General features: G+C 63.0%; 59 protein-coding genes (2 of these 59 cut by a window edge). 23 read left to right on the forward strand and 36 right to left on the reverse strand.

Going from position 1 to position 55,049, the window contains the following annotated elements:
• The 8 genes from tsaE to IG169_RS01135 all read right to left on the reverse strand — a co-directional run.
• A protein-coding gene (gene tsaE / locus IG169_RS01100; protein ID WP_428982220.1) for a tRNA (adenosine(37)-N6)-threonylcarbamoyltransferase complex ATPase subunit type 1 TsaE crosses the window boundary here: on the reverse strand, positions 1-131 show its start. Its footprint begins 1,402 nt before the window's first position; only the first 131 of its 1,533 coding nucleotides appear in the window; it begins with the start codon at positions 129-131; its stop codon lies off the left edge, out of view.
• Between the two features lie 21 nt (positions 132-152).
• Positions 153-2,618: a sensor histidine kinase gene (locus IG169_RS01105; protein WP_193174296.1), complete on the reverse strand. Its 2,466-nt coding sequence runs from the start codon at positions 2,616-2,618 to the stop codon at positions 153-155.
• A 249-nt stretch (positions 2,619-2,867) separates the two neighbouring features.
• Positions 2,868-4,268, reverse strand: a complete 1,401-nt coding sequence (gene ahcY, locus IG169_RS01110; protein WP_193174297.1) for an adenosylhomocysteinase — start codon at positions 4,266-4,268, stop codon at positions 2,868-2,870.
• A 108-nt stretch (positions 4,269-4,376) separates the two neighbouring features.
• Positions 4,377-4,643 (reverse strand): HPr family phosphocarrier protein, encoded by a 267-nt coding sequence (locus IG169_RS01115; protein WP_246717049.1) that lies wholly within the window; start codon positions 4,641-4,643, stop codon positions 4,377-4,379.
• Between the two features lie 27 nt (positions 4,644-4,670).
• Entirely contained in the window at positions 4,671-5,072 is a 402-nt protein-coding gene (locus IG169_RS01120; RefSeq protein WP_193174299.1) for a PTS sugar transporter subunit IIA, read from the reverse strand.
• A 125-nt stretch (positions 5,073-5,197) separates the two neighbouring features.
• Positions 5,198-5,689, reverse strand: coding sequence for an HPr kinase/phosphorylase (locus tag IG169_RS01125; RefSeq protein WP_193174300.1), 492 nt, complete (start codon positions 5,687-5,689; stop codon positions 5,198-5,200).
• Positions 5,686-7,470: a sensor histidine kinase gene (locus tag IG169_RS01130; protein ID WP_193174301.1), complete on the reverse strand. Its 1,785-nt coding sequence runs from the start codon at positions 7,468-7,470 to the stop codon at positions 5,686-5,688. The genes IG169_RS01125 and IG169_RS01130 overlap by 4 nt, the downstream gene beginning before the upstream one ends.
• 46 nt (positions 7,471-7,516) lie before the next feature.
• Positions 7,517-8,221 carry a response regulator transcription factor gene (locus IG169_RS01135; protein WP_193174302.1) on the reverse strand — a complete coding sequence of 235 codons (705 nt, stop codon included), beginning with the start codon at positions 8,219-8,221 and terminating at the stop codon, positions 7,517-7,519.
• 374 nt (positions 8,222-8,595) lie between these two features.
• Between IG169_RS01135 and IG169_RS01140 the strand changes: the two genes are divergently transcribed.
• The 4 genes from IG169_RS01140 to IG169_RS01155 all read left to right on the forward strand — a co-directional run bounded on the left by IG169_RS01140 (position 8,596) and on the right by IG169_RS01155 (position 12,044).
• The gene (locus IG169_RS01140; RefSeq protein WP_193174303.1) at positions 8,596-10,206 is read left to right on the forward strand and encodes a phosphoenolpyruvate carboxykinase; all 1,611 of its coding nucleotides are present in this window, start codon (positions 8,596-8,598) and stop codon (positions 10,204-10,206) included.
• 139 nt (positions 10,207-10,345) lie between these two features.
• Complete coding sequence (arfB, locus tag IG169_RS01145) at positions 10,346-10,783, forward strand: alternative ribosome rescue aminoacyl-tRNA hydrolase ArfB (protein ID WP_193174304.1); 438 nt, start codon at positions 10,346-10,348, stop codon at positions 10,781-10,783.
• 80 nt (positions 10,784-10,863) lie between these two features.
• The gene (lysM, locus tag IG169_RS01150) at positions 10,864-11,373 is read left to right on the forward strand and encodes a peptidoglycan-binding protein LysM (RefSeq protein ID WP_193174305.1); all 510 of its coding nucleotides are present in this window, start codon (positions 10,864-10,866) and stop codon (positions 11,371-11,373) included.
• Positions 11,374-11,429: 56 nt separating this feature from the next.
• Positions 11,430-12,044, forward strand: coding sequence for an alpha-ketoglutarate-dependent dioxygenase AlkB family protein (locus IG169_RS01155; RefSeq protein ID WP_193174306.1), 615 nt, complete (start codon positions 11,430-11,432; stop codon positions 12,042-12,044).
• Here IG169_RS01155 and IG169_RS01160 read toward each other — a convergent pair.
• From IG169_RS01160 to hisB, 10 genes are all read right to left on the reverse strand, one after another.
• Positions 12,010-13,629 (reverse strand): hypothetical protein, encoded by a 1,620-nt coding sequence (locus IG169_RS01160; RefSeq protein ID WP_193174307.1) that lies wholly within the window; start codon positions 13,627-13,629, stop codon positions 12,010-12,012. The genes IG169_RS01155 and IG169_RS01160 overlap by 35 nt on opposite strands.
• A 26-nt stretch (positions 13,630-13,655) precedes the next feature.
• Positions 13,656-14,438: a class I SAM-dependent methyltransferase gene (locus IG169_RS01165; RefSeq protein WP_193174308.1), complete on the reverse strand. Its 783-nt coding sequence runs from the start codon at positions 14,436-14,438 to the stop codon at positions 13,656-13,658.
• A complete protein-coding gene (locus tag IG169_RS01170; protein WP_246717050.1) occupies positions 14,438-15,445 on the reverse strand; it encodes a glycosyltransferase family 2 protein in 1,008 nt (335 codons plus the stop codon). The genes IG169_RS01165 and IG169_RS01170 overlap by 1 nt, the downstream gene beginning before the upstream one ends.
• 68 nt (positions 15,446-15,513) lie before the next feature.
• Positions 15,514-16,518, reverse strand: coding sequence for a type I pantothenate kinase (coaA, locus tag IG169_RS01175; protein ID WP_193174309.1), 1,005 nt, complete (start codon positions 16,516-16,518; stop codon positions 15,514-15,516).
• A gap of 14 nt (positions 16,519-16,532) precedes the next feature.
• On the reverse strand, positions 16,533-16,856 hold the full coding sequence (locus IG169_RS01180) for a phosphoribosyl-ATP diphosphatase (protein ID WP_193174310.1): 324 nt from the start codon (positions 16,854-16,856) through the stop codon (positions 16,533-16,535).
• A gap of 16 nt (positions 16,857-16,872) precedes the next feature.
• Positions 16,873-17,652 carry an imidazole glycerol phosphate synthase subunit HisF gene (hisF, locus tag IG169_RS01185; RefSeq protein WP_193174311.1) on the reverse strand — a complete coding sequence of 260 codons (780 nt, stop codon included), beginning with the start codon at positions 17,650-17,652 and terminating at the stop codon, positions 16,873-16,875.
• Between the two features lie 106 nt (positions 17,653-17,758).
• Positions 17,759-18,508, reverse strand: coding sequence for a 1-(5-phosphoribosyl)-5-[(5-phosphoribosylamino)methylideneamino]imidazole-4-carboxamide isomerase (gene hisA / locus IG169_RS01190; protein ID WP_193174312.1), 750 nt, complete (start codon positions 18,506-18,508; stop codon positions 17,759-17,761).
• Between the two features lie 4 nt (positions 18,509-18,512).
• Positions 18,513-19,163: an imidazole glycerol phosphate synthase subunit HisH gene (gene hisH, locus IG169_RS01195; protein WP_193174313.1), complete on the reverse strand. Its 651-nt coding sequence runs from the start codon at positions 19,161-19,163 to the stop codon at positions 18,513-18,515.
• Between the two features lie 5 nt (positions 19,164-19,168).
• The gene (locus tag IG169_RS01200) at positions 19,169-19,645 is read right to left on the reverse strand and encodes a DUF2628 domain-containing protein (RefSeq protein WP_193174314.1); all 477 of its coding nucleotides are present in this window, start codon (positions 19,643-19,645) and stop codon (positions 19,169-19,171) included.
• Positions 19,646-19,654: 9 nt separating this feature from the next.
• Positions 19,655-20,254, reverse strand: coding sequence for an imidazoleglycerol-phosphate dehydratase HisB (gene hisB / locus IG169_RS01205; RefSeq protein WP_193174315.1), 600 nt, complete (start codon positions 20,252-20,254; stop codon positions 19,655-19,657).
• A gap of 148 nt (positions 20,255-20,402) precedes the next feature.
• Between hisB and hslV the strand changes: the two genes are divergently transcribed.
• The 5 genes from hslV to IG169_RS01230 all read left to right on the forward strand — a co-directional run bounded on the left by hslV (position 20,403) and on the right by IG169_RS01230 (position 25,032).
• Positions 20,403-20,966, forward strand: coding sequence for an ATP-dependent protease subunit HslV (gene hslV, locus IG169_RS01210; RefSeq protein ID WP_193174316.1), 564 nt, complete (start codon positions 20,403-20,405; stop codon positions 20,964-20,966).
• The gene (locus tag IG169_RS01215; protein ID WP_193174317.1) at positions 20,956-21,498 is read left to right on the forward strand and encodes a GNAT family N-acetyltransferase; all 543 of its coding nucleotides are present in this window, start codon (positions 20,956-20,958) and stop codon (positions 21,496-21,498) included. Before hslV ends, IG169_RS01215 begins: the two co-directional genes overlap by 11 nt.
• Positions 21,495-22,652 carry a hypothetical protein gene (locus IG169_RS01220; RefSeq protein WP_193174318.1) on the forward strand — a complete coding sequence of 386 codons (1,158 nt, stop codon included), beginning with the start codon at positions 21,495-21,497 and terminating at the stop codon, positions 22,650-22,652. Before IG169_RS01215 ends, IG169_RS01220 begins: the two co-directional genes overlap by 4 nt.
• A gap of 6 nt (positions 22,653-22,658) precedes the next feature.
• Entirely contained in the window at positions 22,659-23,972 is a 1,314-nt protein-coding gene (gene hslU, locus IG169_RS01225; protein WP_193174319.1) for an ATP-dependent protease ATPase subunit HslU, read from the forward strand.
• Between the two features lie 100 nt (positions 23,973-24,072).
• Positions 24,073-25,032 (forward strand): DUF1402 family protein, encoded by a 960-nt coding sequence (locus IG169_RS01230; protein WP_193174320.1) that lies wholly within the window; start codon positions 24,073-24,075, stop codon positions 25,030-25,032.
• Between the two features lie 6 nt (positions 25,033-25,038).
• Here the strand turns inward: IG169_RS01230 and IG169_RS01235 are convergent, their stop codons facing one another.
• Genes IG169_RS01235 through IG169_RS01250 form a run of 4 tightly spaced genes read right to left on the reverse strand, consistent with a single transcriptional unit; the run spans position 25,039 to position 27,862 of the window.
• Positions 25,039-25,425 (reverse strand): helix-turn-helix domain-containing protein, encoded by a 387-nt coding sequence (locus IG169_RS01235; protein WP_193174321.1) that lies wholly within the window; start codon positions 25,423-25,425, stop codon positions 25,039-25,041.
• Positions 25,422-26,036: a Smr/MutS family protein gene (locus tag IG169_RS01240; protein ID WP_193174322.1), complete on the reverse strand. Its 615-nt coding sequence runs from the start codon at positions 26,034-26,036 to the stop codon at positions 25,422-25,424. The genes IG169_RS01235 and IG169_RS01240 overlap by 4 nt, the downstream gene beginning before the upstream one ends.
• On the reverse strand, positions 26,033-27,130 hold the full coding sequence (gene mltA / locus IG169_RS01245; RefSeq protein ID WP_193174323.1) for a murein transglycosylase A: 1,098 nt from the start codon (positions 27,128-27,130) through the stop codon (positions 26,033-26,035). Before mltA ends, IG169_RS01240 begins: the two co-directional genes overlap by 4 nt.
• Positions 27,131-27,142: 12 nt before the next feature.
• Entirely contained in the window at positions 27,143-27,862 is a 720-nt protein-coding gene (locus IG169_RS01250; protein ID WP_193174324.1) for a Tim44/TimA family putative adaptor protein, read from the reverse strand.
• 120 nt (positions 27,863-27,982) lie between these two features.
• On the opposite strand from IG169_RS01250, the gene IG169_RS01255 reads away from it, so the two are divergent.
• Together IG169_RS01255 and secB are read left to right on the forward strand one after the other, a co-directional pair.
• Complete coding sequence (locus IG169_RS01255; protein ID WP_193174325.1) at positions 27,983-28,465, forward strand: FxsA family protein; 483 nt, start codon at positions 27,983-27,985, stop codon at positions 28,463-28,465.
• Between the two features lie 119 nt (positions 28,466-28,584).
• On the forward strand, positions 28,585-29,088 hold the full coding sequence (gene secB / locus IG169_RS01260) for a protein-export chaperone SecB (RefSeq protein ID WP_193174326.1): 504 nt from the start codon (positions 28,585-28,587) through the stop codon (positions 29,086-29,088).
• A 38-nt stretch (positions 29,089-29,126) separates the two neighbouring features.
• Here the strand turns inward: secB and dnaQ are convergent, their stop codons facing one another.
• From dnaQ to IG169_RS01280, 4 genes are all read right to left on the reverse strand, one after another.
• Positions 29,127-29,840 carry a DNA polymerase III subunit epsilon gene (gene dnaQ, locus IG169_RS01265; RefSeq protein ID WP_193174327.1) on the reverse strand — a complete coding sequence of 238 codons (714 nt, stop codon included), beginning with the start codon at positions 29,838-29,840 and terminating at the stop codon, positions 29,127-29,129.
• A 61-nt stretch (positions 29,841-29,901) separates the two neighbouring features.
• Positions 29,902-30,519 carry a dephospho-CoA kinase gene (gene coaE, locus IG169_RS01270; protein WP_193174328.1) on the reverse strand — a complete coding sequence of 206 codons (618 nt, stop codon included), beginning with the start codon at positions 30,517-30,519 and terminating at the stop codon, positions 29,902-29,904.
• A complete protein-coding gene (locus IG169_RS01275) occupies positions 30,519-31,361 on the reverse strand; it encodes a shikimate dehydrogenase (RefSeq protein WP_193174329.1) in 843 nt (280 codons plus the stop codon). Before IG169_RS01275 ends, coaE begins: the two co-directional genes overlap by 1 nt.
• Positions 31,354-31,947, reverse strand: a complete 594-nt coding sequence (locus tag IG169_RS01280) for a Maf-like protein (RefSeq protein ID WP_193174330.1) — start codon at positions 31,945-31,947, stop codon at positions 31,354-31,356. The genes IG169_RS01275 and IG169_RS01280 overlap by 8 nt, the downstream gene beginning before the upstream one ends.
• 487 nt (positions 31,948-32,434) lie before the next feature.
• On the opposite strand from IG169_RS01280, the gene hemE reads away from it, so the two are divergent.
• The 3 genes from hemE (at position 32,435) to rho (ending at position 35,426) form a co-directional block, all read left to right on the forward strand.
• A complete protein-coding gene (gene hemE / locus IG169_RS01285; RefSeq protein WP_193174545.1) occupies positions 32,435-33,466 on the forward strand; it encodes a uroporphyrinogen decarboxylase in 1,032 nt (343 codons plus the stop codon).
• A 5-nt stretch (positions 33,467-33,471) separates the two neighbouring features.
• On the forward strand, positions 33,472-34,020 hold the full coding sequence (gene hemJ, locus IG169_RS01290) for a protoporphyrinogen oxidase HemJ (protein WP_193174331.1): 549 nt from the start codon (positions 33,472-33,474) through the stop codon (positions 34,018-34,020).
• Positions 34,021-34,160: 140 nt separating this feature from the next.
• The gene (gene rho, locus IG169_RS01295) at positions 34,161-35,426 is read left to right on the forward strand and encodes a transcription termination factor Rho (protein ID WP_193174332.1); all 1,266 of its coding nucleotides are present in this window, start codon (positions 34,161-34,163) and stop codon (positions 35,424-35,426) included.
• A gap of 41 nt (positions 35,427-35,467) precedes the next feature.
• Here rho and IG169_RS01300 read toward each other — a convergent pair whose 3' ends face one another.
• The gene (locus tag IG169_RS01300) at positions 35,468-37,477 is read right to left on the reverse strand and encodes a DUF255 domain-containing protein (RefSeq protein WP_193174333.1); all 2,010 of its coding nucleotides are present in this window, start codon (positions 37,475-37,477) and stop codon (positions 35,468-35,470) included.
• Between the two features lie 33 nt (positions 37,478-37,510).
• Between IG169_RS01300 and mnmE the strand changes: the two genes are divergently transcribed.
• The 5 genes from mnmE (at position 37,511) to IG169_RS01325 (ending at position 43,217) form a co-directional block, all read left to right on the forward strand.
• Complete coding sequence (mnmE, locus tag IG169_RS01305) at positions 37,511-38,815, forward strand: tRNA uridine-5-carboxymethylaminomethyl(34) synthesis GTPase MnmE (RefSeq protein ID WP_193174546.1); 1,305 nt, start codon at positions 37,511-37,513, stop codon at positions 38,813-38,815.
• Between the two features lie 153 nt (positions 38,816-38,968).
• Positions 38,969-40,843 carry a tRNA uridine-5-carboxymethylaminomethyl(34) synthesis enzyme MnmG gene (gene mnmG / locus IG169_RS01310; RefSeq protein WP_193174334.1) on the forward strand — a complete coding sequence of 625 codons (1,875 nt, stop codon included), beginning with the start codon at positions 38,969-38,971 and terminating at the stop codon, positions 40,841-40,843.
• Positions 40,840-41,484 (forward strand): 16S rRNA (guanine(527)-N(7))-methyltransferase RsmG, encoded by a 645-nt coding sequence (gene rsmG / locus IG169_RS01315; protein ID WP_193174335.1) that lies wholly within the window; start codon positions 40,840-40,842, stop codon positions 41,482-41,484. Before mnmG ends, rsmG begins: the two co-directional genes overlap by 4 nt.
• A 27-nt stretch (positions 41,485-41,511) precedes the next feature.
• A complete protein-coding gene (locus IG169_RS01320; RefSeq protein ID WP_193174336.1) occupies positions 41,512-42,300 on the forward strand; it encodes a ParA family protein in 789 nt (262 codons plus the stop codon).
• A gap of 32 nt (positions 42,301-42,332) precedes the next feature.
• Positions 42,333-43,217 (forward strand): ParB/RepB/Spo0J family partition protein, encoded by an 885-nt coding sequence (locus IG169_RS01325; protein WP_193174337.1) that lies wholly within the window; start codon positions 42,333-42,335, stop codon positions 43,215-43,217.
• 21 nt (positions 43,218-43,238) lie between these two features.
• On the opposite strand, the gene holA is transcribed toward IG169_RS01325, so the two are convergent.
• From holA to leuS, 3 genes are read right to left on the reverse strand one after another with little or no spacing between them, the layout of a single operon-like run.
• A complete protein-coding gene (gene holA / locus IG169_RS01330) occupies positions 43,239-44,276 on the reverse strand; it encodes a DNA polymerase III subunit delta (protein WP_193174338.1) in 1,038 nt (345 codons plus the stop codon).
• A 12-nt stretch (positions 44,277-44,288) separates the two neighbouring features.
• Entirely contained in the window at positions 44,289-44,822 is a 534-nt protein-coding gene (gene lptE, locus IG169_RS01335) for an LPS assembly lipoprotein LptE (RefSeq protein ID WP_193174339.1), read from the reverse strand.
• Positions 44,823-44,844: 22 nt separating this feature from the next.
• Complete coding sequence (gene leuS / locus IG169_RS01340; protein WP_193174340.1) at positions 44,845-47,466, reverse strand: leucine--tRNA ligase; 2,622 nt, start codon at positions 47,464-47,466, stop codon at positions 44,845-44,847.
• Positions 47,467-47,604: 138 nt separating this feature from the next.
• On the opposite strand from leuS, the gene IG169_RS01345 reads away from it, so the two are divergent.
• Together IG169_RS01345 and IG169_RS01350 are read left to right on the forward strand one after the other, a co-directional pair.
• On the forward strand, positions 47,605-48,264 hold the full coding sequence (locus tag IG169_RS01345) for a YggS family pyridoxal phosphate-dependent enzyme (RefSeq protein ID WP_193174341.1): 660 nt from the start codon (positions 47,605-47,607) through the stop codon (positions 48,262-48,264).
• A gap of 90 nt (positions 48,265-48,354) precedes the next feature.
• A complete protein-coding gene (locus IG169_RS01350; protein WP_193174342.1) occupies positions 48,355-49,176 on the forward strand; it encodes a lytic murein transglycosylase in 822 nt (273 codons plus the stop codon).
• A 71-nt stretch (positions 49,177-49,247) separates the two neighbouring features.
• On the opposite strand, the gene rpmF is transcribed toward IG169_RS01350, so the two are convergent.
• Both rpmF and mtgA read right to left on the reverse strand, forming a co-directional pair.
• Complete coding sequence (gene rpmF / locus IG169_RS01355) at positions 49,248-49,430, reverse strand: 50S ribosomal protein L32 (RefSeq protein WP_193174343.1); 183 nt, start codon at positions 49,428-49,430, stop codon at positions 49,248-49,250.
• Positions 49,431-49,583: 153 nt separating this feature from the next.
• Positions 49,584-50,372, reverse strand: coding sequence for a monofunctional biosynthetic peptidoglycan transglycosylase (gene mtgA / locus IG169_RS01360; protein WP_428982221.1), 789 nt, complete (start codon positions 50,370-50,372; stop codon positions 49,584-49,586).
• A gap of 147 nt (positions 50,373-50,519) precedes the next feature.
• On the opposite strand from mtgA, the gene IG169_RS01365 reads away from it, so the two are divergent.
• Entirely contained in the window at positions 50,520-51,428 is a 909-nt protein-coding gene (locus IG169_RS01365) for a polyprenyl synthetase family protein (RefSeq protein ID WP_193174344.1), read from the forward strand.
• A gap of 6 nt (positions 51,429-51,434) precedes the next feature.
• Here the strand turns inward: IG169_RS01365 and IG169_RS01370 are convergent, their stop codons facing one another.
• The 4 genes from IG169_RS01370 to IG169_RS01385 all read right to left on the reverse strand — a co-directional run bounded on the left by IG169_RS01370 (position 51,435) and on the right by IG169_RS01385 (position 54,322).
• Positions 51,435-51,572: a hypothetical protein gene (locus tag IG169_RS01370; protein WP_193174345.1), complete on the reverse strand. Its 138-nt coding sequence runs from the start codon at positions 51,570-51,572 to the stop codon at positions 51,435-51,437.
• A 120-nt stretch (positions 51,573-51,692) separates the two neighbouring features.
• Entirely contained in the window at positions 51,693-52,613 is a 921-nt protein-coding gene (locus IG169_RS01375) for a lytic transglycosylase domain-containing protein (protein ID WP_193174346.1), read from the reverse strand.
• Between the two features lie 28 nt (positions 52,614-52,641).
• Positions 52,642-53,895, reverse strand: a complete 1,254-nt coding sequence (ispG, locus tag IG169_RS01380) for a flavodoxin-dependent (E)-4-hydroxy-3-methylbut-2-enyl-diphosphate synthase (protein ID WP_193174347.1) — start codon at positions 53,893-53,895, stop codon at positions 52,642-52,644.
• 73 nt (positions 53,896-53,968) lie between these two features.
• Positions 53,969-54,322 (reverse strand): arsenate reductase family protein, encoded by a 354-nt coding sequence (locus IG169_RS01385; RefSeq protein ID WP_193174348.1) that lies wholly within the window; start codon positions 54,320-54,322, stop codon positions 53,969-53,971.
• Positions 54,323-54,421: 99 nt separating this feature from the next.
• On the opposite strand from IG169_RS01385, the gene IG169_RS01390 reads away from it, so the two are divergent.
• A protein-coding gene (locus IG169_RS01390) for a 3-hydroxybutyrate dehydrogenase (protein WP_193174349.1) crosses the window boundary here: on the forward strand, positions 54,422-55,049 show its 5' portion. Its footprint extends 155 nt past the window's final position; 628 of the gene's 783 nt are visible here — the first part of the coding sequence; its start codon is at positions 54,422-54,424; its stop codon lies off the right edge, out of view.

Consider the following 55,049-nt stretch of genomic DNA (forward strand, 5'->3'; position numbering starts at 1 on the left):
CCGGCACCGAGATCGCCGGCCAGCAGCACACAGTCGCCGAGCTTCAGCGCCATGGCAAAGTCGTCCGCGAAGCGGACAAGGGCCTGTTGGGAGGGAAAGGAGAGTTTCACGGGAGGAGGGCCCGATGCCACGCGGCGTTCACACGGCGCGGCCTATTCGGCGGCGACCCGGACGCCGGGCGGAACCTGCGGAAAATGCAGAACGACCTCGGTGCCGCGTTCCGGCGACGAATCGATGACGACCTCGCCGTCATGCAGGGTGACGAAGCTTTTCACCAGCGACAGGCCGAGGCCGGCGCCGCGGCGGCGGCCGGGCTTTCCGGTTTCGAACGGATTGAAGATCTCGTCCATCGCCTCGGGCGGTATGCCCGGCCCGCGATCGCGGACCTTGAAGACCACGCCGCCATCCTCGCGTTCGCAGGTGAAGGTGACGGTGGAAGCCTCGGGCGCGAAATCGGCGGCGTTGGCGAGCACATTGAACATAACCTGCCTGAGCCGCGCCGAATCGGCAAAGATCGACCCCGTGTCGGGCGCGATGCGGACGGCCAGATCGATACCGTGTTCGCCGAACCGGGAGGCAAGGCCCGCGGCCACTTCGCGCATCATCGGCTCGATCTCAACCTCGGAGAAGTCGAGCTCCATGATACCGGCGTCGATCGTCGCCAAGTCGAGAATGTCGTCGACGATCAGCATCAGCGCGTCGGACGACGAGGCGATGTGATCGATGTAATCGTGCTGTTTCTGGTTGAGCGGGCCGGTCGCCGGGTTCTGCAGCAGGTGAGTGAAGCCGGATATGTTGGTGAGCGGCGTGCGCAACTCGTAGGAAACATGCTGGATGAAGCGGCTGCGCAACTGCGCGGTGCGCATCAGCGCTTCGTTGCGATCGCGCAATGCCCGCTCGACCTGGTCGGACGCGGTCACATCGACGAAGGTGATCATGGTCTGGCCATTGGGCAAAGGCGCAACCATCCAGGACAGGATGGCGTCGCCGACCGCGCAGCGGCCCGCCTCGTCGGAGCGGTCGTCCTCGAAGCCGGTGACGACGCCGGCGAAATAGGACCACGGCTCGCTGTCGCCGAGACGCGTCTCGCAATGGCGGGCGATCTGCGAAATATGCAGGGACTGGCCCTTTTCGGGCTCCTGCAAACCCCAGAAGCGCAGGAAGGCCGGGTTCGACAATTGCAGCCGGCCGTCCGAGCCGAACACGGCGACGCCTTCGGCCAAATGATCCAGCGTCTCGCCCTGGACGCGCACCAGCGTCTTGAAGCGGCTTTCCAGGTCGATGCGCTCGGTCAGGTTTTCGAAGACCCAGGTCAGGCCGCCCTTGGGGTGCGGATTGGAGACGACGCGCACGGTCTGGCCGTCCGGCAGGTGCCACCAGTGTTCCTGCGGCTCGACCGCGCGATAGGCGGCGAGGATCCCGTCCTTCCAGCGGCGCCATTCCGGTTGCTCGGGCAATTTGCCCTCGGCGCGCAGCTTGTCGAGGAACGCCGCATTGTCCGGCCCGGAGTCGAGGAAGCCCTGATCGAGGCCCCACAGCTTCTGGAAGGCCTGGTTGTAGAAACGCAGCCGGGCGCCCTCGTCGAACATGGCCACCGCCGTCGTCAATTCATCGAGGGTTTCCTCGTGACTGCGGATGGTCTTGCTCAACTCGTTGCGCATGGCGTCGTAGTCGGTCTTGTCGATGGCAAGTCCGGCGGAGCCGAACGGGCCCTCGGCCTCGGCGACGTCGAAGACCAGACGGTCGCCGTGAACGACCGTCGAGACGGACGCCTTGTATTTTCCGCCGGTTGCGCGGCCGGCGGCGATCTTCTGCAGCGCCTGAGAGCCGAACAGCTCCGCACCCGACTGGATCGTTTCGGCGGAAGAGGCCTGGCCCGTCGCGGCGGCAAAGGCGCGGTTGACCCAGGCGAGCGCTCCGTCGGCGCTGCGCAGCCAGACCGGCGCGTCGAGCGTGTCGAGCAGCTGTTGCAGCGTTTCCAGCGTCTCGACGACGCGGCCGTGCTCCAGTGCAAGGCGGGCATTGCCCGCGCGCTCGCCGGAGAGATTTTCGAAACGAACCACCGCGCTCGATCCGTTGGTGCGGCCGATGACCTCGAGCGGCACCCCGCGCCGCGTCTCGATGGTGTCGTTGAAGGGTTTCGCCTCGTCGCGCAGTTCAGCGACGAGATGCTCGATGCGGGCGGCGGAACGCGGCTCAAGCCAACGGCCGAAGGCGAGAAAGGCGCCGCGCTCCGGCGGCGCGCCGCAACTGGCGTCCAATGTGCCGATGATCACCGGCTTCTGGTCGCGATCCTCCCAGATGACGGCACGCTGGCCTTCCGTCGTCGCCAGCGCCTCGAGCTTGCTGACCTGGGCATTGAGGGTGACGACCCGGGCGCGCAGCAGATCGTTCTGGCGCGCTATGCGGCCGCGCTCGCGGATCAGCCAGAGCGCGGAGGCAAGCGCCGCCGTCATCGCGCCGGCAAGGAGCGCGAACTGCACCACTTCGGGCGTTCCGAGGGAACCACCGAGAATCTGGCTTACGATGCCGGTATTTTCTTCAGCGCCGGCAATCGACGTGCTCGCCCCGAGCGCGACAGATGTCCACAGAAGCGCAAATCGCCCGCGACGGAACATCCGTCCGCCCGGTCTTTTTGCCCTTTCCGAATCCGGCATCCTTCGTCCCCTCGCCGCAGGCACGGGAATTCGCCACGTTCATGTGGATTCCACGCAAACTTCGCGATTTCAGCGCACGCGCACGCATTCACGAATCACCCCAAGATACCCGCAGCGGGATTCCGCGTGAAGCGTCAAGACATCAAAAAAGAGGCCGGGGAACGCTTGGCGTTCCCCGGCCACTAGATGTTGTGTCGTAAGGTAAAGTAATCAGTACCTGTAGTGTTCCGGCTTGTAAGGACCCTTCGGCGTGACGCCGATATATGATGCCTGTTCCTCGGAAAGTTCGGTCAGGCGGGCGCCGAGCTTGTCGAGATGCAGGCGGGCGACCTTCTCGTCGAGGTGCTTCGGCAGGATATAGACCTCGTGTCCGTACTGATCGCCCTTGGCGAAGAGTTCGATCTGGGCCAGCACCTGGTTGGTGAAGGACGCGCTCATCACGAAGCTCGGGTGGCCGGTGGCGTTGCCGAGATTGAGCAGGCGGCCTTCCGACAGCAGGATCATGCGGTTTCCCTTCGGAAACTCGATCATGTCGACCTGCGGCTTGATGTTGGTCCATTTCAGGTTCTTGAGCGCGGCGACCTGAATTTCGTTGTCGAAGTGGCCGATATTACCGACGATCGCCATGTCCTTCATCTCGCGCATATGCTCGATGCGGATGACGTCCTTGTTGCCGGTGGTGGTGATGAAGATGTCGGCCGAAGAAACGACGTCCTCGAGCTGGACGACCTCGAAACCGTCCATGGCGGCCTGCAGGCCGCAGATCGGATCGATCTCGGTGACCTTGACGCGGGCGCCGGCGCCGCGCAGCGACTGGGCAGACCCCTTGCCAACATCGCCGTAGCCGCAGACGACGGCGACCTTGCCGGCCATCATCACATCGGTCGCGCGGCGGATGCCGTCAACCAGCGATTCCTTGCAGCCATATTTGTTGTCGAATTTCGACTTGGTGACCGAGTCGTTGACGTTGAACGCCGGGAAGGGAAGCAGGCCCTTCTTCTGCAGCTGGTAAAGCCGGTTGACGCCGGTCGTGGTTTCTTCGGTGACGCCCTTGATGGCGTGGCGCTGCTTGACGAACCAGCCGGGGCTTGCCGCCATGCGCTTCTTGATCTGGGCGAAGAGATATTCCTCTTCCTCGGACGCCGGCTTGGAAAGGATGTCCTCGCCTTCCTCGGCGCGGGCGCCGAGCAAGATGTACATGGTCGCATCACCGCCGTCGTCGAGGATCATGTTGGACAGGCCGTCATCGGGCCACTGGAATATCTGGTCGGTATAGGACCAGTAATCCTCAAGCGACTCGCCCTTGACGGCGAAGACGGGTGTGCCGGTCGCGGCGATGGCGGAGGCGGCATGGTCCTGGGTAGAGAAGATGTTGCAGGACGCCCAGCGGACGTCGGCACCGAGCGCCTTCAGCGTCTCGATCAGCACGGCGGTCTGGATCGTCATATGCAGCGAGCCGGAAATGCGTGCGCCCTTCAAGGGCTGGGATTCGCCGAATTCCTCGCGGCAAGCCATCAGGCCGGGCATTTCGGTTTCGGCAATATCGATTTCCTTGCGGCCGTAATCGGCGAGCGCGATATCTGCGATCGCGTAATCGTTCGAATTGGACATGTGCAACTCCGTTCGGTTTCGGCGCTCCGTAGCAGAGACCGGCCAAACTGACAATCACAATATAAGGAAATCTTTATATCCTGATTTGACAAGGGCCCCGACCCCTCGTCACTCACCCTCGCCGAATTTGTCGGCAAGAAGGTCGGCGACCGCGTCGAGCGCCTTCTCGGCATCCGGCCCGTCGGCGGTCACCTCGATCCGGCAGCCCGGACCGGCGGCCAATAGCATCAGCCCCATGATAGAGGTGCCGTGAACCGACAGGCCATCCTTGGAAACGGTCACGGTCGCATCGAATTCATCGACCAGCTTGACGAATTTGGAAGAGGCGCGCGCATGCAGGCCACGCTTGTTGGTGATCACAAGCGCTCGCGTCAATTTGGAAACCTCTTTGGTCAAGCGCGGTTACTTTCCCGCCAGGATCTGGCTTGCCACGTTGATGTATTTGCGTCCGGCCTCGCAAGCCTGCGACAGGGCTTCCGCCATCGGCTGGTCCTCGCGCACACGGGCAAGCTTGATCAGCATCGGCAGGTTCATGCCGGCGAGGATCTCGATGCGCCCGGTCTCCATAACCGAAATCGACAGATTGGAGGGCGTACCACCGAACATGTCGGTGACGATTATGACGCCTTCGCCGCTGTCGACATCCGCGACGCGGGCGAGAATATCGCGGCGACGCTGCTCCATGTCGTCCTCGGCACCGATGCAAACGGTCGCGAACTGTGCCTGGGATCCAACAACATGTTCGACGGCGCTTTTAAATTCGTCCGCCAGGTTTCCGTGCGTTACAAGCACGACGCCAATCATCCCGTCATCTCTCCCGTTCAGCCCGACGGCCTTGTTTCGATTACCGTTCGAAGCGTCCCTTAAGGGCGGCCCGCATCTTGATCAGCAAAATTTTGCCATGACAAGGCTTTTCGGGCGTTTCCGGTCTAAAGCGCCCGATCCGAAAGGCCGAGCCAACCGAGGATGGCATAGGCGCAGGACACCGGAGAACGCTCCAGAAGCGCCAGTTCCGGCAGGGCGACACCATCGAAGATGGCGCCGCGATCGGGATCGGCCACCCTGTCCGCCTCGTCCGGCGGCGAAAGAAACACGGAAAGAACAAGCCGCGTGTCCGGTTTCCACCGGGCGTGGCCGACATTGACGATGCCGAGACCGCGGAATTCTATCAGGCCCCGGATGCGTTCTGGCACGGATGCGACGAGATCTCCGGTCGTTTCGTTTCGCGCCACGAAGGCGTAATCGTCGGCGATCAGGGCGGACGCTATGTCGCAGGCGCGGCAGCGCGACAGGAGTTCGATGGCGAGCGCCGTCTTTCCGGACCCGGACGGGCCGCGGATCAAAACGCCGCGATGATCGATCTCTACGACGGTGGCATGTTCAAGAGACCCGGCGCCGCTGCTCGTGGCGTCAGCCGTCATTCGCGTGGCAACCGGATCGTGAACCGCGCGCCGGCCGGCTTGCCGCCCGGACCGTCCGGAATGTTCTCGGCGGTCAGCGTACCGCCGTGGGCTTCGACGATCTGGCGGGAGATCGACAGGCCGAGGCCGGAATTGCGGCCGAACTGGTCGGGTCCGGGCCGGTCGGTATAGAAGCGCTGGAAGATCTTCTCGATATTCTCGACCTCAATGCCGGGACCATTGTCCTCGACCCGGATCACGACATGGCGGGGCGTGGCCGACAGGCGGATATCGATCCGGCCATCCTGGTCGGACACGAAGGAAAAGGCGTTCTGGACCAGATTGGTGATGACCTGGCCGATACGCAATTCATGCCCGTTGACGAAATAGCCCTTGGCATTGGCCGGCAGCTTGTCGACATACAGGCGAAGAACGCCCGTGGCAGAGCGGTTTTGGCCAAGGATGGAGATCAGTTCGCGCAACAGTCTGGCGAGATCGACCGTGGCCGCATCCTCGCGCACCAGTTCCGCATCGAGGCGCGACGCGTCGGAGATGTCGGTGATCAGCCGATCGAGGCGCTTGACGTCGTGCTGGATGACGTCGGTCAGACGCTTGCGCATCTCGTCATTCTTCGCCAGCGGTAGCGTCTCGACGGCGCTGCGCAACGAGGTCAGCGGATTCTTGAGCTCGTGGCTGACATCGGCGGCGAAGCTCTCGATCGCATCGATGCGAGCATAGAGCGAATTCGTCATGTCGCGCAGCGCGACCGAGAGATTTCCGATCTCGTCCTGGCGGTTCGAGAAATCCGGGATCTCCTCGCGCATCTTGATGCCGCGACGCACGCGTATGGCCGCGGCGGCTAAGCGCCGCAGCGGATTGGCAATGGTTCCGGCGAGCGCGACCGACAGGATGATGTTGACGATCACCGCCACGCCGAAGACGCGGAGCATGGCAAAGCGTTCGGCGCGGACGATCTTGTCGATGTCGCCGCCCTGGGTCGACAATTGCAGCACGCCGAGCACGGCGCGGTAGCGCTGGATCGGGACCGCGACGGAGACAATCATCTCGCCCTGCTGGCTGATGCGCACGATCTGGGACCGGCCACCGGCCAGCGCGCTCATCACTTCCGAATAGGCCGTGCCGCTGCCGCCGGGCTGTTCGGTGTAGAGGGTCAGATCACGGCGCCGGAAAACACGCGAGACAATCTTGTCGAGCCAGTCGAGAAAACCCGTTTCGCCATTGTCGACCGGCGGCAGACCGTAACGCAGAACCTGGCCACCGGAATAAAGGTGGCGCGAATCGAGCAGCAGGTTGGCGTCGCGGTCGTAGATGCGCGCGCGGGTGCGGGTCGGCGAGATCAGCCGGCGCAGGACCGGGGCGACCTTTTCCGGATTGATGGGAAAATCGAGATTGTCGAACCGGTCGGCATTGGGGACGATGCTTTCGCCGGCCTGCAGTTCGAGCAGCTTGTCGGGATCGATCAGGATGGCGTTGGTCTCGACATTGGCCGAGGCGGCGATGGCGCCCGCGATGATTTCGCCCTGGGTCATCAGGCTTTCCACGCGGGCATCGATCAGGCCATCGCGGAACTGGTTGATGTAGAGGATGCCCGACATCAACACACCGAGGGCAGCGAGGTTCAGGAAAAGGATGCGGCGGGTAAGCGAGGAAAAGATGAAACCGCCGAACAGGCGGCGAAACGGCCGCAGCAGGCGGGACAGGGTCCCGCTTGCCTCCCGCGGCGCAGGTTTCGCCCCGGCCATCCCGGCCCGGTATGCAATGTGATCCGTTTCCGCCGTCATCGCATTTCCGGTTTCCAGCCCGCGTTCTGTCCGCCCGCGGTTCCGATCAGGTCTCGCGGAAACGGTAACCAACGCCATACAACGTCTCGATCATGTCGAAACTGTCGTCGACCGCCTTAAATTTCTTGCGCAGGCGCTTGATATGGCTGTCGATCGTCCGGTCGTCGACATAGACTTGATCATCATAAGCCGCATCCATCAGCGAATCACGGCTTTTCACGACGCCGGGGCGCTGCGCCAGGGCATGCAGGATCAGGAACTCGGTGACGGTCAGCGTTACCGGCTGATCCTTCCAGGTGCAGGTGTGGCGTTCCTGGTCGAGCACGAGATTGCCGCGCACGATGGATTGCGCCTGGCCGGCGCCCTCGCCCTTGACCATGACCTCGCGCGCCGCGGTGCGGCGCAGGACCGCCTTGACCCGTTCGACCAGCAGCCGCTGCGAAAACGGCTTGGTGATGAAGTCGTCCGCGCCCATCTTCAGGCCGAACAACTGGTCGATCTCGTCGTCCTTGGACGTCAGGAAGATCACCGGCAGGTCCGACTTCTGGCGCAGGCGGCGCAGCAGTTCCATGCCGTCCATGCGCGGCATCTTGATGTCGAGAATGGCGAGATTGGGCGGACGCGCGACAAGGCCCTCCAGCGCGGATGCGCCGTCGGTGAAGGTCTCGACCCGGTAACCCTCCGCCTCCAATGCGATCGAGACGGATGTCAGAATGTTCCGGTCGTCATCGACCAGCGCAATCGTCTGCATGCTGAAATTCTCCCCAGCCATGGCGTCGTGTCCCTTGCTCGTCAGTGAAACCGAGCCGTTGACGCCCAAACTTGGCGCAAAATGTGGCACAGAACACATCTGGTGTCATGGCGGGCTCATTTCCACCCCGCATGCCGATGGCTTATGCGCTCATACAAATTGCCTAATGACAGGAACGGTGGCCTGTGACTAACACGACGAGTTGAACCGATTAAATTGTTTTTTGAAAACTTAAATCGATTAATCATTTGAAATGGCACGCAATTTCTGTTTCAGGCTCTATTCTGTTTAAACGCAAATTTAAACGGGATTAAAAATTTCGCAGGCTTTTTCGAGCTTTAACACACGAAACGCACAGACCACCGGTGAGGACAATGAAAACACAAGGCTTGTTCAATGCAGGGCACGGATTGGAGAAACACGGATTTCGCGCGCCTGCTGCCGTCTACTACAACCTCACCGAGGCTGAACTCTACGAAGAGGCGATTGACCGCCGCGAGGCGCAGCTGAGCGCCCATGGCGCGCTTGTCGCCAAGACCGGCGTTCACACCGGCCGCTCGGCGAAGGACAAGTTCATCGTCAAGGACGGCACCGTCGACGACCACATCTGGTGGGACAACAACAAGGCGATGTCGACGGAAGACTTCGACCGGCTGCATGCCGATTTCCTGACCCAGGCGCAGGGCATGGAGCTGTTCGTGCAGGATCTCGTCGGCGGCGCCGACAAGGAGCACCAGCTCAAGGTTCGCGTGGTAACGGAAAATGCCTGGCACTCGCTGTTCATCCGCAATCTGCTGATCCGGCCCGAACGCGATACGCTTTCCTCTTTCGCGCCCGAGATGACGATTATCGACCTGCCGTCCTTCGAGGCCGATCCCGAGCGGCACGGCTGCCGGACCGGCACGGTGATCGCCGTCGACCTGACCCGCATGATCGTGCTGATCGGCGGCACGTCCTATGCCGGCGAGATCAAGAAATCGGTCTTCACCGCACTCAACTACGTCCTGCCAGCGAAGGGCGTGATGCCGATGCACTGCTCGGCCAATGAAGGCCCGGACGGCGACGTCGCCGTGTTCTTCGGCCTGTCGGGCACCGGCAAGACCACGCTGTCGGCCGACCCGAGCCGTACACTGATCGGCGACGACGAGCATGGCTGGAGCGAAAACGGCGTCTTCAACTTCGAGGGCGGCTGCTACGCCAAGACGATCAAGCTGTCGCGCGAGGCGGAACCGGAAATCTACGCGACGACGGAACGCTTCGGCACGGTGCTGGAGAACGTCATCCTCGACGACCAGAAGATGCCGGATTTCCATGACGCATCGCTGACGGAGAACACGCGCTGCGCCTATCCGCTGCACTTCATTCCGAACGCCAGCGCGACCGGCACGGGCAGCCAGCCGCAGAACATCATCATGCTGACGGCCGACGCCTTCGGCGTGATGCCGCCGATCGCCAAGCTGACTCCGGCGCAGGCGATGTATCACTTCCTGTCGGGCTACACGGCCAAGGTCGCCGGCACCGAAAAGGGCGTGACCGAGCCGGAAGCCACCTTCTCGACCTGCTTCGGCGCGCCGTTCATGCCGCGCCATCCGTCGGAATACGGCAACCTGCTGCGCGACCTGATCGCCAAGCACAATGTCGATTGCTGGCTGGTCAATACCGGCTGGACCGGCGGTGCCTATGGAGTCGGCAGCCGCATGCCGATCAAGGCAACGCGCGCGCTGCTGAAATCGGCGCTTTCCGGCGAACTGAACAGCGTCGAATTCCGCACCGATCCGAATTTCGGCTTCGCCGTGCCCGTCGCCGTCGAGGGCGTCGACAGTGCGATCCTCGACCCGCGCAGCACCTGGGCCGATGCCGAGGCCTATGACCGCCAGGCCGAGAAACTCGCCGCCATGTTCACGGCGAATTTCGAAAAATTCGCCGATCACGTCGACCTCGACGTGATGGACGCAGCGCCTCGATTTCTCCAGGCCGCTGAGTAACAGCGACCCGCAAGGGTGAGTTCACGGCGTTTGCCTTCGGGCAGACGCCGTTTTTCGTTTCCGCGGAGGCTTTTTTCGCGCCGCCGCCAGGCGTATCGTCCGGCCGCATGAACGACCCGAGACATCCGGACCACACAATATGAGCGTCGAAAACCTGCCGATCCGGTACGGCCTGGATCTGCCCGGCTGGTCGATGACCGAGGAATTCGTGCTTGCCTCCGGGCCGGGCGGCCAGAATGTCAACAAAACGTCGTCGGCCGTTCAGCTGCGGTTTTTCGCCGGCGCGGCCGGCGTTTTCACCGATGCGCAACTGCACCGTCTGATGCAGCTTGCGGGAAAACGCGCCGGCAAGGACGGCTCGATCCTGATCCAGGCGAGCCGTTTCCGCGCCCAGGAGCGCAACCGCGAGGATGCGCGCGAACGGCTCAGGCAACTGGTCCTCAAGGCGCTGGAGCCGCCGCCGCCGCCACGCAGGAAGACGCGACCGACGCGCGGTTCCGTCGAGCGGCGGCTGAAGGCAAAGGCCGGCCGGTCGCAGGTCAAGAAAATGCGCGGTTCGGTGGACTCAGAGGACTAGCGCCGCCGACCCGACGGCACTAGAGTTTTCCCGCGGTGCCGCCTGGCGCTTTTTTCGGTTCATTTTGGAAGGATGTTGCGATGGGATTTTTCGATTTCGTGAAATCGGCCGGCAAGAAGCTCGGCTTCGGCGATGATGACGAGGACAATGCCAAGGCGCTGAAGAAGGAGCTCGATTCCTACAAGCTCGGCACCGATGCGATTCAGGTCGAGGTCAAGGGCGATACCGCGATCATCAAGGGCGCTGTGGAAGACCAGTCGATCTTCGAAAAGGCCGTCGTCGCCATCGGCAACACGCTCGGCATCTCCAAGGTCGAGGCTTCCGAACTGAAGGTCGTGCCGCCCGAAAGCGGGCTGAAGCTCGACGCCGGCGCCGACATGAACGCGATCATCGCCGCGGCAACGCCCGCCAAATCACCGAAATTCCATACGGTGGAAAAGGGCGACACGCTGTGGGCCATCGCCGAGAAGGCCTATGGCAACGGCTCGAAATACAATGCCATTTTCGAGGCCAACCGGCCGATGCTAACCCATCCGGACAAGATCTATCCGGGCCAGGTGCTGCGCATCCCGGATCTCGACGCGGCCTGACGCAAATTCCGCCGGCGGCGCATGGCGCTTTGCCGGCGGCACACTACATCCGACCCATGCTGGTTCTTCCCAAGGGCGTCCGCCACATTCCGGGCTGTCTTTCGCCCGACGCGCAGCGGGCGCTTCTCGACGATATCCGCGCGGTCGTGAAAGACGCACCGCTCTACACGCCGACGATGCCGCGCACCGGCAAGCCGATGAGCGTGCGCATGACCAATTGCGGATCGCTCGGCTGGGTCACCGACAAGGAGCGCGGCTACCGCTACCAGGACACGCACCCGGTCACGGGAAAGCCTTGGCCTGCGATCCCGCGGGCGCTTCTCGACCTGTGGGCCGAATACAGCGGTTATCCGCATCCGCCGGAAGCCTGCCTGATCAATTTCTATGACGAGACGGCGAAGATGGGCCTGCACCAGGACCGCGATGAGGAGGATTTCGACGCGCCGGTGGTGTCGATCTCGCTCGGCGACACCTGCCTGTTCCGGATCGGCGAGACGACACGGTCGGGGCGCACCGTCTCGCTGAAACTGGACAGCGGCGATGTCGTAGTGCTCGGCGGCGCGGGGCGGTTATGCTTCCACGGCGTGGACCGGATCTATCCGTCGACCTCGGCGCTTTTAAGGAATGGCGGGCGGATCAATCTGACGCTGCGCCGGGTGACGAAGCCGTAGCGCTCGCCGCCTGCCAAGCCGGCAGGAGATCGGAGCGAAGCGCCAGGCTGGCGCGCTTGTAGCGGAACACGACCCGGTAATTCGAGAGCAGCGTGGCGAACTCCGGATCCTCCAGTATCGGCGACGTCCAGCCCGATGGAGCGGAATCGAGCATCACCACATCCGGCGGCATGGCTTTCCACTCGGAGATCTTGCGCTCGACCGCTTCCTCGATGATCGCGTCGAGATGGGCGCGCCGCTCGTCAGACATGTCCGGGTCGGCGATTTTCGCCTTCACGCCGCCCGCCACGATCCAGTCGGCGCAGTCGCGGCCGACCCACACGCCACGAAGGCTTCGCGCCCATGGATGACCGATACCAATCTCGTCCGACACGCTGGCGACGGCCGGATGAGGCGCGATCGCATTTATGCGATCTGCCAGCCATTGCGGCGGATCATAGCGCTGCCACGTCACCAGCGTACCGGCAACAGCCATGCTTGTAGCGGCGACGATGCCGGCGAAGACGATTCTGTTGCGACCGCCACCGGACGCGGCCTCCTCGCCAAGCCAGCGGCGCGCGCCAATCAATGCGATCGCCAGAAGGGTAAATGTGAGGGCAGGCAGCAGATGATAGACCCAGCCCTTGCCAAGATAGAGGAACACGCAATAGGCCGCAGCCGCGGCCGCGGCGAAAGTCCAGGCAAGCGGGTTCACTCGGCGTGAGACGCCCGTCAGCATGACGACGAGAAGCCCGAACAGCAACAGCTCCGACAGACTTGCCGTGAACAACAGCGTGTAAAGATCGTGGCGATCGCCATAAATGTCCAGCAGCGCCGGAAGAACGGCCGATATGTATTCAGGATACGCGACCCAGACCCACATACCATAGGCAATGACGGCAAACGCGGCGGTGAGGATTTCCGGGCCAAACAGCAGACGCGGCGAACGGGCGGTCCAGGCGGCGAGCAAGTAGGGCAAGAGGAACAGGAGCGCATAGTGCGGCTTGACCATCATGGTGACCGCCGCGCCGGCTCCCGCCACAATCATCCATGCAGGCGGAAGCACCGGGCGAACCTCGCCCTTCATGCGCCATGCCGCAATCACCAGCATCGGCAATGCCGCCGCGACGGCAAAATGCTCACGCTGGGAAAAGGTCGTGGGCGCCAGAAGAAGAAGCAGGTAAAGCCCGACCGGCGTAATCGCCAGCCGTTCGGCGGCGGTTGCGAGGCCGAGGCGCCTGGTCATACGCAGGGCAAATGCGCCGAACGCGATCGCCCATACGTAGGTGCCCAGAACTGTCCAACTCTCCGCGGAAACAGGCGTGACGCGACCGAGCCAGACCATCGGAAGATAGAGGTAGATGGAGAAAGGCGGATTGTTCTCCAGTACATCTACATAGAGGCGTTCGCCGTCAAGCATCCGGTTTCCGACAAGAATCAGCCAGCTGACGTCCGGATGAGTGCCACCGGTGAACATATGCCACGCCGAAACCGCGAGAATGACGGCGGAGAGCGCCACCGCGCCGGTCCGAAGTCGGGAGAGCAGCATCCCGCTCTCGGCAAAGGCGGATGTTTCTATTGCCTCGGCCGACATCGGTCCATCCATCCTCAACTTGTCCTGCTGCGTCGCCGTCAGGCGGCGGCGCGCATGTTGCCGGCCTGCGCGTCCTCGCCGGTGCGCGCGGGCTGCACAACCGCGAGAAGCCCCAGCCCCATCGGCAGATCGAACCGGCCGAGAAGGTGCCTTTCGGATCGAAACAGTTCCTTCATCACGGCATTGGCGAATTTCGGCGGAATGTCCGAACCGCTCGAAGCGGCCTCCTTGTCCTTCGACAGGCCGCGATCGAGAAGCCGCGCGGCCGCCGCCGCCGGAAACAGGGCGGAATTGGTGAAGGTCAGGCGCTGGACCTCATAGCCGGCATCACGAAGCACGCCCGCCAGGCCCGATCGTGAATAGCGGCGAAAATGATGCAGAACCTCGTCATGATGGCTCCACAGCCATTGATGCGCCGGCACGGTCAGGACGAGACGGCCACCAGGTGCGAGCAAATCGGCGATGGTCTCCAGCGCGGCGTAATCCTTCTCGACATGTTCGAGCACATCGAACATGCAAATCAGGTCGAACTTGCGATCGAATTTCGGCAAACCGTCCGGGAGATGGCCGGCCAGAAATTCCATGTCAGTCTTTTCGGCCGCGATGTGTCGCGCACTGTCATCCATCTCGACGGCGGTCACTGCGCCGTAGCGCGACAGCATCGGGATGTTGCCGCCGGTCCCGGCGCCGATTTCAAGAACGGAGATATTCGCCGGAAGGCCCAGCGAGTCAATCACGGCGCTCGCCACCGCCCGGCGACCGCAAAACCACCAGTGCCGGTCCTCGGTTTCCGCCATTTTTCGATAGGCTGCCGGTTCCATTATTCCTCACCTTCGTAGATCTTGCGCACAACGTAGACGGGGCGCTGTTTGACTTCATCGTAGACGCGGCCGAGATACTGGCCGAGCACACCGATGCCGATCAGCTGGACGCCGCCAAGGAACAGGATGCTCACCATCAGCGAGGTGTAGCCCGGCACGTCGGCGCCGAAGAAAATCGCGCGGCCGGCAAGCAGGCCGCCATAAAGAAAGGCCAGCACCGAGATGGCGCTGCCGACATAGCCCCAGATCTCCAGCGGAATATTGGAGAAGCTGGTGATTCCCTCCAACGCGAGGTTCCACAGCTTCCAGGGCGTGAAGGTGGAACGACCACCGGAGCGGGCGGCGCGCTTGTATTCGACAACGGAGGTTTCGAACCCCACCCAGGCGAACAGGCCCTTCATGAAACGGCGGCGTTCGGGCATGTCCTTCAGGACATCGAGGACCGCCCGGTCCATCAAGCGGAAATCACCGACATTTTCCGGTATTTGCGTGTGCGACAAGGCATTGTGGACGCGGTAGAATAGACCTGCCGTCTTGCTCTTCACCAGCGTATCGGTGGAACGGTCGGCGCGCTTGGCGATAACGACCTCCGAGCCGTTTTGCCAGTGTTCGAGCATTTGCGGGATGACTTCGGGCGGATCCTGCAAGTCGACATCGATCGGGATGGCGGCATCGGCGTCGCAAGCATCGAGACCCGCCGTCAGCGCGGCTTCCTTGCCGAAATTGCGCGACAGGTCGACGATGCGGATACGGCTATCGGCCTTTTGCGCCGCAATCAGCGTCTCAAGCGTCGCGTCGGTGCTCCCGTCATTGACGAAGAGCAGCGTGAAGCCGAGCTGATCGGATTCCAGCGGGTCGATAATGCCGCGGGTTTCACGGAGAAAGGCGGCGACCGAGCCGGATTCGTTGAAAACGGGGATGATCAGGGCAACCATCGTCCTGCGCAGCAGGCCAGACGACTTGTCGACAACGTTTTCAAGCTTTTTCTGAAGTGCTATCGCGGTCAAACCGGGACGTCTCCCTTTTGCAGGGAAGACTAGTCGCGCAAAGCCTAAAAAACGATTACGGCGCGCCTCTACAGTTTTCTCAACAATACTTCCTCGACGAGGTGGTCGGAGCCCTTCTTGAGGATCAGGTCGGCGCGCGGGCGCGTCGGCTGGATGTTTTCCTTCAGGTTCTTCAGGTTGATGTTGGTCCAGAGACCCTCGGCGATCGAGCGCGCCGCCTCGGGCGACAGTTCGGAATAGCGGTGGAAGAACGACTTCGGATCGCGAAAGGCGGTCTGGCGCAGCCGCATGAAGCGCGTCACGTACCAGTCGTGGATCTTGTCCTCGTCGGCGTCGATATAGATCGAGAAATCGAAATAATCCGAGACGAAGGGCACCATCTTGCCGTCTTCCGGCAAGTCCCGGACCTGCAGCACGTTGATGCCCTCGAAGATCAGGATGTCCGGCCGGTCGATGGTGACATACGCGTCCGGCAGCACATCGTAGACGAGATGCGAATAGAGCGGCGCGCGCACCGAATGCTCGCCCGCCTTGAGCTGAGACAGGAAGCGCAGAACCGCGCCGACATCGTAGCTTTCTGGAAAGCCCTTGCGCTCCATCAGCCCCTGTTCGCGCAGCACGGCGTTGGGAAGCAGGAAGCCGTCCGTGGTGACCAGATCAACCTTCGGGCTCGACGGCCAGCGCCCGAGAAGCTCCTTCAGGATACGCGCAGTGGTCGACTTGCCGACCGCGACCGAGCCGGCGATGCCGATGATGAAAGGCGTCTTGATCGCCTCGTCGACGTTGAGGAAGTGCTTGCGCTGCTCGAACAGGCTCTGCGACGCCTCGACATGGGCGTAGAGCAGGCGCGACATCGACAGGTAGATGCGCCGGACCTCGTCGAGATCGACCGGGTCGTCGAGGGAACGCAGCCGCATCACCTCGTCGGCCGTCAGCGTTAACGGGGTGTCGGCGCGGAATTCCGACCATTTGGCCGCCGAAAACCGCCTGTAGGGCGACAATTCGCTGCCGGAAAGCTGGTCGAGGGGATCGAGATGCGCTGCCGAGTTGCCGCGCCTGACGGGCTGGTCCATGAATACGCCTGTGACTACTCCCTTGCGCGCGCTGCTTTTTCCTGCAGCCCGGTCTGTCCGGTGCGCTTCTGCAACTCTGTCATGACATCGTCCAATGCCACGCCGCGGATGTGCAGAACAACGAGCAAATGATATAGCAGGTCCGCGGTTTCCTCCACAAGCGCGTCCCGATCGGGCCCGATCGCGGCGATCACAGTCTCGACCGCCTCCTCGCCCAGTTTCTTCGAGGCCTTCGCAATGCCGTTGGCGACGAGTTTCGCCGTCCAGGACTGCTCGTCGCCGGAAGTGGCGCGAGCCGCGACGATGCGCTCGAGGTCATTCAGCGAAAAATCAGGCATGTGATGAATTCCGATTTCAGGTGTCGCGGCGCACGGCAATGCCGGCCGCGGCCATGTGGTCCTTGGCTTCGGCGATCGTATAGGTTCCGAAGTGGAAAATCGAGGCGGCGAGAACGGCGGTGGCGTGACCGTCGCGGATGCCCTCGACCAGATGATCGAGCGTTCCGACACCGCCAGACGCGATCACGGGCACGCGCACCGCGTCGGCGACGGCGCGTGTCAGCGGGATGTTGTAGCCGATCTTGGTGCCGTCGCGGTCCATCGAGGTGAGCAGGATCTCGCCGGCGCCGAGTTCGACGACCTTTTGCGCGAACTCGACCGCATCAATGCCGGTCGGCACGCGGCCGCCATGGGTGAAGATTTCCCAGCGCGGCCCGGCCTCGCCCTCGTCGACCGTCTTGGCGTCGATGGCAACGACGATGCACTGGTTGCCGAACTTGTCGGCGGCTTCGGCGACCAGTTCCGGGCGTTTCACCGCCGCGGTGTTGATCGACACCTTGTCGGCGCCCGCGAGCAGGAGCTTGCGGACGTCCTCGACGGCGCGCACGCCGCCGCCGACGGTCAGCGGCATGAAGCACTGCTCGGCGGTGCGGGCGACGACGTCGTAGATCGTGTCGCGGTTTTCCGACGAAGCGGTGATGTCGAGAAAGCAGAGTTCGTCGGCGCCGGCGGCGTCATAGGCCTTGGCGGCCTCGACCGGATCGCCGGCGTCGATGAGATCGACGAAATTGACACCCTTGACGACACGGCCGTCCATGACATCGAGGCAGGGAATGACGCGGGCCTTGAGAGTCAACGGACGGCCTCCTTTTTTATTTGCGCGTCCTCGCCGCCATGCGGCTGCGGGCGACGCGGGCCGTCCATCACGTCGAGACAGGGAATGCCGCGGGCTTTCAGTGCCATCAGTCCAGCCTCTTGCCCGAAAGGATCGCCAGCGCCTCGTTCGGATCGATGCGGCCGTCATAGAGCGCCCGGCCGGAGATCGCGCCTTCCAGTTTCGCCGCATCCGGCATCGTCATGCGCACGATGTCGACGATGGAAGCAAGCCCGCCGGAGGCGATGACGGGGATCGAGACGGCGTCGGCGAGATCGATGGTCGCTTCCCAGTTGATGCCGGTCAGCACGCCATCGCGCTCGATGTCGGTGTATATGATCGCGGCGACGCCCGCGCCCTCGAATTTCCGTGCCAGTTCGATGACGCCGAGTTCGGACGCTTCCGCCCAGCCCTCGACGGCGACCTTGCCCTTCTTTGCGTCGATGCCGACGGCGACCCGGCCCGGAAATTCCCTGCAGGCATCCTTCACCAGGTCGGGATCACGCACGGCCACCGTGCCGAGAATGACACGGGCGAGACCCCTGGAGAGCCAGTTCTCGATATGGGTGAGCGTGCGAATGCCGCCGCCGAGCTGTACCGGGTTCTTCGTCGCGGCGATAATCGCGTCGACCGCCGTCCCGTTGACCGAATGGCCTTCAAACGCGCCGTTCAGGTCGACGACATGCAGCCATTCGAAACCCTGGTCCTCGAAAGCCTTCGCCTGGGCGGCCGGATCGGCGTTGTAGACGGTCGCCCTGGCCATGTCGCCCTTGACGAGGCGCACGCACTGACCGTCCTTCAGGTCGATGGCGGGAAAGAGGATCTTCTTTGCTGGCATGGTCTCACGGCTTCCATTTGAGGAAATTCGCGATCAGGGCGAGACCGAGCGTCTGGCTCTTTTCGGGGTGAAACTGGGTTCCGAACATGTTGGCGCGCGCGACGGCAGCCGTCACCGGCCCGCCATAGTCGGTGCGCGCGACCACATCCGCCTCGTTTTCGGCGGCGAGATGATAGGAATGGACGAAATAGGCATGCAGCCCGTCGGGGCCGGTGCGGATGCCGTCGAAAAGCGGGTGCGGGCGGACGAGGTCCAGCGTGTTCCAGCCGATCTGCGGGATTTTCAGCGACGGATCGGACGGCGTCATCTCGACGACGTCGCCGGCAATCCAGCCAAGGCCGGGCGTGACGGTCTTTTCCAGCCCGCGCGTCGACATCAGTTGCATGCCGACGCAGATGCCGAAAAAGGGGCGGCCCATGTTCACGACCGCCTCGTTCAACGCGTCGACCATGCCGGGGACCGCGTCGAGGCCGGCGCGGCAATCGGCATAGGCGCCAACGCCGGGCAGGACGATGCGGTCGGCCGTCGCGACGCGCCCGGCATCGGACGTCAGGTCGATCTCGGCGGATATGCCGGCTTCGCGCGCCGAGCGCTCGAAGGATTTCACCGCCGAGCGCAAATTGCCGGAACCGTAATCGATGATCGCGACGCGCATGGCCGTCACCGTCCCGTCTCGTTGAAGCCGAACAGCATGTCGGATTGCGGCGGCAGTGGCGGAGGCGCCGGATCGGCTTTCAAGGCCGCCGGACGCACCGGTTCGGCAGGCTTTTGCGCCCCGTGGCCGGCGAACCAGCGCAGTTCCGCTTCCTCGAGGCCGGGCGCGACGATCGTTCCGGCGTCGACGTAGCCGTCGCGGCGATAGCGCGCGAGGCGCCAGGACGGCCCTTCCAGCGCGACGAAAAAGCTGACGACGATGCCCGCGAACCCGATCGCCGCGCCTGGTGCGAGAAACTCGCCAACCAGACCAAGCGCGCCGGAGAGCAGAAACAGCATCAGCGCCGCGAACCAGAGCCGGTACCAGAGCAGCCAGACCAGCGGGAAGACCAGCGCCAGAAACGAGAACTCATCGCGCACGAAAACCGTTTCCGGCCGGGTCCCGCTGACCGGCATGCGTTCCATGACGACATAACTTGCCATGATGTCCGCCTATCCGTTGAGGGAACCCTTGGTCGAGGGAATGACGCCCGCCTGGCGCGGATCGATCTCGACCGCGGCGCGCAGCACCCGCGCCACCGCCTTGAAGCAGGTCTCGGCGATGTGGTGGCTGTTGGCGCCATAGAAATTCTCGACATGAAGCGTGATGCCGGCATTCTGCGCGAAAGCCTGGAAGAATTCGCGCACCAGCTCGGTATCGAACGTGCCGACCTTGGCGGTCGGGAACTCGACCTTCCAGACGAGGAAGGGACGGCCGGACACGTCGATGGCGGCGCGCGTCAACGCCTCGTCCATCGCAAGGTCGAGGCTGGCATAGCGGGTGACGCCGCGACGGTCGCCGAGCGCCTTGGCCAGCGCCTGACCGAGCGCGATGCCGGTATCCTCGACGGTGTGGTGGTCGTCGATGTGGAGATCGCCCTTCGCGCTGACCGTCATGTCGATCAGCGAATGGCGCGAAAGCTGATCGAGCATGTGATCGAAGAAACCGACACCGGTGTTCATGTCGTGCTTTCCCGTTCCGTCCAGATTGACGGTAACGTCGATTGCGGTCTCGTTCGTCTTGCGGCTGATCCCGGCCGTGCGCGCAGTCATTGGCGGATGCCCCTTTTTCTCGGCGACTGCGCCTCATAACAAGGGTTTAGCGCAAATGCCAGCCTGCCGGGCCGGCGTTTGCAATTGTCGGTTACCCGCTTACATAGCGGGAACGAACGCGCGGGCGCATCCGCGGAAAGGACAAGTGATGAGCGAGAAAGAAAACCCCTACGGCACCATGCATGCCACCACGATCGTCACCGTGCGCAAGGGCGGCAAGGTGGTCATCGCCGGTGACGGGCAGGTCAGCCTCGGCCAGACGGTGATCAAGGGCAATGCACGCAAGGTGCGCCGGATCGGCAAGGACAATGAAGTGATCACCGGTTTCGCCGGCGCGACCGCCGACGCCTTCACGCTGCTCGACCGGCTGGAAAAGAAGCTGGAACAGTATCCGGGCCAGTTGATGCGCGCCGCCGTCGAACTCGCCAAGGACTGGCGCACCGACAAATATCTGCGCAACCTGGAAGCGATGATGCTGGTCGCCGACAAGTCGATCTCCTTGTGCATCACCGGCAATGGCGACGTGCTGGAACCCGAACACGGCGTGATGGCGATCGGGTCGGGCGGCAATTACGCTCTTGCCGCTGCCCGCGCGCTTGCCGACAGCGACCTCGACGCCGAGGCCATCGCAAGACGCGCCATGGAGATCGCCTCCGACATCTGCGTCTATACCAACGGCAACGTGATCATCGAAACGCTGGATGCCGAGTAGCCGGGACATCACCTTCACGCCGGTCACGCCGGCCGATTACCCGATGTTGCGCCGCTGGCTGGAAAACCGGCACACACGCGAATGGTGGGGCGAGGCGGAGACCGCACTCGGCCGGATCCAGGACAAGGTGGAGGGCCTCGACAGGACGCGGCCTTTCGTTTTTTTCGTCGCAGACGAACCGGTCGGCTATATCCAGTCCTGGTCCGTCGGAGACGAGGTCGATGACGGCCAGGCGGCGAAAGCGCCCTGGCTGCGCGACCTGCCGCGTGACGCCGTCGGCGTCGATCTCTTCATCGGAAAGCCGGATGCGCTCGGTCAGGGGATCGGCACAAGCGTGCTGCGGGCGTTTCTCGCCATATTGTTCGCCGAGGGAGTCACCACCATCGTCATCGATCCGGACGAAGCGAACGGGCGCGCCGTCAAGGCCTATGAAAAGACGGGGTTTGTGGCCTATGACCGCTACGAGAACCCATCGGGCGTGACGCTTTTGATGACGATCACCCCGGAACGCTTCGCGGAGACCGGCTCATGATTTCCAGGGATACGCTCGATCTGGCGGTCGATCGCGCCATCATCTCCGCCGATCAGCGCGACCGGATCGTGGCGCTCGCCGTCGCACCGCCACCATTGCCCCTGGATAACGAGGCGGCCGCGTCCGGCGACGAACCGATGCGCCTCGTCGGCGGCGGCAACGACTTGTTCGTCACCGTCGGCATCGTGCTTCTCTTCGCCGGGTCGCTGTTCGCGCTGCAATCGTTTTCCGGCATGACGGTCCCGGCGACCGCGGCAGCGCTCGGCGCGTTCGGCTGGCTGGTGGCGGAATTCGTCACCCGGCAGCGGCGCATGCGATTGTCGAGCACCGTTCTCGGCCTCGGCTTCATCGCCGCCATCATCACGCTGCTCACCACCTATCTGCAGAACCGGTCCGGGATTTCCGGCATCGACAATCCGATGCAACTGGCGGCTCTCAGGCCGCAGGCCATAACCTATGCGCTGATCTTGTTCGGCGGGACCGCGATCGCGGCGGTCGTCTATTTCGCGCGGTTTCGCGTGCCGATCATGGCCGCGGTGCTGGCACTTTCCTTCACCGGGGCGGCATTCTTCTTCACGACCATCCATTTCTACGACGGCGTGGTGAATGGCCAGGTGATGCTGCCGAGCCTGCAACAGATCCCTGACGTCATCGCGCGGGCGCTCTACGTGCCGCTCCTGTGCGGATTCGCGGTGTTCGGGACGGCCGTCGCGCTCGATCTGCACGACCGCGAGCGCTTCACGGTGTGGTCGGATTGCGCCTTCTGGCTGCATGTGATTTCGGCGCCGTTGCTCGTCCACCCGCTGTTCATTCTGGCAACCGGGCAGGAGGTCGTCTTCGGCGAGATCGAGCCGGGCGCTTCCGCTTCGGTGATGCTGGGACTGCTGATCGTGGCGTTCGTCTATGTGGCGCTTGCGATCGACCGGCGGTCGCTGCTGATCCCGACGCTCGCCTATTTCGGTTCGCTCGGCATCTACTACCTGGTCAACAGCGCGGCAAACACCACGGGAATCCCGCCTTTTGCCCTGATCCTGCTGGTCATCGGAGCGCTGATCATCCTGTTTGGCGCCGGTTGGCAGCGCATCCGGCGCTTGATTGTCGGTTCGACGCTTCCCACATCGGTGCTGACGAAACTTCCTCCCATGAAACCGTGAGTGCATATGTCTGATTTCTCTCCGCGGGAAACCGTATCCGAACTCGATCGCTTCATCATCGGCCAGAAAGACGCCAAGCGTGCGGTCGCCATCGCGCTGCGCAACCGCTGGCGCCGTCAGCGCCTGGAAGGCGCGATGCGCGACGAGGTGATGCCGAAGAACATCCTGATGATCGGGCCGACCGGCGTCGGCAAGACGGAAATTTCACGCCGCCTGGCGAGACTCGCTGGCGCGCCTTTCGTGAAGGTCGAGGCGACGAAATTCACCGAAGTCGGTTATGTCGGCCGTGACGTCGAGCAGATCATACGCGACCTGGTCGAGGTCGGTATCGCGCTGGTGCGCGAAAAGAAACGCGAAGAGGTCAAGGCCAAGGCGTTTGTCAACGCCGAGCAGCGCGTGCTCGACGCGCTTGTCGGACCGACCGCGAGCCCGGCGACCAAGGACAGTTTCCGCAAGAAGCTGCGCGACGGGTTGCTCGACGACAAGGAAATCGAGATCGAGGTCGCCGACAGCGGACAGGGCGGCATGCCGGGCTTTGAGATCCCGGGCATGCCCGGCGCCAATATCGGCATGATCAATCTCAACGACATGCTGGGCAAAGCTTTCGGCGGCGCCAAGACGAAGACGATCAAGACGACCGTGCGCAATTCGCATGACATCCTGCTCGCCGACGAATCCGACAAGCTGCTCGACCAGGACCAGATCATCCAGGAAGCGTTGCTTGCAGCGCAGAACGACGGCATCGTCTTTCTCGACGAGATCGACAAGATCGCGGCCAGCGAAGGCCGTTTCGGCGCCGGCGTCAGCCGCGAGGGCGTGCAGCGCGACCTGTTACCGCTGGTCGAGGGCACGACGGTCTCGACGAAATACGGGCCGGTCAAGACCGACCACATCCTGTTCATCGCATCCGGCGCGTTCCACGTCTCCAAGCCGTCCGACCTGCTGCCGGAGCTGCAGGGCCGCCTGCCGATCCGCGTCGAATTGCGGGCGCTGGAACGCGAGGACTTCAAGCGCATCCTGACCGAAACCGAGGCAAGCCTGATCAAGCAGTATATCGCGCTGATGGCGACCGAGGAGGTGACGATCAGTTTCACCGATGACGCCATCGACGCGATCGCCGACATCGCCGTCGATCTGAACGCCGCGATCGAGAATATCGGCGCGCGGCGGCTACAGACGGTGATGGAGCGGATTCTCGACGAGATTTCCTTTTCGGCACCAGACAAGGCTGGCGAGGAATTTGTTATCGACGGCGATTATGTCCGCAACCAGATCGGCGATCTGGCGCGAAATATCGATCTTTCGCGCTACGTACTGTGACCGATCGGCCATAGTGGGGAAATCGTTGCGCAAGGCTCTCGACTTAGCCTGGCGCTTTTCCTACTAGCGTTGCGGGGCACACAGGCAGAATTTCGAGACGATGTCGTCATTTCGTATCATCGCTGTTGCCATGCTCTGGCTCCTGTTCGGATCCGTCGCACCCGCATTTGCGCTGACGGTCGTCCCGCCAGGCAACCGCCATGTCGAACAGCCCGACATTCCCGGTGCATCGAGAAACCGCACCCGCGCGCTCAAGACGACCTTCGAAGCGAAATACGAGAAGGTCATGGGCCTGCTTCAGCGCGACAAGCGCCTGATCGCCAACATCAAGCGCACGGCGGAGAAATTCGGCATCGATCCGATCCACATGGTCGGAGCGATCGTCGGCGAGCATACCTACAATGTCGACGCCTACGACCGCGCCCAGACCTATTACGTGAAGGCGATTTCCTATCTCACCGGACGCATCAACTTCGACTATGACGGCGAGGATATCGACGACTTCATCGCGCGGCCGCAGTTCGAGCCCTGCAATGCCCTGCAGGACAGCCGCAAGCTGTGGAGCTGCCGTGAAGCGATCTGGAACGAAAAGTTCCGCGGCAAGACGGTGGACGGAACATCATTTCCGAACAACCGGTTCAGCGCCGTGTTCTTCCAGCCCTTCTATGCCGGCCAGACTTTCGGCATCGGCCAGCTCAATCCGCTAACCGCGCTGATGATGACCGACAGGGTCAACGCGGTGACCGGGGCGCGCAAGCTTTCCGAAAGGAACGGCAAAGAGGTCTACAAGGCGATCATGGATCCCGACGAGACGCTTCCCTATATCGCGGCGACGCTTGCCGCGGCGATCGACGACTACCGCGAGATCGCCGGCTTCGACATTTCGGACAATCCGGGACTGACGGCGACGCTTTACAATACCGGCGATTCAGCCGGGCGGGCGCGCGCTCTAGCCAGACGCAATGCGCAATCCAGCCACGTGATCATGCCGGAAGAAAACTACTATGGCTGGATGATCAACGACAAGGAGTCCGAGCTGCGCGCGCTGCTCGACGAGTGAATCCCGTCATTTTCGCCGCGGCACCTGGCCGGACCGGTTCAGCAACACTCGGATGCGGTGGTTGAGATGCTCGAGATCGTCGCGGGTCAGGTTTCCGACCGCCTGTTGCAGGAGATTGGCGAGTTCGGTCGCCGCCGGATCCATGCCCGACGTATCGATCGTGACCTTCGGCGCCGATTGCATCGCGAGGCGCTGCAACTCGTCGGCATCGTCCCAGATGATGTTCAGGCAGGCGATGATGCGCTGCAGCAGCGCCCAGCCCGGGACACCGCGATGGCCGTGTTCGAGAGCGGACAGATAGGCGGCGGACACACCGACCTGTTCGGCCATCTGCTTCTGGGTCATGCCGCGCTCGGCGCGCAGTTCCCGCAATCGGGCTCCGAAGGGAGTCATCCGCGCAGACTCCCATCGGCGCGCGCAAGCTTGCGCAGGCGGATATAGATCGCGCCTTCGCCGCCATGCTGCCGGCTTGCCGAGGAATAGCCGCTGACAAGGCCGGAAAAACGCGGACTGTTGAGCCACACCGGCACCATGCGTTTCAGAACGCCTTCGCTGCCGAGCGACCGTCCCTTGCCGGTAACAACGAGGACATGGCGGCAGCCCTGCGACCGGGTATCGGCAAGAAACGCGTAAAGGCGGTCGTGGGCCTGGTCCTGCGTCATGGCATGCAGGTCGATGCGGGCATCGATGGTGATCCGGCCCCTGGCGATCTTGCGCGCGGTTGGACGGTCGATCTGGCGCTCGGGGCGCGGTGCCGGTTTCGGCGCGGGCGCCGCGCGGCCATGCGACAGCGGCGACCGGATGTCGGTCTCCTGCGCCGGCGGTTTCCCTGCCGGGCGGGGCGCGCCATCCATCGCCTCGAGAAAATCGCGCTTCAGCGCCTCGTCGGACGCACCCGTCATAACGACAGAGCGGTCGCGCAACGGCGTGACGGTGCGGCCGACCCTGTGCCACAGGATGGTTTCTTCCTCGGTTAGCTTGCGGCGCGGGCGTTTCGTCGTCATCGCGCCACTCCGGCGCCGGGTTCTATGCGGACGGTCTTCGGAACCAGCAGGACAAAATCGGCAGACGAGCGGACCGCCCCCGCGCGATCACCGGCTTTGGAACCCGATCCCATGAAAAGATCGCCGCGCGACGGGCCGACAATGGCGCTGCCGGTATCCTGCGCGATCATCAGCCGCGACCAGGGCGCACCGTCGACCGCGTCGGCGTTGACGAAGACGGGCGTCCCGAATGTGTGTACCAGACGGTCGATGGCGAGCGAGCGTTCGGCGGTCAGCGGCACTTTCGCGGCGGCGACCGGTCCGCTGCCGGCATCGTTCACGGCCGCTTCGCGAAAGAAGATGTAGGACCGGTTTTCCTCCATCAGCGGGAGAGCGTCGTCCGGATGTTCGGCGAGCCATTCGCGGATCGATGCCATGGACACCCGGTCCGGATCGATCTCGCCGCGCTCAACCAGGAGGCGGCCGATCCCGGTGAAGGCATGGCCGGTCTTGCCGTCATAGGTGACGCGCACCACCTCGCCGCCGCCGAGGCGCAGCCGCGCCGCGCCCTGGACATGGGCGAAGAACGCGTCGACCGGGCTTTCGACATAGGCGATCTCGAGGTCGCGGCCATCGAGCCATCCGGCATTGATCGCGGCGCGGTCGGGATAGGCGAGCAGCGTGCCGTCCGCCGCGATGCGGGCAAAACGGATCTCTTCGTCCCATCCGAGCGGGCGGTTATCGTCGGTGACCGGAACCAGATCCTCGGGGCGGCGGTAAAACGGCACACAGAACCGGTCCCTTCTCTCGTGTGACGCTTCGATCTCGGGTTCGTAATAGGCGGTGACGAAACCGCGTTCACCGATGGATTCCACCAGGGCAAAGGGGTCGAAGTTGCGTTCGAAAAAGCCGCGCGGATCGGCTCTGGCCGTATCCGACGCGGCTTCTGAAAAAAGCGCATCGAGGCGTTCCGGAGGAATCCCCGCGTCGCCACGACGGTAGGTTTCGCCCATCGGCCGGTTGGCGTGACGCGCGAATGCGCTCAGCGCGGCGCCATGATCGTCCGCGGCCCATCCGGCGAGATCGCTAAACGGGAGCGGTCGCAGCGTCCACATCGGAAGAGCGGATCACTCTTCGGATTCGGTGGCAACGAGACGCCAGTTCGGATCGCGGCTGCGGGTGTCGCGCGAGAAAGTCCAGACATCCTTGACCTCGACGACGGCTTCCGGATCGCCGTCGATGACGACGCCGTTCTTGTCCTTGGTCGCGGAAATCAGCTGGCTGACGAAGCGGATCGTCACATAGGCTTCCGCATCGCGCATCTCGGCCGTCGTGATGGCGGCCTTGTCGATGCCGACGAAGCTCGACTGCACCGTCTCGCCGCGCGCCTCGCGCTCGTCGAGCGCGGTGGCGAAGCCGTCATAGACATCCTTGGACAGGAGGTTTTTCAGCGTTTTGCGGTCGCCGTCGGCAAACGACATGACGATCATCTCGTAGGCCATCTTGGCGCCGGAGAGGAATGTCTCGGGTTCAAAATCGCGCGCCTGGTCGCGAATCGCGCGCAGGCCGGCATTGAGATCCGTGCCCGGTTTGGCGTAGCGATCGATCTCGCGATAGGCGTCGGCCTTGGCTTCGCCGCGGCCCGGCAAGGTGATCACATTGTCGGAGTCGGAATCTTCCGCTGCGGCATCGGTGCCCTTGTCGGCCGGTGACTCGCGGGTTTGCGAATAGGGATCGAAAGGCGGCCTCTCGTGGCCGGTGCGTTTCCCCAGCACGCTGCGCAGCTGCAGAAACACGAACACCGCGGCGACGATGAAGATAAGTGTGACAAGGTTTGAGCCTTCCATAAAACGTCCCGCGCTAAAGCTGTTTTTCTTCGACTTCATATAACCACGAATGGCGCGCATTCAAATCGCGCAATGAATAACTACATTGTGGGTGCAACATCGAGAAAAGAAACCGATTCCATGCCGTTTACGCTCCTGCCTTTCATCCTCCTGATCATTCCGCTGCTGGAAATCGGGGTATTCATCGCCGTCGGCTCGCAGATCGGGGTCCTGCCGACACTTGGCATGGTCGTTCTGACGGCAATCATCGGCTCGGTTCTGCTCCGGGTTCAGGGATTCGGGCTGCTGAACCGCATGCGCAGCGAAATAGACCAGGGCCGGATGCCCGGACGGGATCTCGTGCACGGGGTCATGATCCTCGTCGCCGGCATCCTGCTGCTGACGCCGGGCTTCGTGACCGATACGCTTGGCTTCCTGTTGTTCGTTCCGGCGCTGCGCGATCTCGTCTGGCATTTCGTTCGGCGCCGCATACAGGTCGTCTCGGCAACAAGTTCCGCGCATTACGAAACCCGCCGTTCCCAGGGCCCGCGCACGATCGACCTGTCCGAAGAGGATTATACCGAAGGCCGGGACGGCACGAGCCCCTGGTCGAAGGACGACTAGAGCGGGCCGCTCTTCGGCCTTGCGTTCTTGCCAGTCAACAAGGGCCGTGCTAGCCAGCCGCCAGATTTCAGCGAGCGCAGGTCAACCCCGCGCCAATATCCATCCGAGAGGCTTGAACGATGGCAGACGACAAACAGAACGGCGGCACACAGCCCGGAAGCACGGAACAGGCAAACGGCGCCGCGCCGCAGCTTTCCGTCCTGACCCAGTATGTGAAGGACCTGTCCTTCGAAAGCCCGGGCGCGCCGCTTTCGCTTCGCCCGCGCGAAAAGTCGCCGGCCATCAACATCAACGTCAATGTCCAGGCGAATCCGCTTGCCGAAAACGATTTCGATGTCGGCCTGACGCTCACCGCCAAGGCCGAAGACGAAGGCAATGTGCTGTTCAATGTCGAGCTGGTCTATGGCGGCGTGTTCCGCGTGGCGAATTTCCCGCAGGAGCATCTCCTGCCGATCCTGTTCGTCGAATGCCCGCGGCTGCTGTTCCCGTTTGCCCGCCAGATCGTCGCCGAATGCACGCGCAATGGCGGTTTCCCGCCGCTGATGATCGACCCGGTCGATTTCGCGCAGATGTTCCAGCGCCGCATGGCGGAAGAACAGGCCAAGGCACAGGTCAACGCCTGATCCGGATTTAACACCGGGACTGAAAAGCAAAGGGCGGCTCAGCCGCCCTTTTTCGTGTCCGCGCGCCAGATCGCGTTTTCGCCGAGCCCGTCGACCAGCGCGCGGTGCGCCTCGACTTCCGCGGGCGTGATGCGGGACGGCAGCGGAACCGGCCGTGGCCGGAGCGTTATCGAACCGGCATCCGACGGCCCGCCATTGCCGCTCCGATTCGCTTCGCCGGTATCCAGCCCGAGCGCCGCCTGCTTGCCGCCGACCAGCTCGATATAGACTTCGGCTAAAAGCTCGCTGTCGAGGAGCGCGCCGTGTTTCTCGCGAATGGAGTTGTCGATGCCGTAGCGCTTGCACAGCGCGTCGAGCGAATTCGGGCCCATCGGGTGACGGCGGCGGGCAAGACCGAGGCTGTCGACGATACGGTCCGGGTCGATTGGCGGAAAGCCGATCCGGGCAAACTCGGCATTGAAGAATCCGACATCGAAACCGGCATTGTGGGCGATCAGGGTCGCGCCCGCGGTGAAGTCCAGCCAGTCCTGGACGACTTCGACGAATTTCGGCTTGTCGGCAAGTTGCTCGTTCGAGATCCCGTGGACGGCCAGCGCCTCGGGATGAACCTCGCGCCCGTCCGGATTGATGAAGACATGGAAATTGCGCCCGGTGATGAACCGGTTTTCCAGTTCGACCGCACCGATCTCGATGATCCGGTCTGCGGAGGAATCGAGCCCGGTCGTCTCGGTATCGAAAATGATTTCCCGCATGATCTCGTTCCGGCGTTGGCGTTTCGCCCATGATGACCGGCGCGGTGCGCCATCTCAATGGTCAGGCGCTGCCGTCCAGTGCTTCTTTTTTACTGTTCCTGGCTGCAAGCACGCGCACGATATCGCGCACCTTGGCGCGCGCCGCCTCCATGCCGAGCGAAGTATCGACGAGGAAATCGGCGCGGCGGCGTTTTTCTGCGTCCGGCATCTGCTTGGCAAGCAGGCCTACGAAGCGTTCTGTCGTCATGCCCGGCCGCGCCATCACCCGCTCGCGCTGAATATCCGCCGGCGCGGTGACAACCACCGTGCAGTCGACGCGCCGATCGCCACCGGTTTCGAAAAGCAGCGGAATGTCGAGCACGACGACGGGACGGTTTTCGGCGCGCGCCTTGTCCAGAAACGCGATTTCGGCCTCGCGGACCAGCGGATGAACGATCTTTTCCAGTCTCGCCATCGCCTCGGCATTGCCGACAACGCGTTTGCCAAGCTCCGCCCGGTCGACAACGCCATCCTTTACCGTTCCGGGAAAAGCCTCCTCGATCAGCGGCGCGGCCTTGCCCGAATAAAGCAGATGCACCGCGGCGTCGGCATCGTGGACCGGCACGCCTTCCTCCGCGAACATCTTTGCGGTGGTCGATTTGCCCATGCCGATCGAACCGGTGAGACCGACGATGATCATCAGCTGTGCACCTTGTTCAGGTCGGCGATGACGAGATCGCGCAGGGTATCGTCGACATCCGGCCAAGTACCGAACCAGTGCGAAAACCCGGGTGCCGCCTGGTGCAACAACATGCCGAGACCGTCGGCGGTTCTCAAACCCGCCTCCGCGGCGAGTTTCAGGAACGGCGTCTCGAGCGGCACATAGACGATATCGGTCGCCATCGCATCCGGTCTGACATCCGCCATGTCGAGAACAAGCGGCGGCTGGCCGTGCATGCCCAGCGACGTGGTGTTGACGATCAGGTCGGCGGATTTGAGAAGAGTGCCGGCGGCATCCCAGCCATAGGCCGCGGTCTTTTGGCCGAACCGGGTCGCGAGCTGATCGGCGCGCTCGACGGTGCGATTGACGATGTCGATACGGGAATATCCGGCTTCGAGCAGAGCGTGGATGACCGCGCGGCTGGCGCCGCCGGCACCCAGCACCAGAGCGGTCTGTCCGTCGCGCCAGCCCTGCAGACGCTGATCGAGATTTGCCGCGAAGCCAAAGGCGTCGGTATTGCCGCCGACGAGAACGCCGTTTTCGAGCCAGAGCGTGTTGACCGCGCCGATTGCCTCGGCGGCGGCATCGCGCCGGTCGACCAGATTAAAGGCAGTTTCCTTGTGCGGGATGGTGACATTGCCGCCGATCCATTCGCCGGCGCGCAACGCCACGGTGAGCGCGCGGAATTCCTCAGGCGGCACGTCGATCGCGGAATAGGAGCCGTCGATGCCATAGCGCATCAGCCAGGCGCCATGGATGAGCGGAGACCGCGAGTGGCCGATCGGGTGGCCGGCGACGAAGGCGCGCGGCGCGTCAGCCATCGATCTCGCCCAGGTCGCGCAGCTTTTTAAGCAACGGTAGAATCGGCAGGCCGACAATGGTGAAATAATCGCCGTCGATACCGTCGAAGAGCTGGATGCCGAGGCCTTCGTACTGATAGGCGCCGACGCTTTTTAGCGCAGCGTCGCCGGTACGCGCGAGATAGCGGCCGATGAATTGCGGCGACAGCGGACGCACACGCATGTGCGCGACGGAGACATGACGCCACACCGCCTCGCCATTGCGGACAAGCGAGAGCGCGCTCCAGAGCTGATGGGTCTTGCCGGAAAAGGACAAAAGATGGAACCGCGCCTCTTCCATGTCGGCCGGCTTGTGAAACAGCTTGCCTTCCAGCGACAGGGTCTGATCGCCGCCAAGGACGAGAGCACCCGGATTGCGCTCGGACACATCCATTGCCTTGGCTTCGGCGAGGACCGCGGCGATGTCCTCGGCGGTCGCGTCCGTCTCGAGTAGCGGCGCCTCGACGCTACGCTCATCGATCCCGGCGGCTTCGGCTCTGAAGTCGAGACCGGCGTTTTTCAGGATCGCCGCACGAAACGGGCTCGTGGACGCGAGGACGAGGCTCATCGGAACTCCCTTTGCAATGCGGCCAAGCGGTTAGACGCTCGCAAGCCGGTTGGCAAGGTTATCAAGGAGCAGACGAATACCGTCCGCGCGTTTCGGTTCCGCCTGTGGGGTACTGTGGATAATCCGGACGCGCTCCGGCGGGTTTTCCCCGGAGGCGATTTCAGTGCGACTTATCCACTCTTCACAGGCGGAGCCTGCCGGTTTTGCAGGGCTGGGGAACAGCGGGGAAAAACGATGCTGTCCCGATTAATACAGAACAATCCACAGGACGGTCGATTATAAACAGGCCAAAGTACTGAAAAAGCTAATGAATCTCTTCCACATTGATTCACAGGCACTTTTGACATTGTTTCCGCACGCCTGCGGCAATCCGTGTCTGGCCGTGATCTCTGCAAAACCGGAGATACCTGCTATTCACAGACTCATAGAATCATCAAATAGCTTCGCAGAAGTTTTTAGAAGACAGGTGTGGAGCGGGGAAACGGGGATAATGGCAACCGAACGCAAGATCATGAAGGTGCTGAACGGGGAGACGGTGACCCCGCCACCGATCTGGATCATGCGTCAGGCAGGACGCTATTTGCCGGAATACAGAGCAACGAGAGCGACGGCGAAAGGCTTTCTCGATCTCTGTTACACACCGGATCTGGCCGTGGAAGTGACGTTGCAGCCGATCAGGCGATACGGCTTTGATGCGTCGATCCTGTTTTCGGACATTCTCGTTCTTCCCGATGCGCTGAAGCGCGGCGTGCGTTTTGTCGAAGGTGAAGGACCGCGGCTCGATCCTATTACGTTGGAGGAGATCAGCTTGCTTGATCCGTCCGGGATGCATGAACATCTGGCGCCGGTCTACGAGACGGTGCGGCGGTTGCGCGGCGAATTGCCGGAAGAGACAACGCTGCTCGGATTTTGCGGTGCGCCCTGGACGGTAGCGACCTACATGATTGCCGGACGCGGCACGCCCGACCAGGCGCCGGCGCGGCTGTTCGGCTATCGCGAGCGCGCGGCGATGGAAAAACTGCTCGATCTTTTGGCCGACATGTCCGCAGATTATCTTCTTCGTCAGCTCGAAGCGGGCGCGGATGCGTTGCAGGTCTTCGACAGCTGGGCGGGCGTTCTCGACGAAGAGACGTTCGAGGCGTTTTGCGTGAAGCCTGTCGCGCGTATCGTCGAAAAGGTCCGTGCGGTTCGGCCGGATGCAAAGATCATCGGCTTTCCGCGTGCAGCGGGCGCGCTTTATCGCGGCTATCGCGAAAAGACGCAGATCGATGCGCTGGGCCTCGACTGGACGGTGCCGCTCTCCTTTGCGGTGGAGCTGCAGAAGGAAGGCCCGGTGCAGGGCAATCTCGATCCGCTGCGTGTCGTTGCCGGCAAGGAGACGATCCGTGACGGTGTGGACCGGATCCTCGATGCGCTGGGTAATGGTCCGTTGATCTTCAATCTCGGCCACGGGATAACGCCGGACGCCGATCCGGAGAATGTCGGCTACATGGTTGACCGGGTGCGCGGAAAGGCGTGAATGCGATGAGCGATCCGGATAGCGAGATCTCGAAACGGAGCGGCAGGATAGCGGCGCGGCGCGCGGCGATCGCCATCGTGGTGCTGCTCGTCTTTACCGGCTTCATCTTCTGGCTCGATCCAACGGATCTCTATCTCTGGATCAAGGCGGTGCATGTCATCGCTATCATTGCCTGGATGGCGGGGATGCTCTATCTGCCGCGGCTGTTCGTCTATCATGCCGATGCCGAGAAGGGCTCGGTACAGAGCGAGACCTTCAAGGTGATGGAGCGGCGCCTGTTGCGCGTCATCATGAACCCGGCGATGACCATCGCCTGGGCGCTCGGTCTGTGGCTCGCTTGGACCGGTGGCTATTTTGCGTCGCCATGGTTCCACGCGAAACTGTTGGCGGTGATCATTCTTTCGGCGGTACATGGCATGTTTTCGAAGGCGGTGCGGCAGTTTGCGGAAGACCGCAACGACAAGCCGCCGCGCTACTGGCGCATGATCAACGAAGTGCCGACGCTGCTGATGATCGTCATCGTCATTCTCGTCATCGTCAAACCCTTCGGCTGAGGGCAAACGCGCCTTTCCGATTGTGACTTGAAGTAAAGCGCGCAAAAGCTTATGTGAGGAAAAACTCGGCCCGGGATTCCCGTCCCCTTTCTAGGGCCTCTTTCCTCCATTTCTCTATTCCAAAGACAAAGCGTGTTTTCATGCAACAAATGAAACTACAGGACCTCCAGAACAAATCCGCCACGGATCTCGTCGAATTCGCCGAGAGCCTGGAGGTCGAAAACGCCAGCACCATGCGCAAACAGGAGCTGATGTTTGCGATCCTGAAGCAGCTGGCGGCCGACGACGTCGAGATTATCGGCGACGGCGTGGTCGAAATCCTGCAGGACGGCTTCGGCTTCCTGCGTTCGGCGAGCGCCAATTACCTTCCCGGCCCCGACGACATCTACATCTCGCCGTCGCAGATCCGGCGGTTTTCGCTGAAGACCGGTGACACTGTGCAGGGCCCGATCCGTGGACCGAAGGAAGGCGAACGCTATTTTGCGCTTCTGAAGGTCAACACGATCAATTTCGAAGACCCGGAGCGGATCCGGCACAAGAGCCATTTTGACAATCTGACGCCGCTCTATCCCGACGAGCGCTTCAAGATGGAAGTCGACGTGCCGACGTCGAAGGACCTGTCGGCGCGTGTCATCGATCTCGTGGCACCGCTCGGCAAGGGCCAGCGCGGCCTGATCGTCGCGCCGCCGCGCACCGGCAAGACGGTTCTGCTACAGAACATCGCCCACTCGATCACGGCCAACCATCCGGAATGCTACCTGATCGTTTTGCTGATCGACGAGCGTCCGGAAGAAGTGACCGACATGCAGCGTTCGGTGAAGGGCGAAGTTGTCTCCTCGACATTCGACGAACCGGCATCGCGCCACGTGCAGGTTGCCGAGATGGTCATCGAAAAGGCCAAGCGCCTGGTCGAGCATGGCCGTGACGTCGTCATCCTGCTGGATTCGATCACCCGCCTTGGCCGTGCCTACAACACCGTGGTGCCGTCCTCCGGCAAGGTGCTGACGGGCGGCGTCGACGCCAATGCCCTGCAGCGGCCGAAGCGCTTCTTCGGAGCGGCACGCAATATCGAGGAAGGCGGGTCGCTGACCATCATCGCGACCGCGCTGATCGATACCGGCAGCCGCATGGACGAGGTGATCTTCGAAGAGTTCAAGGGCACCGGCAACTCGGAAATCGTGCTCGACCGCAAGGTCGCCGACAAGCGCACCTTCCCGGCGATCGACGTGCTCAAGTCGGGTACCCGCAAGGAAGACCTGCTTATCCCGCGCCAGGATCTGCAGAAGATCTTCGTGCTCCGCCGGATCCTTGCGCCGATGGGCACCACGGACGCGATCGAGTTCCTCATCGACAAGCTCAAGCAGACCAAGAACAATGCCGAGTTCTTCGACTCGATGAATGCCTGACAGAGCGGATCCGGTTATTTAGCCGGATTCGTAAGTCGGATTCATATCCCTTCCTGTAGCAGGACTTCGAGCTCGCCGTCGGTTGTCACCGGCGGCGAGCATCGCTTTTCGGCGCAGAGATAGGCGCCGTTTTCGGGAAACTGTGTTCCGCCAGCTCCGGAAGAATGGAAAATGTCGGTCCGGCGTGGGTCGGGGTGGCGTGTCGCATAAGCCCAGAGCGGATCGCCCGAGGGGTCGTTTCCGACGACGACGAGCTTGCGTGCCGCCGATACGGTGTCGGCGGCGTTCATGAATCCGGCCTGGCCGAAACGGCTTTGCATGATCCGGCCGGCGGCATGGGCGGTCAGGTTGTCCACATGAGCGGTCAGGTCGGCATCGTCCGTGGCGAGCGCCAGCCGGGCGAGCGCCTCGATGACTTGGGCCGTGGCGGAAGGATTGGCCTCGTCGAGGTCATTCCATGCAAGCATCGGCGTATCGGCCCGATCGCGCTCGGACATCCAGTATGCCCGACTCGATTCGAAATCGAAATGATTCCGTTTGAGCGAATCGGCCAGCTTCTTCGCCTGGTCGAGGAAAGCGGTATCGCCGGTGGCTTCGGCGAGCGAGAGAGCGGCACTGATCATGGCGGCGTAATCGACGGCGAAACCGAAAGCGCTCGGCTTTTTGCCGTCATGGACGTGGGAGAGCCGGTCGCTGGCAAACAGCGCCGCCATCAGGGATTGGAACCGGGCGCCAGCAATGTCGAGCCACGATTCGGAACCGAAATAACGGCCGGCCTCGGCGATGGCGCGGATCGCATAGCCGTTCCAGTCGGCCAGGACCTTGGTATCGCGACCGGGCGGGACGCGTCTGTAGCGTTGCTCCAGAAGAATTTTTCGGCTTTCGGCATGGCGGGCGATTTCGGCTGCGGCCTGCGCCGGGTCCTTGCGAAAGGCGGACAGGTTGGGGATGTTCTTTCCTTCCCAGTTCCCGCCTTGGGTAATGTCATAGGAAGAAGCGAAGGATCGAGCGGCCTGTTCGCCGAGGAGGGAGATGATCTCGTTCAGCGACCAGATATAATATTTGCCCTCCTCGCCTTCCGAATCGGCGTCGAGACTGGCTGCATAGCCGCTGCCCGGGATCGCCATGTCGCGCTCGAGCCATGCGATCGTCTCGTCGATTCGAGTCCGGAACAATTCCTGGCTGGTCTCCGAGTGGGCCCAGACGCAATGGCGGATGAAATGGGCGTTGTCGTAGAGCATCTTCTCGAAATGCGGCACCAGCCATCTGCCGTCGACCGCATAGCGGGCCAGCCCGCCGCCAACATGGTCGTAAATTCCGCCGAGGCCGATCGCAGTGACGGTTTCGAGAAAGCGGTCGCGTGCGGTTTCGTTGCCGTCGCGCAGCCATGCGCGCCACAGTGTTTCGAGAAACGGCGCATTTGGGAATTTTGGCGCGCCCTGAAGACCACCGTGGTCTGGGTCGTAGAGGCCAGTAATGCGGTGCGCGAAATCGCCGATGGTCTCCGGGGTCAGCATGCCGGGCGCTGCGCTGCCGGCGAGTTGCTCCTGCAGATGGTTCTGCAGCCTGCTGGCGTTGGCGTCGATATCGGCGCGGCGCTGGCGCCAGGCGGCTTCGACCTGGACCAGAACGTCCGTGAATCCGGGCCGGCCATAGCGGGGCTCCTTCGGGAAATAGGTGCCGCCCCAGAAAGGCTTGCCGTCGGGCGTCAGCACCATGGTCAGAGGCCAGCCGCCCTGCTCTCCCATGGCGGTCAGCGCGGCCATGTAGATCTGATCGATATCGGGGCGTTCCTCGCGGTCGACCTTGATGTTGACGTAGAGCCCGTTCATCAGCTCCGCGACTTTGTGGTCCTCGAAGCTTTCATGCGCCATGACATGGCACCAGTGGCAGGCGGCGTAGCCGATCGACAGCAGGATCGGCCGGTCGAGTTCCCGGGCGGCCTGCAGCGCCGTTTCGTCCCAGGGCTGCCAGTGGACAGGATTGTCCTTGTGTTGCAGTAGATACGGGCTTGTGGTGCTGGCGAGCCTGTTTTGCGAAATGGCGGTCACGCGATCATCCTTCTTCGGTCGGGTCTTAACGATATGGATACCATCTTTGCGTTGTCGAGCGGGGCGTTGCCGTCCGGTGTCGCGGTCATCCGCGTTTCCGGCCCGCAAGCGCGTAAGGTGACTGAAGCGCTCGCCGGAATTCTTCCAGAGCCGCGGAATGCGGCGCTACGCTCGATTCGTACCCGGAACGATTCGATCATCGACGCCGGCCTGGTGTTGTGGTTTCCGGGACCGGCCAGTTTCACCGGCGAGGACAGCGCCGAATTTCATCTGCATGGCGGGCGCGCGGTCGTTGACCGGATGCTGGAGGAGCTGGCGGTTTTCGACGGATTGCGGATGGCGGAAGCGGGAGAGTTCTCCCGGCGGGCCTTTGTCAACGGCAAGTTCGATCTCACCGAAGCGGAAGGCTTGGCCGACCTGATCTCTGCTGAAACCGAAGCGCAACGGGTGCTGGCGTTGTCGCAAGCCTCCGGCTCGCTGAAGGATCTCTATGAAAGCTGGCAAGCGCGGTTGTTGCATGCGCGCGCCATGATCGAGGCGGAAATCGATTTCGCCGACGAGGAGGACGTTCCCGGCTCGGTCGCGGATCGGGTCTGGACGGACATGGCGGCGCTGGCGGACGAGATGCGAACGCATATGGCGGGCGCCGGGCGGGCCAATGCCGTGCGCGAGGGGTTCCGGATTGTCATCGTCGGTGCGCCGAATGCCGGCAAGTCGAGCCTGATGAACGCGCTCGCTGGCAGCGACGTGGCGATCGTGTCCGAAGAACCGGGGACCACCCGGGATGTCATTGAAACGCGCCTGTCAATCGGCGGGCATCTTGTGATTGTCACCGATACGGCCGGGATCCGTGAGGGGGCCGGCAAGATCGAGGCGGAAGGCATTCGGCGCGCGCGTGCGCGCGCTGCGGAAGCCGATCTGGTACTGCATCTGTCGGAAGATGGTGTGTGGGCGGCGGATTTCGATTCTGGCGATGTTGCAGTCTGGCGGCTGGCGACCAAGCAGGATCTGGCAACGGTCAAGGCGCCAGGCGGCGTCATAGAGGTTTCGTCTGTTCGGGCTGGCGGACTGGACCGGTTGTTTGACGCACTGGAGGCGCATCTCGCCACGGCGCTGGGGAAAGACGTGTCCTCCCTGCCCACGCGGCAAAGACATATCGACAATCTCCGTTTCTCTCTGGCGGAACTCGACAAAGCGAACAGGGAAGAAGGCTTGCCGCTGGAATTGCGTGCCGAATCGCTTCGACTCTCGGCATTCAACCTGGGGAGGATCACTGGGCAGCACGGGGTCGAGGATGTGCTGGGTGTCATTTTTTCCCAATTCTGCATCGGGAAATGATTCACGTGAAACATTGTCAGGGACGCGGTATTGCGGGGATTCACGTGAAGCGCCGCCGCTGGAGACTTCTTCGGTGTTTCACGTGAAACATGGCCGGCCTTGACGCCGCCGCTTTCCTGCGTCATTCGGGCGCGATCCAGAAAGATGAAAACCATGAAGCGTGAATTCGACGTGATAGTCATCGGCGGCGGCCATGCCGGCTGCGAAGCGGCGCGCGCCGCGGCGGCTGTCGGCGCGCGGACGGCACTCGTCACCCATTCCTTCGCGACGATCGGGACGATGTCCTGCAATCCCGCCATCGGCGGATTGGGCAAGGGACATCTCGTGCGCGAGATCGACGCGCTTGACGGTCTCATGGGCCGGGTCGCCGATGCGGCCGGGATCCAGTTCCGAATGCTAAACCGCCGGAAAGGTCCGGCGGTTCGCGGGCCCCGCACCCAGGCGGACCGCAGGCTTTACCGGGAGGCGATGCAGGCGGAAATTGCCGCGATCGGCAATCTCGCCGTTGTCGACGGCGAAGCGGTTGACCTCGTTCTCGACGATAATCGTGCCGTGAGCGGTGTTATGCTCGCCGACGGTTCCGGGATTGCCTGTCGCGCGGTTGTGCTGACGACCGGCACATTCCTGCGCGGTCTGATCCATATAGGGGACAAGACGACGCCTGCGGGCCGGATGGGCGAAAGGCCGAGCATCGGCCTGTCGGCGACGCTGGAACGCCTTGGCGTGCCGCTCGGGCGCCTGAAGACGGGGACGCCGCCGCGGCTCGACGGACGGACGATCGCCTGGAGCACGCTCGCGATGCAGGCCGCGGATGACGATCCGTTTCCGTTTTCGACACTGACGGATGCGATCACCAATCCGCAGATCGAATGCGGGATCACGCGGACGACGCCGGCGACGCACCGGATCATCGAGGACAATCTCGGCCGTAGCGCAATGTATTCCGGCAATATCAAGGGTGTCGGCCCGCGCTACTGCCCGTCGATCGAGGACAAGATCGTCAAGTTCGGCGAGCGAGACGGCCACCAGATCTTCCTCGAGCCGGAAGGTCTCGACGACGACACGGTTTATCCAAACGGGATTTCGACCTCCTTGCCCGAAGAGGTGCAGCTGGAGATCCTGAAAACGATTCCGGGTCTCGAGAAGGCGGCGATGCTGCAGCCGGGCTATGCGATCGAATACGATCACGTCGATCCGCGCGCCCTGGATACGACGCTGCAATTGCGCAGCGTAGAGGGTTTCTTCCTTGCGGGTCAGATCAACGGGACGACCGGATATGAAGAGGCCGGCGCGCAAGGTCTTGTTGCCGGCTTGAACGCGGCGCGTCTGGCGGGCGGTATGGAACCGGTCGTGTTCAGCCGTACGGATTCCTATATCGGCGTAATGATCGACGATCTGGTATCACGCGGCGTTTCCGAACCCTACCGGATGTTTACCTCGCGGGCGGAATACCGGCTGTCGCTCAGGATCGACAATTCCGATCAGCGGCTGACGCCGCTGGCGATCGATGTCGGCCTGGCAGGCAAAGAACGACGCCGGCATTTCGATTCGATGACGGAACGACTTGATGCCGCGCGGGCGCTGGCGCAGGACCGGGCGATCTCGCCGCAGGAGGCGCATCGATTCGGACTCGAAATCAATCGCGACGGCGTGCGGCGGTCGGCCTATGACCTGCTGTCATATCCGGATATCGGGATGAAGGACATCGTCCGCATCTGGCCGGACATGGCAGCGTTTCCGGCTTCGATCTTGGAACGGCTGGACATCGAAGCGCAATATGCCGTCTATCTGAAACGCCAGGCGGCGGATATCGCCGCAGTGCGCAAGGAAGAGCAGACCGTCATTCCGGATGATCTCGATTATGACCGGATCGCCGGGTTGTCGAACGAGCTGAAGCAGAAGCTGAAAGCGCGCAGGCCGGAAACGCTGGCTGCGGCGCAGCGCATCGAGGGGATCACGCCGGCGGCGCTCGGCCTGATCATAGCGCATGTGCAACAGCGCCGCCGCGCTTCGAGCCGCGTCGCATGACAATCGAATCTTTTTCAGCGCAAAACGGCCATGACCCGCTGGCGGATGTTTCACGTGAAACGCGCCGGAGGCTGGAGGATTTCGCGGCGCTTTACGGGAAATGGTCGCCGCGTATCAATCTGACCGCCCCGTCGACGCAAAAGGATTTCTGGCGCCGCCATGTCGCGGACAGCGCGCAGCTTCTCGAACTGGCGCCCGATGCGCTGCATTGGGCCGACCTCGGATCGGGCGGCGGATTTCCCGGCATGGTGATCGCGATCCTGCTGCAAGATCGCCCGGACGCCCGGGTCGAACTGGTCGAAAGCAACCGGAAGAAGACCGCATTCCTGCAGGCGGTCAAGGCGCAATGCGCGCCGTCGGCGATCATCCATGCCGAGCGGATCGAGCAGGTCGTCGGCCGGATCGCGGCGCCGCAAATCGTGACGGCAAGGGCGCTTGCCGCCTTGCCCGCGCTGCTTTCGATGACAGCTCCCTGGCTCCGCCACGGAAGCCGGGCGCTGTTTCACAAAGGCCGTGGATATGCAGCCGAGATCGAAGAAAGCCATGCAAATTGGGATTTCGATCTGTTAATACATCAGAGCCGGATCGACGCAGACTCCGTTATTCTGGAAATATCCAATCTGCGGCCGAAACCGGACTGAACCGTTCCTGTATTCGAGGGCTTTCGCATGGCGGAAACGTGCCGCGTGATCACGATAGCGAATCAGAAAGGCGGCGTGGGCAAGACGACCACGGCGATCAATCTGGCAACCGCGCTGGCCGCCATCGGCGAGCGGGTGCTGATCGTGGATCTCGATCCGCAGGGCAACGCCTCGACGGGGCTGGGGATCGATCGCGAGGATCGCGAGATTTCATCCTATGACGTTTTGCTCGGCGAGGCCGACGTGGTCGATGCCGCGATCCCGACGGCGGTGCCGAATCTTTCCATCGTGCCCTCCACGATGGACTTGCTCGGCGTCGAAATGGAAATTTCCGGCGCTCAGGACCGGGTGTTCCGGCTGCGGTCGGCGCTTTCGCGCGTCTCGTCGCGGTTTTCCTATGTGCTCGTCGATTGCCCGCCATCGCTCAACCTACTGACGCTGAACGCCATGGCGGCGGCGAATTCGATCCTGGTGCCGCTGCAAACCGAGTTCTTCGCGCTGGAGGGCCTCAGCCAGCTGCTGAACACGGTCGACCAGGTGAAGCACTCGATCAATCCTGCGCTGGAGATCCAGGGCATCGTCCTGACGATGTTCGACAAGCGCAACAATCTGGCGCTGCAGGTGGTCGAGGACGTGCGGGCGCATCTCGGCGACAAGGTCTATGACACGATCATCCCGCGCAATGTGCGCGTGTCCGAGGCGCCGTCGCACGGCAAGCCGGCGATCCTCTACGATCTCAATTGCGCCGGCAGCCAGGCCTATCTGCAACTGGCCTCGGAAGTCATCCGCCGCGAGCGGCAGCTAACACCGGCCTGAAGCGATTCGATAACGAAACGAACGGAACTGAAATGGCAGACGACGCTTCCCGCAAACGGCTTGGACGAGGCCTGGCAGCCCTGATCGGGGAAATGGACAAGCCCGCCGAGGCCGCTCCGAAACCGCAGGCAAGCGACCGCAACCTGCCGATCGAGTTCGTGGTGCGCAACCCGAACAACCCGCGCCGGGAATTTTCCGAAGAAGAGCTGAGCGATCTCGCATCCTCGATCCGCGAACACGGCATCATCCAGCCGGTGGTCGTGCGGGAACAGGCGGGAAAGCCGGGCGTCCATGAAATCATCGCTGGCGAACGCCGCTGGCGGGCCGCGCAACGGGCCGGCCTGACCGAGATTCCCGTCATCATCCGCAATGTCGATGACAAGATCGCGCTGGAACTGGCGATCATCGAGAACGTGCAGCGGTCCGATCTCAATCCGATCGAGGAGGCCGCGGGCTACCAGCGGCTGATGGATGAATACGCCTATACGCAGGCCGATCTCGGCGACGTCATCGGCAAGAGCCGCAGTCATGTCGCCAACACGCTGCGGCTGCTCAAGCTTCCCGAACCGGTTCGCGACTATGTGCGTACCGGCGCCTTGTCCGCGGGCCACGCCCGCGCCCTGATCACCGCGGACGATCCCTTGCCGCTGGCGCGACGGATCGTCGAGGAAGGATTGTCGGTCCGGCAGGCGGAAACGATGGCACAGGCGAAGGAAGCAACACCGGCGTCGCACAAATCCGGCCATTCGGCGCCGAAGGAGAAGGACGCCGATACGCTGGCGCTCGAAAAACTGCTGACCGATCAGCTCGGGCTTCGCGTCGAGATCACCCATGGTCAGAATGGCGGGGAAGTGCGCGTCCGCTACAAGACGCTCGAACAGCTCGATTCGCTGTGCCACCGACTTCAGGGCGTCTGACGGGTTTCTTTCTTTAGCCGACTAACGACGACGTGCGCTCTGGATTGTAATCGCCAGCAGCGCCGTGCGCGCAACGGGCACCGTCAGCGCCGCATTCATCCGACTTTCCAGCACACAATCCTGCAACCGGCGCAATGCATGGCGAATGCCGGCCCTTGTCCAGCGGCTGAGCGCAAGTTCGACCGTCTTGCGCCGCGCAAAGAACACCGGAGGTCTGGCGCCGGCCACGACCGCGCCGGCCGGCCGGCCTGTCTGGTCCATGTCGGCGCGCAGCAGATCGAGCTGCTGGAACTGCCGAATAGCCGCGGCCAGCAGGGGCTGCGGATTGGAGCCGGACGCAATGAAGGCCTGCATCGCCTCGTCGAAATCGGCGAGCCTGCCGGTGATGACGGCATCGACGACATTGTCGAACGAGATCCCGGACGCATCGCCGATGCTCTCTCGCGCCATTTCAAGCGTGATTTCCTCCTCGCCATGGGCGTAGAGCAGGAGCTTTTCCAGTTCTCCGCGCGAGGCGCGCCGGTCACCGCCGATGTGGTCCTGGATGTAGCGTCGGGCGTCGAGCGACAGGCGCTGGCCGGTCTCGCCGAACGCCATGTCGATCAGCGTGTTGAGCGATTGGGCGCTGTCGGCATAGCAGGGAAGCGTCACGCCGTTCGGCGACTTTTCGACAATCGCCCTGAGTCCGGTCCCCTTCTTGAGATCGCCTGCCTCGATCAGAAGTTTGACCGCGTCGGGCGGCTCTTTCAGGATATTCTCGATATTCGCCGATATGTCCTTCTGGTTGCCGGCATTGCGGATCCAGATCAACCGGTCGCCGCCAAACATCGCCACCGTGTAGGCCTCGTCGACCAGGCGGACGGGATCGCCGGCGAGTTCGTTGGCATCGAGCTTGATCGTCGAAAAACTGTCGGCCAGATCGACACCGGACGACTTCGCGAGCGTTTCGGCGCGCTCGGAGACCAGGCCGCGATCCGGCCCGTAGACGAGATAGACGGTCTTCGACTGGTCCGGGTTTCTCAGGAACCGGTCGACTTCTCCGGCCTTGAGCTCGCTCAACGGCCTGTCCCCCTACAGTGCTCCCGCGCGCGACAGGTCGGCCGCGATCAGGGCACGAAGCTGCTCGGCCGTTTCGCGTGCGGCGCGTTTCTCGGCGTCACGTTCGGCCCTGGTGTTGGCGAATTCCTGCTGCGAGATGTCATAGGATGCCGTGGCGCTCGCGCGGCGGCTTCCGATCTCGGTCCCGTCGGCGCTGCGCGTCAGCTTGTAGGTGGCGGCAACAACGACATTGCTCGACGTCGGCTCGCCGTCGCGTGCGGACAATTGAACGATGAGTGCGCTCTCGGTGACCGACGTCACGTCCAGCGACAGCGTATAGGCGGGATCGGTGGGTTGCTTCGCGCCGCCATTCATCAGGAAAATCAATGCGTTACGCACTTCCTGACCTGGGCGTTCGTTAACCGGCTCAATATAGACCGAACCAAGCGCGGCGGACCGGACGGTTTCAGCCTTCGGCGATGGCGCATAGAGGGGCTGGACCGTGCAGCCGGCAAGCATCAGCCCCGCCAGGGCGGCGATCGCGAAGCGTGGTGCAGACTGTTTCATCGGTAGACGGCCCCTCATTCGGTCACGCGACAATGTTTACGATGCGGTTCGGAACCACAATGATTTTTTTCGGCGCCGCACCGCCCAGATGATGGGTGACGAAATCCGCGCCGAGCACCAATTCCTCGACCGCGGCCTTGTCGGCATCCTTGGGAACCACAATTTCGCCGCGCCGCTTGCCGTTGATCTGGACGGGAAGCGTGACCGAGTTTTCCTCGACGAGCGCCGGATCGAATGCCGGCCAGGGCGCCTCTGCGACCATGGTCTCGTAGCCGAGCGTCTGCCAGCATTCCTCGGCGAGGTGTGGCATGACGGGCGCGATGACCTGAACCAGGATCGACAGGGCTTCGTGCGCGGCCGCCTTGTCGGCGTTGGAGCCGGATGCGGCCTTTTCGACGACCGGCGCGATCTCGTTGACCAGTTCGTGCACGCGGGCGATGGCGCGGTTGAAGCCGAGCTTTTCGAAATCCTCGCCGATTGCCTTGAGCGCCTTGTGCGCGGCCTTGCGCATGGCGAGCCCGTCGCCGCCGGCGGCCGCGGCGTCACCGGGCGCGATGGCACCGGCCGCGCCGGACACGACGCGCCAGATGCGCTGGACGAAACGGTGCGCGCCCTCGGCGCCGCGATCGCTCCATTCGACATCGCGGTCCGGCGGCGAATCCGACAGCATGAACCAGCGGGCCGTATCGGCGCCGTAGCCCTGGGTGATTTCCTCCGGCCCGATCGTGTTCTTCTTGGATTTCGACATCTTTTCAAGATGTCCGATCTCGGCCTCTTCGCCGGTCTCGATCACCACGGCGCGGCGCTTGCCGCCGGATTCCTCTAGCCGGATTTCCGAGGGCGCGTGCCACTGGGCGCCGGAGCCGGAGCCGGTGCGGTAGGTTTCGTGGACGACCATGCCCTGGGTGAACAGGCCCTTGAACGGTTCGGCGAGATCGAGATGCCCGGTTTCGCGCATGGCGCGGGTGAAGAAGCGCGAATAGAGGAGATGCAGGATCGCGTGCTCGATGCCGCCGATATACTGGTCGACCGGCAGCCAGTCGTTTGCCGCCTTCGGATCGGTGGGCTCGTCGGCCTTCGGCGCGGTGAAGCGGGCGAAGTACCACGAGGAATCGACGAAGGTGTCCATGGTGTCGGTCTCGCGCCGCGCATCCTTGCCGCATTGCGGGCAGGTGACATGGCGCCAGGTCGGATGGCGGTCGAGCGGGTTGCCGGGTTTTTCGAAATCGATGTCGTCGGGCAATTTGACCGGCAGATCGGCTTTCGGCACCGGAACGACGCCGCAATCGTCGCAATGGATCACAGGAATCGGGCAGCCCCAGTAGCGCTGGCGCGAAATGCCCCAATCGCGCAGGCGGAAGCGGACCTTGCGCTCGGCCTGCGGCTGGTTGCCGATCGTCACGGCCTCCATCCGGCTGGCGACTTCCTCGAAGGCGGCATCCGGCGTCATGCCGTCGAGGAAGCGCGAATTGATCATCACGCCGTCGTCGACATAGGCTTCCTCGGTGATCTGGAAGGTCGCGGCGTCGCCGTCCTTCGGCATCACGACAGGAACAACCGGCAGGCCGTATTTGTTGGCGAAGTCGAGGTCGCGCTGGTCGCCCGACGGACATCCGAAAATGGCCCCCGTGCCGTAATCCATCAGCACGAAATTGGCGACATAGACCGGCAGCGTCCATGACGGGTCGAAGGGATGGACGACGCGGACACCGGTGTCGAAGCCCTTCTTCTCGGCGGTTTCCAGCGCGGCGACGGAGGTTCCCGCACGGCGGCATTCGTCGCAGAAAGCGGCGAGATCGGGATTCGTCGCGGCAACGTTCTTTGCCAGCGGGTGATCGGCGGCGATCGCCATGAAGGAGGCGCCGAAGATCGTGTCCGGGCGTGTGGTGTAGACCTCGAGCTCGGTTTCGCCGGCCGGCGCGGTCGCCTTGTCCAGCTCCCAGCGGATCTGCAGGCCTTCCGACCGGCCGATCCAGTTCCTCTGCATGACGCGGACCTTTTCGGGCCATTCGTCGAGCTGGTCGAGCGAATCGAGAAGATCCTGCGAAAAATCGGTGATCTTGAAGAACCACTGGGTCAGTTCGCGCTGTTCGACCGGGGCGCCGGAACGCCAACCGCAGCCATCGATGACCTGTTCATTGGCAAGCACGGTCATGTCGACCGGGTCCCAGTTGACCTTGGACTGCTTGCGATAGACGAGGTCCTTTTCCAGGAAATCGAGGAACAGCATCTGCTGGCGGTGATAGTAATCGACGTCGCAGGTGGCGAATTCGCGCGTCCAGTCGATCGACAGGCCCATCAGCTTGAGCTGTTCGCGCATGGTGTCGATATTGGCGTAGGTCCATTTGCCGGGATGGACCTTGTTCTGCATCGCGGCGTTCTCTGCCGGCATACCGAAGGCGTCCCAGCCCATCGGGTGCAGCACGTTGTAACCGAGCGCGCGGCGGTGGCGCGCGACGACGTCGCCCATGGTGTAATTGCGGGTGTGGCCGATATGTATGCGCCCGGAGGGATAGGGGAACATCTCCAGGACGTAATATTTCGGCCGCGGATCGTCGTTGTCGGTCTCGAAAAGCTTTGCTTCCGCCCAGGCTTTCTGCCACTTCGGTTCAGCTTCGCGCGGATTGTATCGTTCGGTTGCCATGCTGGTGAAACTCTTGAATTCTGCGCGGCGGCATGCAGGTTTGCGCCGCAAAACAAATCAACGGTCTCTTGCCGGTAAAAGGGCAAGCCGTCAACAACCCGCCGGAACTCCGACCGGCGGATGCGCCGGGAGACATAGATGTCCGCAGTCGATCGACTAAACGAGGTGAAAGGCCGCATCGCGGAGGCGGCGCGCGACGCGGGGCGTGCGCCGGGAGATATCGAGCTGATCGCGGTATCGAAGACATTTGACGCCGATGCCATCCGGCCGGTGCTGGAGGAAGGCCACCGGGTGTTCGGCGAGAACCGAGTGCAGGAGGCGCAGGGCAAGTGGCCGGACCTGAAGGACGAGTTTCCGGGGGTCGAACTGCACCTGATCGGCCCGCTGCAATCCAACAAGACCAAAGAGGCGGTCGCGCTGTTCGACGCCATCCAGACGGTCGACCGCGAGAAGATCGCCCGAACGCTCGCCACGGAAATGAAGAAGCAGGGCAAGACCATTCGGCTCTATGTCGAGGTCAATACCGGGATGGAGCCGCAAAAGGCGGGAATTGCGCCCGACGATTGCGCCTCTTTCCTGGCGATGTGCCGCGCCGAACTCGGCCTGACCATCGAAGGTCTGATGTGCATCCCGCCCTTCGACGAAAACCCGGGACCGCATTTCGCGCTGTTGCGCAAGCTCGCCGAGGAAAACGGGATCGCGAAACTGTCGATGGGCATGTCGGGCGATTTCGAGACGGCGGTCGCGTTCGGCGCGACCAGCGTGCGTGTCGGCACCGCGATCTTCGGCGCGCGTTAACCGGCTGTTCGTCATAAAAGCGTAACTGACTTTCACCCGGGAATCAGGCATTTTCCCGGGGGAGGAACAGCGCGCGCCCGGAGAAAAGGCATGATATCGAGACTGGCGAAATTCGCATTCTTGGCAATCGGGACAGGCATGATCCTGGCCGGACCGGCTCACGCCGCGCAATGCGGAAATACCGGTGCAGGCTTCGAGGTGTGGAAGCGGCAGTTCGCCGCCGAGGCAAAGGCGAACGGCATCGGCACTCGCGGGCTCAAGGCGCTGGCCGGCACCAGCTATTCAACCAGGACAATTGCCGCCGACCGAGGCCAGAAAAGCTTCAAATATTCGCTCGACAAGTTCATGAAGGTGCGTGGCGCCAACGCCATCGTCTCGCAGGGCCGCCGAAAAAAAGCCGCCAACGCGAAGTTCTTCGCACGTCTCGAACGAGCGTATGGCGTTCCGGCCGGTCCGCTGCTCGCCATTCACGGCATGGAAACGGGTTTCGGCCGGTTCATGGGCAACGCCAACACCATGTCGGCGATCGCGACGCTTGCCTATGATTGCCGCCGCACCGAGTTCTTTACCGGACATCTCTATGCCGCGCTGGATCTGGTCGACCGGGGAATCATCACGTCGAAGACGGTCGGCGCGATGCACGGCGAAATCGGCCACACCCAGTTTCTTCCGGGGAGTGTCATGAGATACGGCGTCGACGGCGACGGAAACGGCCGGATCGATCTGGCCGGGTCGCAATGGGATGCGCTTGCCTCGACAGCGAACTTCCTGCGCGCGCATGGCTGGCGGCGTGGCGCGGGCTATCAGCCGGGACAGCCGAATTTTGCCGCCATCCAGGGCTGGAACGCGGCCAGCGTCTACCAGCAGGCGATCGCGATCATGGCCGCGCAGATCGACGGCCAGGCCGGTTAACCGGGCATAGAAAAACCCGCGCTCGCAAGAGGCGCGGGTTTCTTGATTCAGACCACAATGGCAGGGAAGGTTTAGCCTTCCTTGGGCGTCAGAACCTGGCGGCCGCGATACATGCCGGTCTTCAGGTCGATGTGGTGCGGACGGCGCAGTTCGCCGGAATTCTTGTCCTCGACATAGGACGGGTTTTTCAGCGCGTCCGTAGAACGGCGCATGCCGCGCTTCGAGCGGGTCACTTTTCGCTTCGGAACAGCCATTTTAAGTCTCCATTTATGTCAGGCGTGCCCGGATGCTGGCCGTTTCGGCCGGCAGGCGTCCGACATGTGCTTGAAAAAGATTGCGCGCCTATACACGTTCGAATGCGTCTTGGCCAGACTCGGACGCAAAATTTATGCGCCACACGGTGCCGCCTAGTACAGGCATTCGATATAAGCACCGGACTGGCGGGCACGGCCCTCGATCATGCGGGCAAGGCGAATAAGCCCCTTGCCGGGCTTGCCGGGATCGCGCGCCAACGGATTGGGCAGGGTGACGGCGAGAAGCGCTGCCTGGGTGGCGGTCAGTTCGGAGGCCGGGCGGCCGAAATAGGTCCAGCTTGCGGCCTCGACCCCGTAGATGCCGTCGCCCCACTCGGCGATGTTGAGATAGATCTCCATGATCCGCTTCTTCGACAACACCGTGTCGATCCAGATCGCCAGCGGCACTTCCATTGCCTTGCGGATAAAGGAGCGGGCATTCCAGAGAAACAGGTTTTTGGCAGTCTGCATGGTAATCGTCGATGCGCCGCGCGTCTTTTCGCCATCGAGCGCATTGTCGATCACATGGTTCAGGGCGCCCCAGTCGACGCCGCCATGCGCGCAGAACTTTCCGTCCTCCGACATCATGACGGATTGAACGAGAACAGGCGCGATCGCGTCGAATTCGACCCAGTCGCGTTCGTAACCTTGCAGCGTGACAAGATCGCGCAGCATTAGTGTGGAAACGGGGTGGATGGCCTCGACGCGGTAAAACAGTGACAAGCCGGGCGGTATCAGAAGAAGGACAACGAGAGCCGCGATGCCGTAACGCAGCCAGCGTTTGAGGCGCGCGTGCCAGTATCCGCCGGACGCGGGTGTTTTTTTTCGCCGCGGTTTTGCCGGCGTTTTCTTCCTGCCGGTTTTCTTGCCGGCCGCTTTCGCGGTTTTCCTGCTGGATGCCAAATTGTCGATTGCCCGTTCGATGTGCCGGGGTAAGCCGGGTCGCGGTGTTCGCTTTTCCTAGGCAATAAGGCATTTTCCCGCAACAAGGATCGCAACCGATCCAATGCCGGACTTGACCGCAACGCCGCGAGCGGCCATCGGGAAGGAATGTTGCAGGCTGAATTCAATCAGGCGCTTGCCGCCCGCGCCGCCCAGGTGGAAGCGTTTCTCTCCGAAGCCTTCGCCGCGCCGGCGCTCGACGGCGAAATTGAGCGGCCGTCAACGCTGATGGCCGCGATACGCCACGGTGTCTTGAACGGGGGAAAGCGGTTCCGGCCGTTTCTGGTGCTCGAGACGGCGCGGCTGTTCGGGGCGCCGGACCGGTCGGCGCTTTACGTCGCCGGAGCGCTCGAATGCGTGCATTGCTATTCGCTGATCCATGACGACCTGCCGGCAATGGATAACGACGACATGCGCCGCGGTCAGCCGACGGTACACAAGGCTTTCGACGAGGCGACCGCGATCCTCGCCGGTGACAGCCTGCTGACTTTCGCCTTCGATCTCGTTTCGGACAAGGCGAACGGCTTGCCCGGCGACACCCGGGCCGAACTCGTCAATCTGCTGGCGCGGGCGGCCGGACTTGGCGGCATGGCCGGCGGCCAGGCGCTCGATCTTGCGGCGGCGACCGCGAAACCGGACGAAAACGGCGTGGTCACGCTGCAGGCGATGAAGACGGGTGCACTGATCCGCTTCGGCTGCGAAGCCGGCGCCGTCCTCGCCGGTGCGCCTATGGCGGACAAGAAGCGGATGCGTTCCTTCGGCGAGACGATCGGGCTCGCCTTCCAGCTTGCCGACGATCTCCTGGACGTCACCCAGACGGCCGCGGCGATGGGCAAGGCGACGGGCAAGGATGCCGGCGCCGGGAAGGGCACGCTGGTCAGCCTGCATGGCGAGGACTGGGCGCGCGGCGAACTGGACCGGCTGGTCGCCAGGGGAGAAGAGACATTGCAGCTCTACCAGCCGCGATCGCAGATGCTTTGCGAAGCGGCGCGCTTCGTCGCCAACCGGCAGTCCTAGAGCCTTTCAGGGACAGATAGAGACATTCTGTTTCTCGTCCGGTGCGGCGATCCGCGCGAAGGCGCGCGCGGCGCGTAGCGGGCTACGGGCAAGCGCGCCGACAAAGCGGGCGCCCGCCGGACGGAAACCCGAAGGGCCGGGCATGTTTGTCCCGATGCCTTCGGGCTCCGGCTTGACCGTGCCCGCGGCACGGCCTGCGCCAGATCCCTCGGTCTCGGGACAAACCTGCGCCGGCAGAATGCTTCCATCTATCCCTGAAAAGCTCTAGTTCTTCACCACGACGCATGAGCCGCCGGCGCGGCGGAGATTGTCGCAGATCTTCGTTGCCCCGCTGCGGTCGGGCGCGCCGATCTGCACGACATAGAGTTGCTTGCGGCCGATCGGGCTGCGGGCACGGAAGACGGCCGGGTCCTTGTCGCCGAGGATTTTCGCGTGGCGCGCGCGGACGCGTTTCCACTGCCTGAGCGCCACCGCCTGCTTGAAATGGCCGGCGATCTGGGCACCCCAGGCCGGTTTCGGCGTGCCGGCAAAGGGTGCGGCGGCCGTCCGCATGACCGGCAGGGCGCGGCAGGCTTCCTCGAAGGGCTTCTTCTCGTCGAGCGGCTTTTGTTCCTCATCGGTTGCCAGGTCGCGGAATTCGTCCGCCGGCCTGCCGAGGATCGACAGGACATAATCCTCGGTCTGGGCGGGCAGGAAGCCGCCCCCTGCGAGCCAGCCGGAAACGCGTTCCTCGCCGGCATTGTAGGCGGCGGCGGCAAGGCCGAGATTGCCGAAGTCGCGGCGCAGGTCGGCAAGGTATTTTGCCGACGCCGGGATGGCCTGTTCCGGATCGAAGGCATCGCGCAGGCCGCGCATGAAGGCGGTTCCGGGCATGAACTGGGCGACACCCTGCGCGCCGGTGGGCGAGACGGCATTGGTGTCGAAACGGCTTTCCTTCCAGATCAATCGGGCAAAGAAGGGGCGCGGAAGCCCGTGTTCGTCGGCGGAAGCGGCGATCAGATTGCAGATATCGGCGACATCAGGTTGTTTCGGCTCGGCGGCGCCGGGCCCGACGCGCTCGAAGGTGGTATCGGGCTTCGCGTCCAGCGGAAGCGGAAGGACCACGCGCACATTCCCGTCCTGCGCGACCGCGGCGGATGCGAAGGCAAGGAGCAGGAGGATCGCGGCGGTCAATCGGACAGTCATGACACCCTTTCTCCGGCTCCCTTGACCGTCAGCTCGCCTTCAAGCTCTTTTCCTGGCCGAAGCGCTGCTCGATATAGTCGGCGAGCATGGCCTGGAAATCGGCGGCGATGTTGGGCCCGCGCAGGGTCGCGGCCTTCTTGCCGTCGATGAAGATCGGCGCGGCGGGGGTTTCGCCGGTGCCGGGCAGCGAGATGCCGATATCGGCGTGCTTGGATTCGCCGGGTCCGTTGACGATGCAACCCATCACCGCGACCTTGAGGTTTTCGACGCCGGGATATTTGTCGCGCCAGACCGGCATCTGGCGGCGCAGATCGTCCTCGATGGTGCGGGCGAGTTCCTGGAAGACCGTCGACGTGGTGCGGCCGCAGCCGGGGCAGGCCGCGACGACGGGCAGGAACTGGCGAAAGCCCATGGTCTGCAGCAGCTCCTGTGCGACCTGGACTTCGCGGGTTCGGTCGCCGCCGGGTTCCGGCGTCAGCGAGATGCGGATCGTGTCGCCGATGCCCTGTTGCAGCAGGATGCCCATGGCGGCCGACGAGGCGACGATGCCCTTGGAGCCCATGCCGGCCTCTGTCAGGCCGAGGTGAAGGGCATGGTCGGAGCGCCGCGCCATCTCGGTATAGACGGCAATCAGGTCCTGGACCTGGCTGACCTTGGCCGACAGGATGATCTTCGAGCGCGGCAGGCCGATATCCTCGGCAAGGTCAGCGGACAGCAGCGCCGACTGGACGATCGCCTCTCGGGTGACCTCGCGGGCGGTCAGCGGCGCGCCGTTTTCGTGATTCTCGTCCATCAGCCGGGTCAGCAGCTCCTGGTCGAGCGAGCCCCAGTTGACGCCGATGCGCACCGGCTTGTCGTGGCGGATCGCCATTTCGACGATTTCGGTGAACTGGCGGTCGCGCTTTTCGCGGAAACCGACATTGCCCGGATTGATGCGGTATTTTTCCAGCGCCTCGGCGCAGGCCGGATGATCGGCCAGAAGCTTGTGGCCGATATAATGAAAGTCCCCGACCAGCGGCACGAAGACGCCGAGCCGTTCGAGGCGCTCGCGGATCTTCGGTACGGCGGCGGCGCTTTCGTCACGGTCGACGGTAATGCGGACGATCTCGGAGCCGGCGCGGTGCAGCGCCGCGACCTGGGCGACGGTCGCGTCGATATCGGCCGTGTCGGTGTTGGTCATGGACTGGACAACGACCGGCGCGTCGCCGCCGACCATGACGCCGCCGACATCGACGCCGACGGTGCGGTGGCGTTCAAGGGGTTCGCTCAGATAATCGCTCATCGGTGCCCTGTCCGTGCCATTCGCGGCTTCCATATCGTTTCGCCGGGTCATGCGCAATCGCGGCCCGGCAGGCTCAAAGAAAGGCGGCTTCCCAATCGGCCTGCTTGAATCCGGTCAGAACCGTCTTGCCGTCCGTGCCGACGGGCCGCTTGATGAGGCGCGGATCGGCGGCCATGGCGTCGATCTTCGCCTGATCGCTCGCGGAAATCGCCGCCTGCTCTTCCGGCGCCATCGTCTTCCAGGTTTGTGACCGGTCGTTGAAGACGGCGTCGATGCCGGCGGCGGCGACCCATCGCCCGATTTCCTGCTTCAGATCGGGAAGCTTGGAAAAATGGTCATATTGCGGCGCCAGACCGGTGGTTTCCGCCCATTCGCGGGCCTTCTTTACCGTGGTGCAGCCAGGATATCCGTAAATTCTGATCGTCATCGTTGCATCCCCCTTTTGAAGACTGACAGGCGTCCTAGTTCCGATTATGTTGCGCCGCAACAATACTGCAGGATGTAGGCATCGAAGGGAAATGATCCAATGAAGAAAATCAGGACTGCCGTGGTGACGGGATCGAATTCGGGGATCGGGCTCGGCATTGCACATGCGCTGGCCGCCGAAGGGCACAACGTTGTGATCAACTCCTATAGCGACCGCGACGAGGATCACGCGCTGGCCGGGGAAATCTCGGCGAAACACGGCAACCGGACGATCTACATCCCGGCGGACATGTCGAAGGGAGACGAGGCGCGCGCGCTGGTCACCAGGGCGGCGGAGGAATTCGGCCGGGTCGACATTCTCGTCAACAATGCCGGTATCCAGCATGTCGCGGCGATCGAGGAATTCCCGGTCGATGCCTGGGACCGGATCATCGCCATCAACATGAACTCGGTGTTTCACACCACTGCGGCGGCGCTGCCGGTGATGCGCGAACACAAATGGGGCCGCATCGTCAATATTTCCTCGGCGCACGGGCTGACGGCCTCGCCGTTCAAGTCGGCCTATGTCTCGGCCAAGCACGGCGTCGTCGGCATGACCAAGGTCGTGGCGCTGGAGACCGCCGAAGCTCCGATCACCTGCAACGCGATCTGTCCGGGCTATGTGCTGACGCCGCTGGTCGAGGCGCAAATCCCCGACACGATGGAGAAATACGGGATGGATCGCGACA

The organism is Oricola nitratireducens (assembly GCF_014904745.1).
In the GTDB taxonomy this organism is placed as follows: Bacteria; Pseudomonadota; Alphaproteobacteria; order Rhizobiales; family Rhizobiaceae; genus Oricola; species Oricola nitratireducens.

What these genes read in the sequence shown, in the direction of transcription:
- IG169_RS01130 (WP_193174301.1), bottom strand. Translation starts at nt 7,470, where the DNA reads ATGACGGCGGAAACGGATCACATTGCATACCGGGCCGGGATGGCCGGG.
- mnmE (WP_193174546.1), top strand. Translation starts at nt 37,511, where the DNA reads ATGGATACCATCTTTGCGTTGTCGAGCGGGGCGTTGCCGTCCGGTGTC.
- IG169_RS01220 (WP_193174318.1), top strand. Translation starts at nt 21,495, where the DNA reads ATGATTTCCAGGGATACGCTCGATCTGGCGGTCGATCGCGCCATCATC.
- hslU (WP_193174319.1), top strand. Translation starts at nt 22,659, where the DNA reads ATGTCTGATTTCTCTCCGCGGGAAACCGTATCCGAACTCGATCGCTTC.
- IG169_RS01160 (WP_193174307.1), bottom strand. Translation starts at nt 13,629, where the DNA reads ATGGATGGACCGATGTCGGCCGAGGCAATAGAAACATCCGCCTTTGCC.
- IG169_RS01375 (WP_193174346.1), bottom strand. Translation starts at nt 52,613, where the DNA reads ATGACTGTCCGATTGACCGCCGCGATCCTCCTGCTCCTTGCCTTCGCA.
- IG169_RS01155 (WP_193174306.1), top strand. Translation starts at nt 11,430, where the DNA reads ATGCTGGTTCTTCCCAAGGGCGTCCGCCACATTCCGGGCTGTCTTTCG.
- coaE (WP_193174328.1), bottom strand. Translation starts at nt 30,519, where the DNA reads ATGATCATCGTCGGTCTCACCGGTTCGATCGGCATGGGCAAATCGACC.
- hslV (WP_193174316.1), top strand. Translation starts at nt 20,403, where the DNA reads ATGAGCGAGAAAGAAAACCCCTACGGCACCATGCATGCCACCACGATC.
- rho (WP_193174332.1), top strand. Translation starts at nt 34,161, where the DNA reads ATGCAACAAATGAAACTACAGGACCTCCAGAACAAATCCGCCACGGAT.
- IG169_RS01180 (WP_193174310.1), bottom strand. Translation starts at nt 16,856, where the DNA reads ATGCCTGATTTTTCGCTGAATGACCTCGAGCGCATCGTCGCGGCTCGC.
- IG169_RS01230 (WP_193174320.1), top strand. Translation starts at nt 24,073, where the DNA reads ATGTCGTCATTTCGTATCATCGCTGTTGCCATGCTCTGGCTCCTGTTC.
- IG169_RS01275 (WP_193174329.1), bottom strand. Translation starts at nt 31,361, where the DNA reads ATGGCTGACGCGCCGCGCGCCTTCGTCGCCGGCCACCCGATCGGCCAC.
- IG169_RS01165 (WP_193174308.1), bottom strand. Translation starts at nt 14,438, where the DNA reads ATGGAACCGGCAGCCTATCGAAAAATGGCGGAAACCGAGGACCGGCAC.
- IG169_RS01325 (WP_193174337.1), top strand. Translation starts at nt 42,333, where the DNA reads ATGGCAGACGACGCTTCCCGCAAACGGCTTGGACGAGGCCTGGCAGCC.
- IG169_RS01125 (WP_193174300.1), bottom strand. Translation starts at nt 5,689, where the DNA reads ATGACGGCTGACGCCACGAGCAGCGGCGCCGGGTCTCTTGAACATGCC.
- IG169_RS01345 (WP_193174341.1), top strand. Translation starts at nt 47,605, where the DNA reads ATGTCCGCAGTCGATCGACTAAACGAGGTGAAAGGCCGCATCGCGGAG.
- ahcY (WP_193174297.1), bottom strand. Translation starts at nt 4,268, where the DNA reads ATGTCCAATTCGAACGATTACGCGATCGCAGATATCGCGCTCGCCGAT.
- rpmF (WP_193174343.1), bottom strand. Translation starts at nt 49,430, where the DNA reads ATGGCTGTTCCGAAGCGAAAAGTGACCCGCTCGAAGCGCGGCATGCGC.
- hemJ (WP_193174331.1), top strand. Translation starts at nt 33,472, where the DNA reads ATGAGCGATCCGGATAGCGAGATCTCGAAACGGAGCGGCAGGATAGCG.
- IG169_RS01105 (WP_193174296.1), bottom strand. Translation starts at nt 2,618, where the DNA reads ATGTTCCGTCGCGGGCGATTTGCGCTTCTGTGGACATCTGTCGCGCTC.
- mltA (WP_193174323.1), bottom strand. Translation starts at nt 27,130, where the DNA reads ATGTGGACGCTGCGACCGCTCCCGTTTAGCGATCTCGCCGGATGGGCC.
- hisA (WP_193174312.1), bottom strand. Translation starts at nt 18,508, where the DNA reads ATGCCAGCAAAGAAGATCCTCTTTCCCGCCATCGACCTGAAGGACGGT.
- IG169_RS01280 (WP_193174330.1), bottom strand. Translation starts at nt 31,947, where the DNA reads ATGAGCCTCGTCCTCGCGTCCACGAGCCCGTTTCGTGCGGCGATCCTG.
- IG169_RS01135 (WP_193174302.1), bottom strand. Translation starts at nt 8,221, where the DNA reads ATGCAGACGATTGCGCTGGTCGATGACGACCGGAACATTCTGACATCC.
- IG169_RS01200 (WP_193174314.1), bottom strand. Translation starts at nt 19,645, where the DNA reads ATGGCAAGTTATGTCGTCATGGAACGCATGCCGGTCAGCGGGACCCGG.
- leuS (WP_193174340.1), bottom strand. Translation starts at nt 47,466, where the DNA reads ATGGCAACCGAACGATACAATCCGCGCGAAGCTGAACCGAAGTGGCAG.
- IG169_RS01120 (WP_193174299.1), bottom strand. Translation starts at nt 5,072, where the DNA reads ATGATTGGCGTCGTGCTTGTAACGCACGGAAACCTGGCGGACGAATTT.
- IG169_RS01250 (WP_193174324.1), bottom strand. Translation starts at nt 27,862, where the DNA reads ATGGAAGGCTCAAACCTTGTCACACTTATCTTCATCGTCGCCGCGGTG.
- IG169_RS01370 (WP_193174345.1), bottom strand. Translation starts at nt 51,572, where the DNA reads ATGCCCGGCCCTTCGGGTTTCCGTCCGGCGGGCGCCCGCTTTGTCGGC.
- ispG (WP_193174347.1), bottom strand. Translation starts at nt 53,895, where the DNA reads ATGAGCGATTATCTGAGCGAACCCCTTGAACGCCACCGCACCGTCGGC.
- hisB (WP_193174315.1), bottom strand. Translation starts at nt 20,254, where the DNA reads ATGACTGCGCGCACGGCCGGGATCAGCCGCAAGACGAACGAGACCGCA.
- secB (WP_193174326.1), top strand. Translation starts at nt 28,585, where the DNA reads ATGGCAGACGACAAACAGAACGGCGGCACACAGCCCGGAAGCACGGAA.
- lysM (WP_193174305.1), top strand. Translation starts at nt 10,864, where the DNA reads ATGGGATTTTTCGATTTCGTGAAATCGGCCGGCAAGAAGCTCGGCTTC.
- coaA (WP_193174309.1), bottom strand. Translation starts at nt 16,518, where the DNA reads ATGGACCAGCCCGTCAGGCGCGGCAACTCGGCAGCGCATCTCGATCCC.
- mnmG (WP_193174334.1), top strand. Translation starts at nt 38,969, where the DNA reads ATGAAGCGTGAATTCGACGTGATAGTCATCGGCGGCGGCCATGCCGGC.
- IG169_RS01240 (WP_193174322.1), bottom strand. Translation starts at nt 26,036, where the DNA reads ATGACGACGAAACGCCCGCGCCGCAAGCTAACCGAGGAAGAAACCATC.
- hisH (WP_193174313.1), bottom strand. Translation starts at nt 19,163, where the DNA reads ATGCGCGTCGCGATCATCGATTACGGTTCCGGCAATTTGCGCTCGGCG.
- dnaQ (WP_193174327.1), bottom strand. Translation starts at nt 29,840, where the DNA reads ATGCGGGAAATCATTTTCGATACCGAGACGACCGGGCTCGATTCCTCC.
- arfB (WP_193174304.1), top strand. Translation starts at nt 10,346, where the DNA reads ATGAGCGTCGAAAACCTGCCGATCCGGTACGGCCTGGATCTGCCCGGC.
- IG169_RS01385 (WP_193174348.1), bottom strand. Translation starts at nt 54,322, where the DNA reads ATGACGATCAGAATTTACGGATATCCTGGCTGCACCACGGTAAAGAAG.
- IG169_RS01140 (WP_193174303.1), top strand. Translation starts at nt 8,596, where the DNA reads ATGAAAACACAAGGCTTGTTCAATGCAGGGCACGGATTGGAGAAACAC.
- IG169_RS01350 (WP_193174342.1), top strand. Translation starts at nt 48,355, where the DNA reads ATGATATCGAGACTGGCGAAATTCGCATTCTTGGCAATCGGGACAGGC.
- rsmG (WP_193174335.1), top strand. Translation starts at nt 40,840, where the DNA reads ATGACAATCGAATCTTTTTCAGCGCAAAACGGCCATGACCCGCTGGCG.
- IG169_RS01320 (WP_193174336.1), top strand. Translation starts at nt 41,512, where the DNA reads ATGGCGGAAACGTGCCGCGTGATCACGATAGCGAATCAGAAAGGCGGC.
- IG169_RS01215 (WP_193174317.1), top strand. Translation starts at nt 20,956, where the DNA reads ATGCCGAGTAGCCGGGACATCACCTTCACGCCGGTCACGCCGGCCGAT.
- IG169_RS01255 (WP_193174325.1), top strand. Translation starts at nt 27,983, where the DNA reads ATGCCGTTTACGCTCCTGCCTTTCATCCTCCTGATCATTCCGCTGCTG.
- lptE (WP_193174339.1), bottom strand. Translation starts at nt 44,822, where the DNA reads ATGAAACAGTCTGCACCACGCTTCGCGATCGCCGCCCTGGCGGGGCTG.
- IG169_RS01235 (WP_193174321.1), bottom strand. Translation starts at nt 25,425, where the DNA reads ATGACTCCCTTCGGAGCCCGATTGCGGGAACTGCGCGCCGAGCGCGGC.
- IG169_RS01365 (WP_193174344.1), top strand. Translation starts at nt 50,520, where the DNA reads ATGTTGCAGGCTGAATTCAATCAGGCGCTTGCCGCCCGCGCCGCCCAG.